Raw genomic sequence first — 57,671 nt, forward strand, 5'->3', positions numbered from 1 at the left:
AGAGCAGCTTAGAATTCAACTGATTACTCTTCTAGAGAATTTTGAATCAGAGCTGAAAAATGAAGATCTTCGGTCCCAAGTGATTGAGTTGGTGCCAGCCTATCGTCTTTTATATGATCTAGGAAGTTCACTTGTAACTGAAAATATACCTGCTGCTAGGGATAGAATAATCTACTATTTAAAAAAGTATCCGCTCACTATTATCAATGGTGAAGAAATAATGGTTGTCGCTGGTATAAGCGAGTGGGCACGACGCGTTCGAGAACTTCGTGTTCAACTTGGCTGGAGTATTATCACAGGTGTGAGTGCACTGGAAATGGCGAATGAGGGTGATTTAGAGATTGAAGGGCTGGATGTTTCAACTATGAAGCCTGATCAATATATGCTGATTAATACTGAGCAAGACAGGGAAGCCGCTCATAGATGGAATGTTGCCAATGGCATTAGAAAAGAAAAAAATATTTCTGTGCAAGAAAAACTTTTAAAGTTTTTACGTGAGAATGTAGGGAGGCCTGTAACAGGAGAAGAATTACGTTATGTTGCAGGTGATAAGTCAGAGTGGGCTAGAAGGGTCAGGGAGCTACGAACTGAACAAGGATGGCCAATAATAACAAAACAAACTGGAATGCCTGAATTGCCTGTTGGGACATACTTTCTGGAACTTGATAGGCAAGCACCTGTTCATGATCGGAAAATACCGGATTCAGTAAGAGGGAAAGTTTTACGTAGAGATGAGTTTACGTGCAAAAGCTGCGGCTGGAAGATTGATGATTACAATCGGGCAGACCCAAGAATTTTAGAGCTTCATCATAAAGTGCATCATGCAGCTGGAGGGGAAAATACAGAGGAAAACCTTATAACTTTGTGCAATATCTGTCATGACAAGCTGCATGCCGAAGAAAATCGTAAGAAAAATGGCCGATAACCTTACCCTGGAACAACGAAAGTTATGTATGTTTCGTGTTAAAAGCAAGGATACAAAGCCTGAGTTGAAGTTAAGAAAAGCTCTTTGGAGAAAGGGGTTTAGATATAGGTTGAATTACAACCTTCCAGGAAAGCCAGACTTGGTATTTGTCAAAGCTAAATAGCTATTTTTGTAGACGGATGCTTTTGGCATGGGTGCCCTATTCATGGTTTCATTCCAAAGAGTAATCGTGAGTTTTGGAATAAAAAAATCAAGAAGAATATTGAAAGAGATGCCGATGTTACCAATAAGTTGCAAAAGTCAGGTTGGGTAGTGCTGCGTTTTTGGACTCATGAGTTAAAGGGAAGCTTTGATTCTGTCCTCCTAAGAATTGAGAATGCAATGCAGTATTCTATTCAAAGTCGCAGTTAGATATGATTTATAAAAATCATATCTAAGTAAAAAAATCCCTTCGTCTGGTAAGGCCTGAATTTACTAGCCACTTTTTTGATTCTCAAAATACTGCTTTTCAAACTGCACCGGTGAGATACGGTCATGATAAGTGTGTCGCCGTTTAGGATTGTAAAACATCTCAATGTAATGAAACACTTCTTGTTTCGCTTCGGCTAAAGATTTGAACACTCTCCGTTGTATTTTTTCTTTCTTCAAATTACTGAAAAAGCTTTCAGCCACAGCATTGTCCCAACAATTCCCTCGACGACTCATACTCGCTTCGATATTAAGTGTTTCGAGTAGTTTTTGGCTATTACGAGACGTGTATTGCGATCCCTGATCTGAATGCGGGTTGACGGTCCTTTGCGGTTTTCTGCGAGAATACGCCATCGTGATAGCAGCAAGCGTTAAATCTTCGGTCATAAGATGACTCATTGACCAACCGATGATTTTTGGTGAAAACAAGTCCATTACAACCGCTAAGAATAAGAAGCCTTCTTGAGTTTTGATATAAGTGATATCTCTCACCCACCAATGATTCGGTTGCTGTACTTCAAACTCACGATTTAACCGATTCTCTGCAAGATGATGTACGGTTCCACCGTACATACCTTTTGGCTTGTTATAACCGCGATTAGCCTTAATGCCTGCTGATTGCATTAATCGCAGTACTCGGTCACGACCACAATTATATTTTAGCTTCGACCAGGTCTAAGTGAATGTTACGGTAACCGTAATAACAACCGCTTTCTAGCCAAAATTGCTTGATGGCCGTAAGTAGCCTTTTATCGTCCTTATCACGCTGACTTAACGGCTCTTTGAGCCATTGATAATAGCCGCTTGGGTGTACCGATAAAGCTGAACACAAAATTCGAACAGGGTAGTTCTGCTGACGAGTTTTTATGAAGGCGTATCGTTCTTTGACTCGTTGGCAAAGAACCGCGCGGCCTCCTTTAATATGTCACGCTCCTGTTCTGCACGCTTTAATTGCTTTTTAAGTCGGGCAATCTCAGTTTGCATATCATCTTGTTCTTGGCGTTTTTTAGGTGGCTGAGAAAAAGTTTTTAGCCAGTAATAAAGTGTTTTAGTTGAGATGCCGAGTCGTTCCGCCACTTCGGCAACTGGATAATTATGGTGGGTAACTTGATTAACTGCTTCTTGCTTAAACTCTTCTGAATAACGAATGCCTTTGGCCATGATTTTTCCTTTCTATGATTAACGTAAGTTTTACCATAAAAAGTGTCTAGTGTTTTCAGGCCTTACCAGTCCTTAGATAAAGTTTTAATCGCCATAGTTACTTTTGATAAAGCATTTGAGCTGCAACGCGATATCTACCCAATACTTTGAAAATAAAGGCTCAGGTTTTTCATTACGCGGATGGATGGGGGCAATTCACTGTAAAAAAGTGTATTGACTAAAATGGCTTATGATATGGTTTAAAGCGCTTATGTTATTTTTTTCGCTGCTGAGTGTGAGCGCATGAAGCAAAAGCATTTACCAAAGATTGCAGCCTAGATTAATTATCGCTCAGGTGGTTAAAAAGATCCTTTTTACGCACTGAAATAAGGTATGCTGAAAATGTGTAAATACTGCAAGGAAGCGGTTTGTTATGTTTGATTGGCTTGAGCGTAATAAAAAAAAGCTATGCTTTATAACCTCTGTTTGTTTCTTCATCGCTCCGAGCTTTGTCAAAGCCAATGCGCCCATACTTGTTTTTCACTCCTACCACTCTGAATACCCTTGGACCAAAGAGCAAATGAGGGGCTTTACCGACGAGTTTAACAGTCAAAACGAATTGTTTCCCAAGTATTCCGTTGAGGAGCTGGATTCCAAGCGAGTCGAGTTAAGCGAGTCTTATGAAGCGATTTATCAAGAGTACGTGAAAAAGAAGTACGCCAATTATCAGCCAAAACTGATTTATGCGACCGATGATAATGCCTTGCACTTTGTCATTCACGACGTTCGTCCTCTTTTCCCTGACGTACCGGTTGTTTTTTCTGGTATCAATGACAAAGCGACTGTCAGCCGGTTATCGGATGACTATTTAACAGGGGTGTTTGAGGAGAAAGACATTGTCGCCAACCTGGAACTGATTCAGCAACTCTTTCCAGCAGAAAATCAGGTACTGGTTCTGGGGGATGACAGTAATACGGCGCGCAAAACAATTGAGAGTCTGCAAGCACAGGTGGCCGAAAACGACAAGTTGCCAAAGCTTAAAATTCAGCTAAACCATTATTTTGACGATGCTTTAGCTGGAGTGGATGCTTTTTCCGGAAAGGTCATCGTCTTAACCAGTATCGGCGCATATAAATCCTCGGATGGAAGTCTGGTTCCGATTAAAGAAGTCATTGATCAACTTCAGGCGAATAAAGCGTTATTCATCTTTAGTCTGGAAGACAGCTATATTCACGGTGGTGTTCTGGGCGGCTATGTCAATCGAGGGTATTTGCAGGGGCGTTTTGCCGCCAAGACGGCTTTGCAGATGACGTCCTTAGTCAAGCCCGAGCATACCGAAGCTCAGGTAACCAATCAGTGGGTTTTCGATAGCCAAGCTTTGCGAGACCGTCAGATATTGTTGCCGGAAAGGATCTCGCAAAACGCGGTTTACTTAAATGTTGAGCCAAGTTTTTTCCAGCGTAATGAAGCGCTGGCCAAGGTGTTTTTGACCGTTTTATCACTCTTGATTTTATTCGTCAGTATCGTGTTTATCTTCTATTTGGTGAAAAGCAAAAAAACGATGCTTGCCAACCAAAATTTATTAACCCAAATTTCGAAAAGACTGAATCTTGCCCAACGTATTACCGCTACAGGTAATTGGGAGTGGGATATCAGTGAAAATAAACTTTGGTGGTCCGACCAGACCTACCGCTTATTTGGTTTGCAGGTCGGTGAGATGGAACCGACACCTGAGCGTTTTCTCTCCTATGTGTTTAGTGACGATGTTGAAAAACTTGAAAAAGCCATTGAAGAATCCTTAAACAGCAAATCGGACTACAAAGTCGTTCACCGCATCGTCAGGAAAGATGGTCAAATCCGTGTTGTTGAAGAGTCTGGCTGGCTTGAATTCGATGAAAACAGAATGCCGATAAAGATGAATGGCGCCGTTCGGGATATCACCGAGCAGCATGAAGCGGAGTTAAAGCTGCAAATGCAGGCTAATATCATCGATGCAGTTCAGGATTCTGTCATGGTACATGACTTTGCCGGACATTTTATTTATCTGAACAAAGCGGCATGGCAAACCAGAGGTTATAGTCAAAAAGAGATGATGGCATTGAGTGTTGCGGACATCGATGCGCCGATGGAAGGCTACGATTTTGCCGAAAATGCCAGAAAGGCCATTGATAGCATCAGATCGCAAGGGGCGGTGCGTTTTCAAGTGGAACATTTGCGAAAAGACGGCAGCCATTTTCCAGTGGAGGTATTCGCCACCTTGTTGAAGGTGGACGAACAGGAATATGTGTTGAGTTCAGTTAGGGATGTGACAGAACGCGTTAAGACCCAGCAAGCCCTTGAGGCATCCGAGAAAAAGTATATAAACCTGATTGAAAACGCCATGGTCGGTGTTTATGAAGCAAGCCTTTCCGGTGCCGTGCTTTATGTCAATTCGGAATTGGCCAAGATGCTTGGCTATGAGTCTGCAGATGCATTGATTGGTTCTTCTGCCTTGTCACGTTATGAAGATGTCTCACAAAGAACGTTTGTGGTCGACAGTATCAAGAAAAACGGCTCCATCAGCAATTTCCAGGTAAATCTTCTCGATAAAAACGGCAAGGTGTTGCCTGTGTTGTTAAGTGCCTCGCTTGAGGGCGAAGTGATGTCGGGTACCATTATTAATTTATGTGAAATTTTAGAGTCTCGTAAAAAACTTGAAATGTTCCTGCAAATTATGGAGCAAGTAGACGATTCCGTTATTGTGACCGACAAGGACGGAATCATTAACTATGTCAATCCCGCGTTTACTCGACATACCGGATATACTTCTAAAGAAGTTTTGGGTAAGCGCCCTGGAGCCGTTAAATCAGGCGTTCATGACCATGAATTTTATAGCGATCTATGGGAGTGTATTTCTTCTGGTGAGGTGTTTAATGCCGTGTTCACCAATAAACACAAGGATGGACACATTTTCTACGAAAAGAAAACCATAACGCCTTTGATGGATGAATCAGAAGAGATTGTCGGTTATGTCTCCACTGGTAAAGATGTGACACAAGAAACCTTGTTCAATAAAGAGTTACAAGACTTGGCTTCTTTGGACAAGTTGACCGGGCTTTTCAACCGCCATAAGTTCGAAGAGTTGTATCTACTCGAAGAAGCACGCGCCAAAAGAGATTATCAGGCGTTGTCGTTAATTATTGTCGATATTGATTTCTTTAAGCGCATCAATGATGAATTTGGCCATAATGCCGGCGATACAGTGCTGGTTGAAGTGGCTCAATTACTAAAAAACAATACTCGAAGTATGGATATATTGGCGCGATGGGGTGGAGAAGAGTTTCTTATCTTGTGTCCAGGAACCGACTTAAAGAACGCTTGCAGTTTGGCTGAAAAACTTAGAAAAGAAGTCGAGCAGCACGTTTTTGCTGAAGTAAACCATATCACTGTGAGTCTCGGTGTGAGCGATTATGAAGCCAACGCGTCGTTTAGCGCCTTTTTTAAGAAAGCGGATGACAGACTTTATTTGGCAAAACATCATGGCAGAAATCAAATTTGCTTTAAGGATGTTTAGTTTAATGAGATGATTTCTGCATCTCTCAGATAGGGTTTTCTGAAAATATTTGATACTTGATCGAGGCTAATAATGAAGCTCTGCTCATCAAGTTTTCGTCCAGCTTTAATGAAATTGCCAGGCGCTGTGCTATATTGTTTGGTGTTCAGTATTTAATTGAAGTAATCGCTCATATGTTCAGATTCATCTATATCCTATCTCTTGTCGTGACCATGCTGTCATGCAATATCGCGTTAGCGCAATCGCCAACGCCCGTCAAAGTGCAAATAAACTGGAACCACCAGTTCCAATTTGCTGGATTTTATGCCGCTATTCAGCAGGGGTACTACCGTGAAGCGGGTCTTGATGTTGAAGTCGTTAAATGGCGTGGAGGAATGAATGTTGTCGAGGAGGTGCTGAGTGGGCGAGCGCAATTTGGCGTAGGTTATAGCACGCTGCTTGCCGACTATGTTCGTGGGCAGCCTATAAAGCTGGTGATGTCTGGTTTTCAGTATTCACCAATGGTGTTATTAAGTCATGAGCCGATTGATTCTTTAGAGCAACTTTCCGGCAAGCGAATCATGCATGACTATAACCTGCAGATTGCCAGTGTACTGGAAAGAGCCAGTACTCTGGTCAATGAGCCGGTCGTTACGATTCCGTCGTCGGGAAACTTGGAAGACTTTATCAAGCATAGGGTAGATCTTTATAGTGCTTATACGACAAATGAGCCATACCGATTAAACAAGCTCGGGGTTCCTTTTTATGTTCTGGATCCGAAAAGCTTTGGTATTCAGAGTTATGGAGATTTTGTATTCACTTCAGCAAAATTGGCGAAAAACGAACCTGCGATGGTTGAGAAGTTCAAACAGGCAACTATCCAAGGGTGGCAATATGCCATTAACCACCAAGCGGAAGTGGTCGATTATATTTTGCATCATTATCCCGTGGTCAAAGATAGAGAGTCTCTTTTGGCTGAGGCGAAAAGTACTGCCGCCTATATTAAAAGTGGTAATCTGCCAATCGGCAGTTTATATAAGGAAAAATTGCTCAGTACCGCCTTAGAAGCCAAAAATGCCGGCTTGATTTCAGAGCAGGAGCTGGCCGAATTTGATACAGAGCACTTTCTTTTGAGTAAAAACAGCCTGTTGTTTACTAAGCAAGAGTTGGAGTATATCGCCAATAATCCTGTTATTAAAATCGCCAACGATATTGAATGGGAACCTTTTGAGTATGTTGATGAGCATGGCGATTATAAAGGAATTGCGGCAGATTTCTTAGATGTGATCGCCCAGCGATCAGGCCTGCAGGTTGAATATGTTAAAGATAAAACCTGGGCTCAGGTTGTCGATATGGCCAAGCAGGGAGATTTGGACGTTTATTCATGCGCGGTAAGTACACCTGAACGGCAAAAATATATGGAGTTCACCGAGCCTTATTTACAGTTTCCAATGGTCATCGCTTCGAATGACGAGGTCGGTTTTGTCAATAACTACAATATGTTGTCAGGGCATAAAGTCGCGGTGGTAAAAGGCTACTGGTCTGATGAATATTTGAGCATTCGTTACCCGGAAGTGGAACTGGTTCGATTCGATACCATCAGGCAGGCCTTGAATGCTTTGAATAATGGCGAGGTCAATTTCTACTCCGGTAATTTGGCGAGTATTATTTTTGCGGTAAGGAAGTACGGCTTGGCAAATATCAGAATTGCCGGGCAGCCGGGAGAAACATTCAACTTATCCATAGGTGTGAATAAATCTAAACTGGTTTTATTGGGCATTATGGAGAAAGCTTTGGCCTCGATTTCCGAGTCGGAACGTCAAGCAATCTATAACCGCTGGTTAGGACTTAAAGTCATCAATCAAGTCGATTACAGTAATTTAATGACCATTGTCGTTCCTTTGTTGTTATTGATTCTCCTGCTTGTAGGTGTTGTGGTTTTATTAGGGTATTTGCGTAATAAAAAGCAAGAGTATTTGATGAAGGTGTATGAGTTGTCCTATGCAACGCTTATCAGCCCGGATGACTTTCAAATAAAATGGTTAAGCCAGAGTTTTAGAGAGTTGTCTGGTTTTAACAAAAATATCAAAGATGACACTTACTATCTGTATGACTTAGAACGAATCGATTTGGATGACTTGGCCGATATTCGTAAGCAACTTATGGACGGGAACACGGTAACCCGAGAGCTGGTTGCCCGTGACTTGAGCGGCAAATCCTATACGGCTTTGGCAAATTTCTCAGCGGAAACCAATTTTCGCAACCATATCACGGCCATTTTGGTCACCCGTCAGGATATTACCGATAAAAAGAAAATTCATGCCTTGGCTATTACCGATGAATTGACAGGTTTATTTAACCGACGACATTTCAACGAGGTGCTTGAGCAAGAGGTTAAACGGAGCCAGCAAGAGAACCTGAATCTATGTGTAGCCATGGTGGATGTCGATTATTTCAAACAAGTAAATGATACCTACGGTCACCTTAAAGGCGATGAGGTCTTGGCCAAAATCGCCAAGTTACTGAGCCTGAATTTCAGTAGGAGCAATGACTATGTGTTCCGTATCGGTGGTGAAGAGTTCTTTATTTTGTCGCTGGATTGTAATACCAAACGATTCAAAGAATATGCCGGACATATGGTCAGTGCGGTTGAAGTGCTAGGAATCCCTAATTGCAATAGTGAGCATAGAGTGGTGACAATCTCGATGGGCATTAAATGCTATGCAGAAGGTGAGATACCAAGCGCGAGCGAGATTTATTCGAGTGCCGATAAACTGCTCTATGAGGCTAAGGTAAAGGGGCGTAACCAAGCCTGTATTACTGATTAGGGCTTTTTTCGTTCATTGATCGACTATTAAATCTCTAAAGCCAAAAAAACTTTTAAAACAATCGGTTTTTTTATGCTATCCATAAATTAAGGTAAAAAAAGGTATAAAGCCGGTGTATGCTGATTTGACCGAGCTACAAAACAAAAAGGGTGTGCTATATTGCAGGAGTTGTATTTTTAGTTTGAAGTCCTTTTTTATGCGCAAATCCATTTATGTCCTGTTAGTTGCTGTCACACTGGTGTGCAGTAATCTGGCTTTGGCTCAAACCTTAACACCAATTAAAGTACAGATTAATTGGCACCATCAATTCCAATTTGCGGGCTTTTATGCGGCTATCCAACAAGGTTATTACCGCGATGTGGGACTGGATGTCGAAATCTCCAAATGGCAACCAGGTATCAAAGTCATAGATGAAGTGGTAAGCCAGCGCGCTCAGTTTGGCGTGGGCTACAGTTCGGTAATCGCCAATTACGCCAAAGGCATGCCGATTAAGTTGGTGATGACGGCTTTTCAGTATTCGCCAATGGTGTTATTGAGCCATTCACCTATTGGGTCTTTAAAAGAGTTTTCTGGTAAAAGCGTGATGCATGATGAGAATCTGCAAATCATGAGTTTATTGGATAAAGCGCGTAATCAAACCACAGAACCTTTCATTCAAGTGCCGCCAACAGGGAATCTGCAGGATTTTATCGATAACAAAGTCGATTTATACGGTGCCTATTTGACCAATGAACCCCCGCGTTTGGATCGTATGGGAGTTGATTACCATATCGTAGACCCTAAAGCATTCGGTATTCAAAGCTATGGTGATTTTATTTTCACTTCGGAGCAGGTCGCGCAATCTAAACCGGAAATGGTTGAAGACTTTAAAGACGCAACTATTAAAGGTTGGCATTATGCATTAGAGCATCAGGCCGAAGTGGTGGATTACATTGTGCAGCATTACCCGGTAAGCAAAGATCGTCAGGCGTTACTTGATGAAGCTCTGCGTACTAAAGATGTGGTGAAGTACGGCGATTTACCGGTTGGTTCTTTCTATAAAGAAAAGTTAATCAATACCGCTTTAGAGGCGAAACTAGCCGGATTGATGACAGACTATGAATTTCAGAATCTGAACATAGACAATTTTATTTATAAGCGTGATGCCGTTTTATTTACAAAAGATGAGCTTGAATTCATTGCCAAAAACCCGGTAATCAAACTGGCTAATGATATTGATTGGGAACCGTTTGAGTATATCGATGAACAGGGAGCCTACAAAGGGATTGCTGCAGACTTTTTTGCCTTGATTTCCCAGCGCACGGGTTTACAGATCGAGTATGTTACCGATAAGACTTGGGCGCAGGTGGTTAATATGGCGAAACAAGGAGAGTTGGATGCTTATTCTTGTGCGGTCAGTACCCCGGGGCGCCGTGAGTACATGGCGTTTACCGAAGCGTATCTGAAGTTTCCGATGGTGATTGCCTCAACTATGCAATTAGGCTTTGTTAACGATTATAAGGTGCTAATGGATCGCAAGGTGGCGGTGGTCAAAGGATATTGGTCGGATGAATATTTGAGTATCCGTTACCCGGGCATGGAACTTGTCCGTTTTGATAGCCTTAAAGATGCCTTGATCGCCTTGAGCAATGGTGAGGTGGATGTCTATTCTGGTAATTTGGCCAGTATTGTCTATGCTGTGAAAAAGTACGGTCTCACCAATATCCATGTAGTTGGTCAGCTCGAGGAAACTTTTGATTTGGCTATTGGCGTCAACCACTCGAAGCCTGAGTTGTTTTCAATTATGCAAAAGGCACTGGCTTCGATTTCGAACGAACAACGTCAAGCCATTTATAACCACTGGCTTGGGCTTAGAGTGGTTAAGGAAGTCGATTATAGTGAAATGTTTAAATTAGTCGCACCGCTGGTGTTGATTATCGTTTTATTAATGGCATTTTTGGCTTTACTGATTTATCACCGAGGCAAAAAGCACGAATATCTGCAAACGGTTTATGAGTTGTCGCTTGCAAGCATTATCAGTCCGAAAGATTTCCGTATCAAATGGTTAAGCCAAAGCTATAGGGAGTTGGCCGGAATTACAGACAAAACGGATAAAGTCGAATGTTTTTTATATGATTTTGAGCGTATCGAATTAAACGATTTGATGCAGATCCGGCAGCAATTATTAAAAGGTGAAACCGTTTGCCGGGAATTAACGGCCCGCAGTTTGAGCGGTAACTCCTATACGGTAGAAGCGCGCTTTTCAGCATTGAAAGACTGGCGTAACCGCCTTCAAGCGATTTTGGTGACACGTCACGATATTACCGACAAAAAGAAAATTCAGTCATTGGCGATTACTGATGAATTAACCGGTTTATTTAATCGCCGTCATTTCAATGAAATGCTTCAACAACAGGTGGAACACTGCCGAGCTCAAGGCTGTAACTTGTGTGCGGCCATGCTCGATATCGATTATTTCAAGCAGGTCAATGATAACTACGGTCACCTGACAGGTGATGAGGTGTTGGCAAAAATCGCCAAAGTGATTGATGTGAATTTCAGCCGCGCCAATGATATGGTTTTTCGTGTCGGCGGCGAAGAGTTCTTTATTCTTTCGACAGATTGCAATATTGCCCATTTTGAAAAATACGCGGCACAATTGGTCAACGGTATTGAAGCGCTGTCGATTAAAAATCACACTGCGCCGAATAAGGCGGTGACCGTTTCAATGGGTATCAAGTGCTATCATGCCGATGACCTGGCGAATGCCGAAGAAATCTACACCAGTACCGATAAGTTGCTTTATCAAGCCAAGCAGCAAGGCCGGAATCAAGCCGTTATCTTCTCTAGAAAATAGTTCGGTTTGCCGACTGGACGGGTTTAGCGATTATCTGTTAAACCGCAGTCAGGATGACCGGCAAGGTGTTTATTCTTTGGGTCAATCAGATAACCGGACATGGCCGAGCGGCCAATTAATGCCGGGTATTTGAAATGTCCACGGTCGACCAGGTTGAGGCGAATCTCATTAAGTCTGTTGCCAATACAGAGGTTGGCAACAATCACAGGGCGTTGTTGGCGGTTGCCGTCTTTCATTTTAATGCTGGTTTTTTTCAGTAGCGGTGTTTCATAGCTAATGCCTTGGATGGTTTTGAAGCGTACCCAGGTTTGCTGATCTTTTTCTATGTATTCAATCTCGGTGGCATGTAAAGAGGAGTTGTCGGCACCGCTGTCTATTTTTGCTTGAACAACCTGCTCTCCTGTGGGTGAAATTTTTATCGCTTCAATCCAGCCAATAACGGTATGATGTTGTTCGGTGCTAGAAGCACTTGCAGGGGCTAATGGAAGAGCCAATAGAAGGGTCAATAGCAGTGCAGAAAATCTCATGGCGACAACCTCGTTTACAATTGGAAACACGACAATATCAATATGTTATCGGCTTGGTGCTATTATCAATTGTTCTGGTTCTGTTACGCAATCAATTTTTACCGGCTAATTCGCACGCGGCATTAGGTTTGAGTCAACTTCAGCTCAGCTTCGAACTTTCCGGTGGACAGAAAGGTGTGACCGATGTGCGCTTGTCGGTACCGATTTCCAGTAGCAACCACCGTGTGGTTTCACAGACTATGAATTATGCCGGTTGGCGCATCAAACATCGCAATTATAAAGAGATTGCTGAGCGCGGTATCCGTCTGCAGCTTAATAGCGATGCTGCGAAAGCCTTGATCAGTTTTGAGTATGTGATTGATTCCACTGAGGCAAAAAATGTTATTGCCAGACCGCTTACCCTTGAACAGCGTCAGCGTTATTTGCATATCTCTGCGGCACAGAAGCGTAGCCTGAATATTGTGCAAGAGCCTTCACAAAGCATTCAAACTCAGCAACAGTTAAACGACTTTTTAGAGCAACACAGCGGTTTATGGCGTAGTGCCGCCTATGATACCGATTTAGGGCTTTACGGCTGTGAGCAGGATTATCGCATTCAGCAACGTTTATTGCTGCAATTAAGGGCACGAAACTTACCCAGTCGTTTTGTTTGCGGTTTGGCGATTGAAGAGGGGCATGCGCAGCGTAGGGGAGTGATTGAAAGCTATATTGATGAGCATTGGGCAGTCGTTCAGGTGATTAATATCAACCCACAGAATTTTATCCCGTTTTATCGTGGCGAAGGCGGTTTCTTTAAAGTAGAGGGGCCAGGCAAGATTACCTTTAAGTCGAGTGTTAAGATGCTGAATAAGACTTCTGCTGAATACGATTGGCAGCGATTGCTGGATTTAAAACAGCTGCCGGTGTCGACCCAACAGCTGCTAGAGGTCATTTTGATTCTGCCTTTAGCGGTCTTGATCATCGCCTATTTAAGATTGGTCTGGCAGGTACCCATGCTGGGCAGTTTGACTCCGGCGTTACTGGGAATGGCATTGGCATTCAATGAAATCTGGTTGTCATTGATACTGTTGGTGGCCGTTCTCGGACCATTATTTTGGATTAGGCATCTGAGTCATTCGAGCAATAAAATCGTGACCCACGGCATGACCTTAACCTTTATCACTCTGTTGCTTATCGTGATGTTGGTCTTATTGGATTTCTACGCCGTGCTCGATTCGCCCAGCGATATTATCCTGCCAACGGTTTTGCTGGTGCTGTTTATTGATAAATACTATCAAAGTTATAATAAACAGGGGGCTAAACAGGCGAATTGGCAGATGTTCTATACCTTGGGCTTTGCATTTAGTATAGTGCCCATTGTGCAATACACCAGCTTGGGGTTTTGGCTTTTGAGTTATCCTGAGCTTCACCTGATCACCTTGGCTTTGTTGATAATGCTTTGGCAGCAGCCTGTGACTCCAACCCTAAACGATAATAAAATCGCAGATAAAGCGGACAGCTAACATATATGAATCTATTTTCCCACAAACATCTGAAAACAACCCTGGCGCTGTGCGTTCTGAGTTATCTACCGAACCTTGCTCAGGCTTTTAGCGAGCCTTGCCAATTGGTGGCGCAGATGGTGGGCAGCAAAACCTATCAGGTTATGCCGTTACGTCTGGCATCTATGGCCTCACCAGCACAAATCAACCGTGATTGGCAATTACAACCGGTGGAAAACCATGGCGCTTGGTATATTTACCAAACGCCGACTCCATGGATGACTAAGGAACAGTGTGCACCTTTAACTAAAAATGTGGGTGCCAATGTCATTGAGTTTGTGCCGGTGCTGATGAACAAGACGAGTGGGCATCATGCGGTAATCAGCGGTAATTTCATTATTAAGGTCTATCAATACAGAGATCTGGCGAAGGTGATTAAACAGTATAATTTTTTGCAGTTAAGCCCGTTGCCTAATCCACAGTCGGTGATTGTCGATGTTAAGCCGCAAAGCTCTTATGATCGTTTGATTGAAACCCTGGATAAGGATCGAGATGTCGATTTGGCTTTACCGATTCTGATCGAGCCGTAACAAGACTGGCAAATAAAGCCTGATTGGAGCCTTGAAATAGTTCGAGGGGGGGCTCCAAAAGACTTAAAACTCTAGAGCACTGAATAGGTTTTAACGCTGACGGTATTCAACGTCGCTTTGTTCGACCATCTTATAGATATCGATCTGTTTCGGGTTGCCGAGCGCTTTTAAGCCACTATTGATTGCTTTTTCCAAGTTGCCCGGATAGAACTCTTCCAATGTCAGGCCGATAATCGGCTCGGCGATCTGCTCGCCTTTTGAGTTATAAACCATGGTAGTCGGCGCAACTTTAACTCCTTGGGACGGTGCAAGCGTTTTCATTTCAATATTATTTCCGTGAAAGTCTTTCATCATCCAGTGAGGGCGATCCATAATCACCTGCATAAACTCGGCATATTCTTCGATATTGGTGGTTTGCAATAGCGGATGGAGAATGTTTTCTTCGAGTTTTTTGCAATAATTACACCAAGTGGCGGTATAAAAAATCACAACCGGTACATTGTGCTTTTTGGCTGTTGCCGCGGTTTTTTGCAAATCAACGGCTAAGGGCAAAATCTCCCCGGCTTTGGCGCCATGAATACTGACCATAGCGAGAACACTTGCCATCACGGCCTGTAAGAAAAATTTTTGCATAGAATAAGCCCTCTTATCGGCATCGTTGCCTAGCTGTTAATAGTATCGCTTTTGGTGTGTGTTAGGTAAACATCGGCTACCGGATTCCTTGATAAAGAATTTCACCTTGTGTAGTTTCTTATAGGAGGTATCTAATGATGTTTTATAACGGCTGCCGCACTGCCAATTGCCATCGCGTAACAGTGCAATGCGTTGACTGCCATAGCTTTCTGGATGATCCAGATATAAATACACGGCATTACCGTTTAGGTTGTATTGCAAATAAAAGGTTTCGGTCTGTGAATAACGGTTCTTGGCATCTTGTAACGGCAGTTCAATCGGTTTAATTTCGCCTAGGGCGATATCGTAGGTTTCCGGCATGATCTGCTTTAAAGTCTTGCCACGCACATAGTCGCCACCGAGAATATTGACCATCAGTACATTGCCGTTTACCGGGTTGTCATAAAGTTTTTGTAAACGTTGCTTTTCGGCAATCTCTTTTTGCAGTTGCAGTTCGCGCTCACGGGCATTGGCCTTGATACGCGCCAGACGCTGTTCTTCATCATACTGCTGTTGTTTGAGCAGCAAAGCTTTACGCTCATCCGGTGTTAGAGATTTCCACTGTTCTTCACTCATATTAAGTGGATAGCCACTGGCACAGGCCGACAGCAGCGCGATCAGAACAGCGGTAAGAGAAAATTTAAGCAATCGATTCATGCGACAACCTCACGATTATTTTTTGATTAAGAACAGCCCGCCAGCGATAAATAATCCCATTTGTATCCATTCCTGATATTGACTCTGTATCGGTAGCAACAAACCGAATAAAATCAAGACAAACCCCCACGCCCTTTGGCGTTGTTGGCGGTTTTGTTGAGCTATCTGCCGCTCCAGCTTGGCAACCTGTTCCGATTGCACATTAAGTCCCTGATGCGCCAGTTTGTCCAGGCTATTGAACAATAGTCCGGGAATTTCCGGAGCTTGTTCCATCCAGAAAGGCAGGTTGGCTTTCACTTTTTTGACCAAGCCTTTTGGCCCGACACGTTCTTGCATCCAGTCTTCAAGGAATGGTTTTGCAGTATCCCATAGATCCAGTTCGTCATCTAGCTGGCGGCCTAAACCTTCAATATTTAGCAAGGTTTTCTGCAGTAATACCAGTTGCGGCTGCACTTCCATGCCGAAGCGGCGTGCGGTCTGAAACAGGCGCATTAGCACCAAGCCAAACGAGATTTCCTTAAGCGGGCGATCCCAGATGGGTTCACAGACCGATCGGATAGCCGATTCCAATTCATTGACTCGGGTATCTTTAGGCACCCATTCGGATTCGATATGCAGCTCGGAAACGCGCAGGTAATCGCGATTAAAGAATGCCAGAAAGTTTTCCGCCAGATAACGTTGATCCTGCGGTGTCAGGGTTCCCATAATACCGAAGTCAATCGCGGCATAGCGGCCATCCGGCAAGACAAAGATGTTGCCCGGGTGCATATCGGCATGGAAGAAGTTATGTTTGAATACCTGAGTAAAGAAGATAATCACGCCTTTCGCACTCAGGTCGGTCAAATCAATCCCGGCTTCAATCAGCTTTTCGGTTTCGCTAATGCGAATACCGTGAATGCGCTCCATGGTCATCACGCTTTCCGAAGTGTGGCTCCAATAAATATCCGGTACATAGAGCAGGTCGGAATTCTCGAAGTTACGCTTCAATTGAGCGGCATTGGCCGCTTCACGAATCATGTCGAGTTCATCAAGTATGGTTTTTTCGAATTCGGCAACGACTTCGACCGGGTGCAGACGTTTGGCAATTTTCACCGCCGCTTCCAGCAGTTTGGCAAGGCTAAACAGAATCGCGACATCCTGTTCGATAACCGGTTTGATGTCAGGACGAACCACCTTGACCACCACTTCGGTGCCATTATGTAAGGTGGCTTCATGGACCTGGGCAATCGACGCGGAAGCGATCGGCACCGGATTCAAGGTTGCAAAAGCCTGGTCAACAGACTGTTTCAGGCCTTGTTCGATAATTTGGATAGAGTGTTTTTCATCAAACGGCGGGCAGTCGTCCTGAAGTTTTGCCAGCTCCAAGGAGATGTCGTGCGGCAATAGGTCTTTACGGGTCGATAAAGCTTGACCGAATTTGATAAAGATTGGCCCGAGTTCTTCCAAGGCGAGACGAATACGAACACCGCGTTCCTGTTGTGAACAGCTACGCCAGTTCCACGGCAACAGCAGGTTGAACCAGAGTAACCATGCATATTTGCTATCGGCTAACACCAGTTTATCGAGCTGATAGAAGTGTAATACACGATTGATTTTAACTAGGCGTAAAAGTTGGCGAATGGATTTCATAGTCAGTTATCTTAATTACCCTTCTGAGCGGGTTGATGGTGAATGGTTAGTCTGGGTATGCAGATGCTGTTGCAGCTTTAAAATGCGTTGTTCTATGCCATTAACGGCGTCTTCGGTCTGTTTGATTTGCTGAAAAAAATCACCGACTTGGTGCTTTGCAGGCAGCGCATTGATTTCAAAGAGGAGATACTCTTTGATGGTATCTTTGATTTGCGTGCGGCTGTTTTGAGCGATTTCTTTAGCCGATTGAAAACCACTGCGCAAAAAGTTGCCCACCTTAAAAGCGACCAAGTCACCGCTGTATTGCGATAGCCACTCTTCCAGATCAATCTCGACATTGTTCATGGCTTGATTGAACTGCGTCAGTAAGGCAAGGTGTTCTGCATTGTCAACCATGTCGTGATGTAATTTGCCGTCAAATCCTTGGGTTTCGCCGCTCAAGCTGCTTAGCGCCAGGTTTAGCCACTGATGCAACGGAGCAAAAACAATCAGATCCGCATTGCCGTTCAAGGTTTGCTGAAACGCCAATTGGCAGTTAGCGTCATTTGCACCCTTGCAGTTTACCAGCATGAAAAACGCTTGTTTGAAAGGTGGGATATGCAACTCAATGGCTTTGCCGTTTAGTTTGGCAAACCCGCAGGCATTATCGCCATCAACCGCGAAAGCTTGCGCAAAAGCCAGTTCTAAAGCCTGACAAAAGCTGGTTTCGATCAAACCAAGATCATCTTTGTTTGTGGTTTGCTGTGAATCGGCTTGCATAAGTCTGAGGTTATCCTTCAAGTATTAAGCGCTTAGTATTTCCAACCACGATGTAAAGCGACAATGCCTTCATTCATATTCAGATAGTCGGCCTTGTCGAACCCGGCATCAAGCATCATCTGTTTTAGGGTTTCCTGATCAGGATGCATGCGAATCGATTCGGCCAGATACTGATAGCTGGCCTCATCATCCGCAATGAATTTGCCCATTTTCGGCAGGATATTAAAAGAATAGAAGTCATAGAGTTTCGCCAGTGCAGGCTGAGTGACTTTGGAAAACTCCAGCACCAATAGTTGTCCACCCGGTTTCAATACGCGATAAAGTTCTTGCAGAGCCTTGTCTTTATTGGTGACATTACGCAAACCGAAGGCGATGGTGGCGATATCAAAGCTGTTATCCGGAAACGCCAGAGCTTCGGCATTGGTGATGGTGTAATCGACATTGCCAGCAATACCGGCGTCAATCAAGCGTTCACGCCCGACACGTACCATGCTTTCATTAATATCGGCCAACACCACCTGACCGCTTTGCCCGACACGCTTGGCAAAGGCTTTAGTCAGATCACCGGTGCCGCCGGCGAGATCGAGCACTTTCTGGCCGCTACGAGCACCACTTAATTCAATGGTTTTGCGTTTCCAAAGACGGTGAATGCCCATCGACATCACATCATTCATAATGTCGTAGTTGCCGGCTACCGAATCAAAAACGCCTTTGACTTTTTTGACCTTCTCTTCTAGGGGGACTTCACTGAAACCAAAGTCGATGGTTTTTTTCTGTTCACTCATAAGTCTGTCCACTTCATTCAACGTTTTTCGGGCGCTGTTGTTGTTTGAGTTTTTCCAGTTCTGGATGGCTATGTCCGGCGCGCATAACCCGGCGCAGATAGTCCATCCAATAAGACTGTTTATTTTTGCCTAAATCATAGAGTCTTTGCCAGGTATAAATACCTGTGTCATGACCGTCATCAAAATGCAGTTTAATGGCATAGTTGCCAACAGGGCTAATATTGTCGATATTGACGTCCTGTTTATCCAATTGCAGGGTTTCCTGACCGGGGCCGTGTCCGGTCACCTCGGCCGACTGCGAATAGACGCGCAAGAACTCGCAGCTATACTGGAAAGTTTCACCGCTGTCAAAGCTGACTTCCAGTAGTCTGGATTTCTGCAATAGTTTGATGTCGGTCGGTTTGGCGCTCATTGTTCTTCCTTTGCCTTTCTAACGGAAGGATTATCGATCACAAAATATATTGTGACAGATCCTGATCTTTCGAGAGTTCACCAAGACGCTCGTCCACCATAGCCGCATTGACAACTACTTGCGCTCCCGGCATGGCCGGCGCTTCAAAAGAGACATCTTCCAGCAGGCGTTCCAAGACCGTGTGCAGACGGCGTGCGCCGATATTTTCAGTGGTCTCGTTGACATGGAAAGCGATTTCGGCCAGTCGTTGAATACCGTCTTCGGTAAAGCTTAACTGTACACCTTCGGTTTTCATTAAGGCGATTGCCTGAGTGGTCAACGCCGCTTTCGGTTCGGTGAGAATGCGGACAAAGTCTTCAACCTTAAGCGATTGCAGTTCGACTCGGATCGGCAGACGTCCTTGCAGTTCTGGAATCAGGTCCGAAGGCTTGGTCAAATGGAAGGCACCCGATGCAATAAACAAGATATGGTCGGTTTTGATCATGCCGTATTTGGTGGAAACGGTACAGCCTTCAATCAGGGGTAACAGGTCACGCTGAACGCCTTCACGGGAAACTTCACCGCCGCTGGATTCCTGGCGTTTTGCCACCTTGTCGATTTCATCGATAAAGACAATACCGTTTTGCTCAACGCTTTCGATGGCTTGAGCCTTAATATCGTCTTCATTGACCAGTAAAGCGGCCTCTTCATCGATAAGCGCTTTGATCGCCTTTTTAATGGGCAGTTTGCGTTTTTCTTTTTTGGAGCGGCCGAGCCCTTCGAACATGCCTTGCAGTTGTTGGGTCATCTCTTCCATTCCCGGTGCACCTAATATTTCTACATGAGCCGGGGCAGGGCTTAAATCAAGTTCGATCTCTTTATTGTCGAGGTCGCCTTCGCGTAATTTTTTGCGGAATTTCTGACGGGTTTCCGCCATATTGTCATAGCTGTCTTCCTCACGGCCGCGAGCCGGTGGTAATAGTATGTCAAGAATGCGCTCTTCGGCTTTGTCTTCGGCTTGACGTTGGACTTTTACCATCGCCATTTCACGTGTCATTTTGACCGCGCTTTCGGCAAGGTCTCGAATAATCGAGTCGACATCACGGCCGACATAACCCACCTCGGTGAATTTGGTCGCTTCGATTTTTAAAAACGGCGCATTCGCCAGTTTGGCGAGACGGCGGGCGATTTCTGTTTTACCGACACCGGTCGGGCCAATCATCAGAATGTTTTTCGGAGTGACTTCAGCGCGTAAATCATCTTCCAATTGGCTGCGACGCCAACGGTTACGCAGCGCAATGGCTACGGCGCGTTTGGCTTCGGCTTGACCAACGATATGGGAGTCTAGGCTGTGAACAATCTCTTTCGGTGTCATCATTTGAAAAACGTGTCCTTAATTTTTGTCTATCTGTCTTAAAATAGGTTTAATTCTCATGTCGCCATTATAAATGAAAAGCGCCGGCTTTGTGGTCTGTTGGATTGCGTCCTCGAGGTTTGCGTGATAAATTCAGCGACAGATAAATAAAACGTTGCCGTCAAATGTCGTGAAACGGCATTTTCAAGGCCATAGATCAGGTTATACAAGCATTTTTATGAGTTCTCAAAATACAACAGTCGCGCAAGGTCGATGTTTGCCATTTACCAAAATGCAGGGGTTGGGTAATGACTTTATGGTGGTCAACGCCATCGAGCAGCCATTTGATTACCCTTCAGCGACGATTCAGCGCTGGGCAGATCGCCATTTCGGGATCGGTTTTGATCAACTGCTGGTGGTTGAGCCGGCACAGCAGGACAGTGTCGATTTTCGTTATCGTATTTTCAATGCCGATGGCTCAGAGGTGCAACAATGTGGCAATGGTGCGCGTTGTTTTGCCCGCTTTGTTGTTGATAAAGGCCTGACCGAGAAAAAAGAGATCACTGTGGAAACCGCATCGGGCATCATTGTCTTGTATGTTGAAGATTCAGGTTGGGTGCGTGTCAATATGGGAACACCTAATTTTGCGCCTCAGAGCTTGCCGTTTGTGGCTGGAACTCAGGCCGAGCGCTATCTGCTTGATGTGGATGCAGAATCGGTTGAAATCGGTGCCGTGTCGATGGGTAATCCGCACGCCGTGTTATTGGTGGAGGATATTGCTAAGGCGCCTGTGGATAACTTGGGGAAAACTCTGGAAAGTCACAACGCTTTCCCGGAAAGAGTGAATGTCGGTTTTGCCGAGAAAATCGATAATAGCCATATACGTTTGCGAGTGTATGAGCGCGGTGCGGCCGAAACCCTTGCCTGCGGAACTGGAGCCTGTGCGGCGATGGTCGTGTTGCGTCTATGGCAATTGGTCGATGACCGGGTGACGGTAACTTTACCCGGCGGTGATCTGACCATTGAATGGAATGGCGATGTGGACTCCCCTGTGTGGATGACCGGGCCGGCAATTACCGTATTTGAAGGAGAGATAGAAGTATGAGCAATAGTGCGGTAACCGGGCCTTTAAGCAAAAGTTCCTTGTCAGCAGAGGAAGTGGCAAACTATCTGGCGAAGAATCCGACGTTTTTTCATGTTTTTCCGAGCCTGTTGGACAGTTTAAGTATTCCGCACCCTAAAAGTGGTCAGGCGGTTTCTTTATTGGAGCGTCAAGTATTTCAATTGCGTGAGCAGCGCGATACCTTAAAGGTCGAAGTGGATACCTTGATGGATATTGCCGGAGAAAACGGTCAGCTGTTTTTAAAGGTACAACGTTTTACCAAGGCATTGATGGCTGCGCAAACCGAGCAGGAAACGGTCGATGCGATCTATGACCAGATGTTGAATCTTTTTGCCGTTGATGCGGTGTCGATGGTGTCTTGGGATGTGCCGCAGAAAAGCTTACGTGGTTTGAGCCAGCTGGGGATTAGCCAGACCTGGACGGGAGCGATGAAATCCTCGCTTAAATTGCATGACCCGGTCTGCGGTCTATTGGAAAACGAATGGCAAAAGGGGCTGTTTCACAATGCCGAACCGATGCACTCCGTTTGCTTGTTACCGCTAGGCGATGAAGGCAGCAAGGATCTGCGTGTCTGGGGAGTCTTGGCTCTGGGCAGTAAAACCGATCGTTTCCACCCGGATTTGGGGACATATTTTTTAAAGATGATGTCAGAAATGATTAGCGCCCGGCTGAATCACCTGTTTATTCGGGCTGAACAATAGGTTGAATTAAAAAGCTGAGATATGTGGTGTAATGAGATCGAACAATTCGTTAAGCACTTGCAGGCCCAAGGCAAGTCGCCGCATACCTTGAAAAACTATCAGCGTGATTTACATGACTTTCTCGCTTTTTATCTGGCGGATGATTTGGATGCTACCGATGCCGACGAACAGCAACGTTTGGCCGAACAAATCAGCCAGTTTTCCGATTGGCGTTTGATCGATTCACAGGCCATTCAGGGCTTTCTCGCTTTTCGTATGCAGAATTCGATTGGCGCACGAACCTTGGCGCGTCAATTGTCGGCAATCCGAGCTTTCTATGATTATTTGGTGACAATCGGGCGTTTGCAGGTCAATCCGGCCAAAGCGGTGAAAACCCCAAAACAACCGCAACCTTTGCCAAAAAGTGTCGATATCGATTGGATGCAGCGACTTTTGGATCAACCTTTGGAAAGCTGGCAGGATGTGCGTGATCAAGCGATATTTGAATTGCTTTATTCCGCTGGCTTACGTGTTTCCGAGTGCGCTGATCTGGATGTTTCACCGGGCTTGGATGAAGTCTCCTCCGGTTGGGTGCGAGTATTGGGAAAAGGTAAGAAGGAACGTTTAGCTCCGGTTGGCTCCAAGGCGTTAGCGGCGATTCAAAACTGGTTGCAGATCCGTCATGACTATGCCGAGGAAGGTGAACAGGCGGTTTTTATCAATCAACGTGGTCATCGTATGCAGGTGCGTTCTATTCAAAGTCAGTTGGATAAACGAACCTTGAAAGCCGGTTTGCCAACCAAAATGTCACCTCACCGTTTGCGTCACGCCTGTGCCACTCACGTATTGGAATCAAGCGGTGACTTGCGGGCGGTACAAGAGATTCTCGGTCACGCCAATCTTTCCACCACCCAAATCTACACCAAGCTGGACTTGCAGCATTTGGCGCAGGTCTACGACAAGGCGCATCCGCGCGCTAAAAAGCATTAATTGCTTTCTTAATTAAATGCTGTTTTTTTGTAACCCAATGATTTAATTAAGATAAATTTAGTTTATATCTATCTATATAAGTGTTTTAACTTACTTGAATTAAGTGCCTGGTATAATTTACCCAGCCATAAGTAAATAGCGGTATTTTTTATGCGGGAACTTTATCAAACAAAAACGATTGGCGTTAATCGATGTCTGACAAAGCAGTGCGGGTTTACACTGTTGGAGCTGGCGATTGTCCTGTTTATTGTTGGCCTGCTTTATACCGGCATTATCAAAGCCGCCGCGATTTATGATAATGCTAAGGTGCACAGTGATTTACGCAAGCTTGAATCCATGCAAAGCGCATTTATGCTGTATAAGGATAAATATCATCAACTGCCTGGCGAGGACAGCAGTCACCCCGGTAGATTAAAGACGGTTTTATCAAGTGAAGCAGCTAATGAGGGTCTGTTTTACGAGCTCAAAGAAAGCAACTTTATTACTCAATCCGAATTGGAAGCCTCAATTGGTGATGATTTTAAAGCTACCTGGGGTGGCTCTAGCGGTGCCAATTATGGTTTGATTGCCGGCATGAATCAAATTTGTATCATTCAAATTGACACAGGCTTGGCATCAGTCATTGAAACAAAGTTGGATAACGGGGATCAATATAGTGGTGATTTTCGTTATACCGCCAATGGCTCTCAGCTTTGCATGCTGTTACGGTAAATAAATAAGTGACTCTGCTTTATCTCCCTACAGGCCTTTTCTGAACTCCTGCTTTCGCCATCAAAGCAAATACTAAAAGCTTTACTATCCAGCGCTAAATTGCTTTAGAATAGCCAATAATTGAAGATTGATAGATAAGGTTTAGTTTGTCTTTAAGCAAGTTAAGCCGGACGAAAAAGAAGGGAGTCTAATGTCTTTTCAGGGAACTACCATTTTATGTGCACGTCGCAACGGTCAGATGGTGATTGGCGGTGATGGTCAAGTCACTTTGGGTCATGTGGTCATGAAGGGCAATGCCCGCAAGGTACGTCAACTATACAGTGGTAAAGTGATTGCCGGTTTTGCCGGTGCGACGGCCGATGCTTTTACTTTGTTTGAGCGTTTTGAAGGGCGTTTGCAAACCCATAATGGTCAGCTGATGCGTGCTGCGGTGGAAATGGCGAAAGACTGGCGTACCGATCGTGCTTTACGTAAGCTGGAAGCGATGATGTTGGTAGCCGATAGCGAGAATATGCTGTTGATTTCCGGTACCGGTGATGTCATCGAACCGCAGGAAGATTTTATCGCGATCGGTTCAGGCGGTAACTATGCGCATGCAGCGGCACAGGCTTTAATGCAGAATACCGAACTATCGGCGCGTGAAGTCGTCGAGCGTGCTTTGAATATCGCCGCAGATCTTTGTATCTACACCAATCATAATTTAACCATTGAAGAGTTAACTAAGGAATAAGTATGGCGCAATCTGATAATAATGCTGTGCAAAAACCAGCGTGCAAACCTATTGAAGAGCAAGGGCTGATGGAAAGAACCTTTGAAGGGGTCTTGTGGAATAGCCGTTTTATTGTTTTGTTGGCGGTAGTAGCCAGCTTGATTATGGCGGTGGGGATCTTTTATGTCACAGCCGTTGAAGTCTATTTCACCATTTCTCATCTGGCTCATTATCATGAGCTGGCCGATGCAGAACGTGCCGAATTGAAGGCGTTGACAGTGGCTCACGTGGTTGGTGCGGTTGACGGCTTCCTATTGGGTACCGTGATGCTGATTTTCTCGCTGGGGCTGTATGAGCTGTTTATTTCGCGTATAGATGCTGCAGAAGGCAATAGCTCTTCAAGCCAGATTTTGATGATCAACTCTTTGGATGATTTGAAAGACAAATTGGCCAAGGTGATTTTAATGATTCTGATTGTTATGTTTTTTGAACAGGCGATCTTCTTAAAGCCTACCGGGCCGCTGGAGTTGCTCTATTACTCTTTGGCAATCATGTTGGTTGCCGGCGCTTTGTATTTGTCGCATAAGGCATACCATAAGTAATTCTGAGTTTTTTGGCTTAGTGTAGAACCTCGGATTGACTTGGTTGATCCGGGGTTTTTTATTGCCCGAAATAAAGTTCTAATTGACTCAAACCATATTAATCAAGATAAGGCTTTAAGGCATCTAAGGTGCGTTCTAAGGCTCCAGTTTGCTCAATAAAACATTGGTGCCCTTTGCTGGCAAGAGCTTGGGCTTCAGATTGATCGTTAAGTAACTCGTTAAGCTTTTCTGCAAGCCGTGTCGAGTTTTCCACGATTTGGATAGCGTCAGCGTCAATAAACGGGCTAAACATCGCTTTGAGATTCTGGTAGTGAGAACCCGATAGCACCGGTTTGTGTAAAGCCGCGGGTTCAAGAATATTGTGACCGCCAAACGGTACCATGCTACCGCCTATAAAAGCGATATTGGCAACACTGTACCACAGCATCATTTCGCCGACACTGTCAGCTAGATAAACTTGTGTTGCAGGCTTTAAGTGTTCATTGCGGCTTCGTTTTTGCCAGCTTAGACCGCTGTCGCTGATAATTTTGCCTACCTCGTCAAAACGGTCAGCATGGCGCGGTACCAATATTAATAAAGCATCCGGTTGTTGTTTCAGCAGTTGTTTGTGTGCCTCAAGCATTAACTGTTCTTCACTGGCTTTGGCATCGTTGCTTTCAGGCGAGGCATGAGTGCTTGCTGCAACCCAGATAGGGCGAGATACTGCTTGATTTTGTTGACGCCAAATTTGCGCTTTTGTATCAAGATCTGCATCTATGTTGAGGTCGAATTTCAGGTTGCCCAGAGTGCGAATTTTATGGCTATCAGCACCGAGTGCCATTAGATTTTCGGCATCGGTTTGTGTCTGTGCGGCAATAAACTCGGTTTGATTAAGGGCGTTTTCAATTAGTTTGCCCCCCCACTTCTGATAAGCTTTAAAAGATTTTTGTTTAAGGCGTGCGTTAATCAGTACCACCGGTATATGCAATTCATGACAGGCTTGATAAAGGTTTGGCCAGATTTCGGTCTCGACCATAATGACCAGTTTGGGTTTGAGCTGTTTTAAAAAACGTTTTACCGCAAATGGGTAATCGTAAGGCAGCATTTGATGCTGAACAGGCACTGGAGAAAAATTCAATGCCTGCAGTGCTCCTTGGGTGGAACCACTGGTTAGCGTCAAAGGTAAATGAGGATAATTGTGATGCAATTTTTCCAGTAGCGGGAAGATTGAGCGTGTTTCACCAACGGATACGGCATGAATCCAAATACCGTTTTGTTGGAAGTTACTCGGGTTGAACCCAAAGCGGCTTTTAAAGCAGTGTTCGATGGCTTGCCATTGTGGCTGATGTTGTTGTGCCTGATGTTTGCGGCAACGTTTCCATCCAGAGTAGGCTACCAGTGGCAGAGCCAGGTTCAATAGCAAGCGATAACTGAATAGGTTCATAATCGAGGGTGAGGATACTATTTATTCAAGTCGTAAATCTGAATTACGCCGACTACCTGAGAGTTGTCTTCAACCAGCAAAGAGGTGATTTTGAAGTCATTCATCAGTTCTTCGGCTTCGGTCAGCTTGGCTTCACTGTTAATCATTTTCGGTGATGCTTTCATCAGATCCTTGGCGGTTAATTGCATGAAGTTGGCCGCATCGGTTTCCATGTGACGGCGTAAATCCCCATCGGTGATAATGCCGGCACCATTGTCGACAATGCAAAGGCCTAAACGCCCCTCGGTCATTGAATGAATAACTTCTTTAATCGATGCGGTTGTCGAGATAAACGGTAGGTTATCTTTTTTCATTTCATGCTTGACGCGCGTCAATAACTTGCGACCTAAGCTACCGCCCGGGTGGAAGCGGGCAAACTGATGAGGTTGAAAATCGCGTGCCTGCATTAATGCAACCGCCAGTGCATCCCCCATGACCAAGGTTGCCGTAGTTGAAGAGGTTGGGGCTAACTGGTGCGGGCAAGCCTCTTGTGGAACGGCAATATTGAGGTGGTAGTGTGAGTTCATCGCCAGGGTCGATTCCGGGCGGCCAGTCATGGAAATGACAATATTGCCGTTGTCTTTTAAGAAAGGTAGCAGGCGAATCACTTCTTCGGTCTCACCCGAGTTGGAGAGTGCTAAAAATACATCTTTTGGTGAAACCATTCCCAAATCGCCATGAAAAGCTTCACCCGGGTGCATAAAGAAACATGGCGTGCCTGTACTGGCTAAGGTGGCCATAATCTTTTTACCGATTAGCCCCGATTTCCCCATGCCGCAAATGACCAGGCGGCCATCCGTGTTTAAAATCGACTCAACACTGCCGCTGAAATTGTCATCGAGCAGGTTTTTCAGATGCAAAATCGCATCCGCTTCAATATCAAATACCTGTTTGGCAATCGTTTGGTAATCTTGAGACATGTTTGTGTTTCCGTATACGCTTAAAATGTTTTCTCGGTTTGTTTAGAATTTATAACCAATGTGTAAATTATGAAAGTCCGCACCTGGGTTGGGTTGAGCAATACCGGCATTTGAGATATGCAGGTAACGGTAACCGACTTCGATACCGTTAAAATCCATGCCCAAACCTAAAATATTGCCGAATTGGAATTGGGTTGCCTTATCTTCACTGGCAACCGTCGTTTGGCTCATTAAGTGAGGACCGGTGCCCATTTCAATAAATGGGGTGTATTTCCAGTTTTTCAGTTCATAGTGAAACACTGGGGTAATGCCGATAATATAACCCGAATCTCCTTGATACGTGGCGCTGGCTTTTTCATCCCAGCTATGTAGGCTGGCTTCCAAGCGTCCCGCCAAACGCCAGTTCTCACCTTCATAAAGCGACTTGTTCCAATCGGCGCCAATGCCCAAACGCCAATGAGTGGCCGCTCCATCGACACCATTGTCGACACTGAATGTCAGTTTATCCGTATTCAAGTCCGGATCAGCTGAACAAGGCGCTTGGCCAATATAACAGGAATAAGCCAAGGTGCCGACCGCACCGAGAATGGTAATGGTCATTAGATCGTCACCGGCAATTGATGTTTGCTGAGCTTGGACGTTGGGTGTAGCGATACTCAAAACCGCAGCAAAAGCTAGCGCCGAAGTTTTGATTAAGGGGGTAAAAAAAGCTTTAAAACGCGGTTTCAAGTTATTCATAAAATTAAATCCTGTTAAACTGTACGCACATTCTATTCTATAAGTCCCTTGAGTACGAGTTGAGGCGGTTAATTTCTGGAAATTAATCATCGTTTTTGGCTCTGTTCGGATAAATGAGTAATTAAGGACAGTTATGCAAGATTTTGCTCAGGCAAAGATTTTGGTGGTCGGGGATGTGATGCTCGATCAATATTGGCAAGGAAAAGCGGGGAGAATCTCCCCTGAAGCACCGGTACCGGTCGTGAAAGTCGGCCATGAGGAGATGCGTGCCGGTGGCGCGGCCAATGTGGCGTTAAATGTCGCTGCTTTGGGCGCTCAGACCGGTTTATTGGGTGTGCTTGGTAAAAATTCCGATAATCAGCTCGATACTCACGGGTTGCAACTTGAACAATTGATGCATGAGGCTAATGTTAATACCGACTGGGCTCTGTCTGAAAGCGGCACTATTTGTAAATTGCGCGTATTAAGTCATCATCAGCAATTGATTCGTATGGATTTTGAAAATGAGGTGCCGAAAACGGCTGCGCAGCAATTGGTCGAATTGGTGGATAAACATCTGGAAAATTACGATGTATTGGTCATTTCGGACTATGCTAAAGGTGCTTTGCAGTTTGTCGAGCAGATCATCGCTTTAGCGGTTAAAGCCAATAAACCGGTATTGATTGATCCAAAAGGTAATGATTTTAAGCGCTATCGTAATGCGACTCTGATTAAACCGAATCAGTCTGAATTTGAGGCGATTGTCGGAGCCGCGCCTGATACGCAAACGGTTCTGGAAAAAGCCGAACAACTGGTTGCAGAACTCAACCTCAAGGCTTTATTGGTGACCAGAAGTGAACACGGTATGGCATTGGCAAACGCCGATGGCGAGCAATTTACCGTTCAGTCCAAAGCGCAGGAAGTATTTGATGTCACCGGTGCAGGTGATACCGTTATGGCCGCCTTGGCGACCGCTTTTGCCAGCGGCATGTCTTTGCAAGAATCGATGGCTATCGCCAATCATGCGGCAAGCATAGTGGTACGAAAAGTGGGCACTTCAACCGTTTCCAAAGCGGAGCTTGATGAAGCCTTAAAGGCCGATTCCCGTCATGAAGGTTATCAACCTTTAACCGAAGACGAACTTTTGCAGCTGGTGCAGTTGGCCCAAAAAAATGGCGAAAAGGTCGTCTTTACCAACGGTTGCTTTGATTTGTTGCATAGTGGTCATGTGCGTTACCTGAATGAAGCGGCACGTCAGGGTGATCGTTTAATTATTGGTGTTAACAGCGATGAATCGGTAAAAATCCTTAAGGGTGAAACCCGTCCTGTGGTGCCGTTAGAAAGCCGAATGGAGCTGCTTTCGGCGCTAAGTTGCGTCGACTGGGTAGTGGCTTTTAATGAAGAGACGCCGGAGCGCTTGATCTGTAAGTTGCAGCCAGATGTTCTCGTTAAAGGCGGAGACTATGAGCCGGAACAGATTGCCGGTGCGCAATGTGTTTGGGATAAAGGTGGCGAGGTTAAGGTGTTATCTTTTTGGAACGGTTATTCAACGACAAAACTGGTCGAGAAAATTCAGGCATAGATTCAGCTATAGACAATACCTGTCCAGCAGGTTTGTTATTCGGTAATAAAGATTATGAAAATCAACTTTTCGCACGCTCTAGAAGAGCATCAAAAAGCCATTCAATCTGTGTTGGCACAGCAATCCATTGTTGAGCAAACGGTGGCAGAGATTATTCAAGCGGTTGCAACTGGGAATAAGGTAATTTGGTTGGGCAATGGCGGCAGTGCCGCCGATGCACAGCATATGGCTGCCGAATTAATGGTGCGTTATGTCAAGGATCGTCAACCGATTGCATCGCTTGCCTTGACCACCGACAGCTCGATTTTAACCGCGCACAGTAATGATTATGAATTCGATACGGTATTTTCGCGTCAAATCGAGGGCATCGCAAAAGCTGGTGATGTCGTGATCGCCATGTCGACATCGGGTAATAGTGTGAATGTCGTCAAAGCCGTTGAAGCCGCCAAACAGTTGGGTTGTATTACGGTGGCTTTAACTGGCGCAAAAACCAGTGCGCTTTCGGCAATGGCGGATTACTGTTTGCAGATAAACTCTGTCGAAACGGCGCGTATTCAAGAGGCCCATAGCTTTTTCAGCCACCTGCTTTGTGAAGGCCTCGATTCAGTCTACTGATTTTGATTAGTAATAGCTTTTACTAGTCGATTGCTTCTGGTCAATCGATATTCGCTGCTGTTATAGTGTATTCAGTTGTTCGTAAAGTTGGCTGAACTCATTATCAATCAGAGGATGGTATGTATATACTTGCAGGAGACATTGGCGGAACCAAGGCATTTTTGCAATTGGTTTATCTCGATCACAGTGAAATAGACGAGTTCGAACAACCCAGTGCCCAGCAGCTTTATTTTCATTGTAAAACCCTTTGCCAACAACGTCTGCTTTGTGCAAATTTCCATTCGCTTGAAGCCTTGATCTTGCATTTTCTTAAATCCATCCAGGAATTTCCACAGGACCAGTCAGTTGATTTTGCTTGTTTGGCTCTGCCGGGGCCGGTAGACTCGGATAAGGTTGATTTGACTAACCTGCCTTGGCAAGTGGACAAATATAAGATGATGCACACCTGTCAGATTGAACATCTGAATTTTATTAATGACTTCTATGCCGCCGCTTTAGGTGTTCCTTTGGTGCACAGCGATGAAATTATTGAGCTGTATCACGGCAAAAGATTTGAAGATCTGGCCGATATCACTAACCCCGCATCCTATGGTAATCGTTTGGTAGTGGGAGCCGGAACCGGTTTGGGGGTGGCACCGATCGTTGTGGTGCGTAATCAGTTTATTCCGCAAGCCTCTGAGGGTGGTCATTTTGACTTTGCACCAATATCGCCCGTTCAACAGTTGATCTTGGACTGGTTATGGACGAAGTGGCCGCATGTCTCTTATGAGCGTCTGCTATCAGGTTCGGGGTTGCAGTGGCTATATCATTTTTTTAAAAATCATTCAGTATCAAATAGTTACTTGTTTTTTGATGAGTTGGAGAAATACGATTCTGATATTGAGAGTATTGAAAAACATCTAATGGGCGCGGCTTTTGCTAATCATCAAGTGAAAGCGCAACATATAGATATTGATGGCGGACCGAGCGCCGCGGAAATCAGTTTATTGGCTGAGCAGAATGACGAGGCGGCGCAGCAGGCCTTAATTGAGTTTGTCACCATTTATGCCGCTTTTATTGGCGCTTCGGCTCTGCTTTGGCGGGCTCCAGGTGGTGTTTTTATTGCCGGAGGTATTGCCGAGAAAATCCAATACTGGTTAAAGCAGCCTTATTTTCAGCAGGCGTTTTTACACAAAGGTCGGATGACGGAACTGTTGGAAAATACGCCGGTTTATCTGGTGGCCGATGAAGAGCTCGGATTAAAAGGGGCTTTACTCCACAATTTTTTATAACTAAACTTAACTGGCGTTTAAAAGATTTATCACACAGCTTATTCAAGTTTATCTTTTAGTTAGCGTCATAATCGATTCACATAATTATCACAATAACGACATTTTTATACGACCATAATAGCAGCATGACCCTGGAATATATCAGGGCTAATAGATATTTCGGGCTCTCCAAGGCAGAGTTTATCGCAACACACAAGCTGAAATAATCAACGTCGATTATCACTGTCCACTTCAACGAACATCGGTTCTCTCAATCTATAGGAAGGCTGAATGAAGTATTATTGTGAAACCAAAACTGCAAATGATCTGACACGAAAAACCTTGGCACTTGTGCTTGCCGGTGGTGAAGGCAGTCGTCTTAAAGATTTAACCAAATGGCGTGCCAAGCCGGCAGTGCCGTTTGGCGGTAAATATCGCATTATTGATTTTGTACTCTCTAATTGTGTCAATTCAGGTATCCGTAAAATCGGTGTTTTGACCCAATATAAAGCGCACTCATTGATTCGTCATATCCAACGTGCATGGAGTTTTATGCGTTATGAAGTCGGCGAGTTTGTTGAATTGCTCCCGGCACAACAGCGTATTGATAAACAGTGGTACAAAGGCACAGCCGATGCGCTCTATCAAAATCTGGATATCCTGCGCCGGCACACTCCCGAATATGTCATGGTGTTGGGCGGCGACCATATCTATTCGATGGATTACAGTAAAATGCTGTTACAGCACGCCAATTCCGGTGCCGATGTCACCATTGGCTGTATCGAGGTCTCTCTTAAGGAGGCGCGTGGTTTTGGTGTCATGTCGGTTGATGAGACCTTTAAAATCACCAAGTTCACCGAAAAGCCAGCCAATCCGGATTCGATTCCGAATAAGCCCGATAAGGCGATGGCCTCAATGGGAATCTATATTTTTTCCACCGAGTTTCTGTTTCAAAAACTGATTGAGGATAGTGATAACCCGGAGTCTTCACGTGATTTTGGCAAGGATATTATTCCATCGATTATCAAAGAGTGGAATGTGCAGGCGTTTCCATTTGTCGATCAAAACGGTAAGCCTGAATATTGGCGAGATGTGGGAACGATCGAATCTTATTGGCGCGCCAGTTTGGATCTTTGCAGTATTAAACCCGATCTCAATCTTTATAACCAGGATTGGCCGATCTGGACCTACCAGGCACAAATGCCGCCAGCCAAGTTCACTTTCGACGATGAAGGTCGTCGTGGTCAGGCGATTGACTCCTTAATTGCCGGTGGATGTATTATTTCCGGGGCGAAAATCAAACGCTCCATTGTCGGCAGCGGCTCGCGTATTCACAGTTATAGTCATATCAAAGACTCGGTCTTGCTGTCGCGAGTGGTAATTGGGCGTTCCTGTCGCATTCAAAATGCGGTGATTGATAAGGGGACAGAAATTCCTGCCGGAACGATTATCGGCGAAAATCGCGAAGACGATGAAAAACGGTTTTATGTCGAACCGGAATCCGGCATAGTTTTGGTGACGCCTGATATGTTTGGTCAATGGCTGCATCGTTTGCGTTAAGGGTTAAGGTTGCTTATGGATAATGCTCATCATACTCAAGCCGGCAAATTAAAAGTGGTGCTCTGTTGGCATATGCATCAGCCGCACTATCGTGATGGCTTGGACGGTATTTATCGTCTGCCTTGGGTGTATTTGCATGCCATTAAAGATTATGCCGATATGGCCTGGCACTTGGAAGCCTGTCCTGATGCTAAGGTGGTGGTGAACTTTGCTCCGGTGTTGTTAGAGCAAATCGATGATTATGCTCAGCAGATGCGGGCCTGGTTGGCAGATGGTTCGCCGATGAATGATCCGATGCTTAATTTATTGGTCGGCGTTACGCCAATCCCTAAAAACATGGCTAAGCGGATTGAAGTGATTCAAAATTGTCTAAAAGCCCACGCACCGACCATGATTGATGTGTTTCCCGCTTACAAACGCTTGGTGGATTTGGTCAGGCCTGAATTGGAAAGCGAGTTTGTTAAACAAGCAGTCGCCAAGGTCGATGGCGCCAATAAAACTCAGCAAGAATCAAATCCACCAAAAGATGTTGCCGATAAGCTTCATAGCAAAGGCAAAGCGGTCAACCCATTATGTCTGAATTACCTTAATGACCAGTTCTTTACCGACTTATTAGTGTGGTATCACTTGGCTTGGCTGGGCATAAGTTTGCGTGAGCTTGATCCGCGAGTGAAACCCTTGATGGATAAGCGCAGCCATTTTACCGATGAAGACAAGCGCCTGTTGATGGAAGTTATGCAAGAATCGATGGCTTCCATTATCCCGCGCTATAAAGCCTTGTTGGATAAAGGCCAGATTGAGATATCGATGACGCCATACGGTCACCCGATAGTACCTTTGTTGCTGGATTTTCAGTCTATGCATGACGCTTTACCTGACGCGCCGGCGCCAATGTCGCCATTCTACCCTGGAGGTAAAGAGCGAGCCGATTGGCATATGCAGCATGGATTGCAGATATTTAATCAGTTTTTCCATGCCAAACCGCAAGGTGTTTGGTTATCGGAAGGGGCTCTGAGTGAAGAGGCGGTGGCCTTATTGGATGATTTTAATATCAAATGGACGGCCTCTGGTGAGGGCGTTTGGCGTCACTCTTGCGAAAGTTCGCAGATTGATCAGCATGATATGAATAGTAAGCGCGCTCTTTATCAGCCATTGCGCTTAGCCACGCAAAATTGTTCGATGTTTTTCCGTGATGACGGTCTGTCCGATTTAATCGGTTTTCAATATAAGGACTGGCATGCCGATGACGCGGCTGCCGACTTCGCCAGCCACTTGAGCAATATTGCCGCATTTCTCGGAGAGCAGGCGGGTGAGCATGTGGTATCGGTGATTTTGGATGGCGAGAATGCCTGGGAGTATTATCCGGTCAATGCCAGTCATTTTATTAGCGCCCTCTACAAGGTTTTAAGTGAGCATCCGTCATTATCGATGACAACGTTTAGTGAGGTGTTGGATGACGGGGTCAATATTCGAACTTTACCGACTCTTAAAGCAGGTAGTTGGGTTTATGGTTCTTTTTCGACCTGGATTGGGGAAAAAGATAAAAACCTCGCTTGGGATTTGTTGGTGGATGCCAAGGCTTGTTTTGATGAGGTTATTGCCAGTGGTACTTTAACGCTCAAGCAGCAAGAAGAAGCGCGGTTGCAGCTTGGTGTCTGTGAAGGGTCGGATTGGTTTTGGTGGTTTGGTGATTACAATGCTTCGGGCAGTGTGAAGGATTTTGATTGTCTATATCGTCGCCATTTAAAACGACTTTATGAGTTATTGGGTAAACCTGCACCAAATCGCTTGGATTTCCCGATCTCTTTGGGTGGCGGTCATATGGAAAACGCCGGAACCATGCGTCGAAATTGATGGGATAAATCGATAGTACAAACCAATGACCATCTAAGCAAAAAGTAAACACTTTGAGGTGAGCTGTGGAAACAAGACAAGCGGGTGTGTTGCTACATATTACATCTTTACCGAGTTCCGTTAAGGAGCAAGCTCGGGCAGAAAAATCTCGTCTTGGCCAAATTGATCAGCAAGCCTGGCATTTTGTCGATTGGATGCATGGCGCAGATTTAGCCATTTGGCAGTTGCTTCCTTTGACGCATACTCACAGTGATGGGTCGCCCTATCATGCCTTGTCGGCATTTGCTTTAGACCCCAAGTTTTTGCCTGAGACTATATCGAATGATGCGATTGATGCCGACGCATTTGCAGTCTTTCAACAAACTCACCAAGCATGGCTTGATGATTATGCGTTGTTTATGGTGTTGCGAGATGAGTTTGCGCAACAGGCTTGGTATGACTGGCCGGAGTCGTTAAAAAAACGTGATGTACAAAGTTTGGCGGCATTTGCCAAAAGCCATGCCGAGCAGTTGCTCAGAGTGAAACAACAACAGTTTTTATTGTTTACGCAGTGGTTGAAGCTGAAAACTTATGCCAATCAGAAAAAAGTACGACTGTTTGGCGATATGCCTTTGTTTGTCGCTTTGGACAGTGCCGATGTTTGGGCTAACCAAGACCTGTTTAAACTGGATGAGCAGGCAAACCCGGAAGTGGTTGCCGGCGTGCCACCGGATTATTTTTCCGAGACGGGGCAGCGTTGGGGTAATCCCCATTATGACTGGCAGAGAATGGAACAAGACGGATTTGCCTGGTGGCATTTGAGGGTTAGGCACAGTTTGTCACTGTTTGATTGGCTGCGTATAGATCATTTTCGCGGTTTGGAGTCTTGCTGGGAAATCGATGCAGATGAACCCACGGCGATTAACGGTCGCTGGGTGCCGACACCTGGCAATGAGCTGCTGCAAAGCCTGTTGCGGGACTTCGACGAGCTACCGTTGATCGCCGAGGATTTGGGCGTTATCACCGATGAAGTTTTGGCGTTAAAAGATAAGTTTGGTCTACCGGGTATGGCGGTGATGCAGTTTGGTTTTGATGGGTTGCCTGATAACCCTCATGCATTGCATGCGCAAACAGCCAATACCGTAGTTTATAGCGGCACCCATGATAACGATACGACACTAGGATGGTGGCAGGGTCTGGATGACAATACGCAAACATGGATAGCCTCACAGCTTAAGCCGTTGGTCGGGCCGGTTATCGAGCAAACCGATTTGGACAATTCTATGCCGTGGTGGCTTGTGGTCGCGGTTATGTTGTCTAAAGCGAATAAAGCGATTATTCCGATGCAGGATTTTCTTATGTTGGACAGTACTCATCGTATGAATACGCCCGGCACGGTAGATCATAATTGGCAGTGGCAATTTGATTGGTCTCAAGTGCCTGAAAGTTTAGCCGAAAACATCGCTATTTTAGTTGAGGCTTGTCAGCGCAGTGGCTTTGAATATAAGGAGAATCAAGATGGCTGAAAAATTGGGTAAGTCGCTTGATAAAACTAAAAAGGCCGTAAGCAAACCGCGTCAACCGTCTGCGGACAGAGCCCAGAAAGCACTTAAGTCAAGTGAGAAAAATTTACAGAAATGGACGCAGATGGCGACCAGTGATGAGGTGCCGTTTAGTGCTTTGGGGTCGGTTCTGCAAGGTAATATCCATGTTTTGGCTGAAGGACGACATCATGATCCGTTTAGTTTCTTGGGGTGCCATCCGATTGATGAGTGTGAGCATGATAAGCATAAAAAATGCGGTTGGCGGCTGACGGCATGGTTGCCTACAGCGCAAAAAGCGGCAGTGCATGGTATTGGTTTAAAACGAGTCAGTGGCACCGATCTGTTTATCTGCTGTATTACCGATAAGCAGAAATTGGCGTTACCGGAACATTTTTCGGTGAGTTGGACGGAGGCGGATGGTTCGCAGCATGAGATGGTTTCGCCTTATAGTTTCGCCCATCATCTAGGCGAATTGGATTTGCATCTGTTTTCCGAGGGGCGTCACTGGGAACTTTATAAAGTGCTCGGCGCTCACGTGAAAACCATTGACGGCATTAAGGGGGTGCAGTTTGCCGTTTGGGCTCCTGCGGCGGAAAGGGTTTCGGTTGTTGGCGATTTTAATGGCTGGAACGGGTTGCGCCATCCTATGCGGGTCAATGGTTGTTCAGGTGTATGGGAGTTGTTTATTCCCGGATTGCATGCCAATGATCTCTATAAATTTGAAATAAGAAATCGGCTAAGCGGGCATGTATTCACCAAAACCGATCCCTATGCGCAGGCGATGGAAATGCGTCCTGCGACAGGCTGTAAGGTGTATGAGTCAAGCTACCAATGGCAGGATAAATTCTGGCAACAGCAGTTAGCGGATTTTGATTGGCAGCATAAACCGATCAGTATTTATGAGGTGCATTTAGGCTCATGGCAAAGAGGTGATAACGGTGAGTTCCTTAACTATAAAGAGCTAGCACACCGTCTGGTTGAGTATGTGAAATGGATGGGGTTCACTCATATTGAGTTGTTGCCGGTTTCAGAGCATCCGTTAGATGCTTCGTGGGGGTATCAAACTACCGGATATTTTGCGCCAACCAGCCGTTTCGGTACGCCGGATGAGTTCCGTTATTTTGTCGATTATTGTCATCAAAACCATATCGGCGTGTTTTTGGATTGGGTGCCGGCGCATTTTCCCAAGGATGAGTTCGCATTAGGGCGGTTTGACGGCAGCGCGCTATATGAACATGAAGACCATCGTCGCGGCGAGCACCAGGATTGGGGAACCTATATCTTTAATTATGGCCGCAATGAAGTCAGCAATTTTCTGATTAGCAATGCGCTGTTCTGGCTTAAAGAGATGCATATCGATGGCCTAAGGGTGGATGCGGTCGCCTCGATGCTTTATTTGGATTATTCTCGTAATGAAGGCGAATGGTTACCGAATGAGCATGGCGGACGGGAAAATCTTGAAGCGATTGATTTTTTACGTTTATTGAATGAAGAGGTGCATGCGCAATGTCCCGGAACGGTGGTCATGGCGGAGGAATCGACCTCATGGCCGATGGTCTCGCGTCCGACCTGGATGGGCGGTTTAGGGTTTTCCATGAAATGGAATATGGGCTGGATGAACGATACCCTGGATTATTTTGCCAAGGATTCGATCTATCGCCCTTATCATCATAATCAACTGACATTTAGCCAAATGTATGCCTACAGCGAAAATTTTGTTTTGCCGTTATCACATGATGAAGTCGTGCATTTAAAAGGCTCGTTAATCAATAAGATGCCGGGAGATCATTGGCAAAAAGCAGCTAATGTTCGTTTGTTATTGGCTTACCAGGCTTTGAACCCCGGGAAAAAACTGCTCTTTATGGGCAGTGAATTCGCTCAATGGGAAGAATGGAACGAGGCGCAATCGTTGAATTGGGCGGTCAGCGAACACCCTCTGCATAGAGGCATTCAGTTGTCTTTAAAGGCATTGAATGAGCTTTATGTGAATCATTCTGCCTTACACCAGCGTGATTTTGACCATGAAGGTTTTAATTGGATTGATTGTCACGACTTTCAGCAATCGATTTTGAGTTTTGCTCGTTTCAGTGATAACCAGATTATGGTTTGCGTGTTCAATTTTACCCCGGTGCCGCGAGAAAATTACCGTATTGGCTTACCAAGCTCGGGTAGTTATCAAGAAGTTTTTAATTCCGATTCCGAATGGTTCGGCGGCAGTAATATCGGTAATGGCGGGGGGCTGGTCAGTGAGGATAAGCCGTGGATGAACCAGCCTTGTTCGGTGGAGTTGAAATTGCCGCCTTTGGCTGCGATAGCACTTCTGTTTCAAGGGTAGCCATCAATAATGAGATATTGCCAAAAGAGAATGACTCAATGCACAACAAAAACGAACTGTTAATGATAAACAAACTGACCAATCGATTCGATCACAAAGAGGTGATGGCAAAGCTATGAAAGTGTTATTTGCAACGTCTGAAGCGCATCCGCTTATCAAAACCGGTGGTCTGGCGGATGTTTCCGGTAGCTTGCCCAATGCACTGGCGGAGCTGGGACATCAAGTGCGTCTAGTTTTACCGGCTTATCGTGATGTGATGCAAAAATTGCAACGCAGTGATTATCGCCAGGTGGCAAAAGGGTCGATTGATGGTTGCGGCAAGACATTTGAGTTTCGTGTTTTGCAAATCAAAGCCGGTGCGGTCAAGGATATAGATATCCCGGTTTGGCTGGTGGATATCGAAGAATTGTTTGATCGGCCGGGTAATCCATATTTGGCACATGATGGTAAAGATTGGTGGGATAACGGTGAACGTTTTGCTCTGTTTTCTATGGTCGTCAGTCAACTCGCCATGGATGAACTGGGGTTGAAATGGCGAGCCGATATTGTCCATCTTAATGACTGGCAGACCGGGTTGACTGCCGCGCTGTTGAGTTTATACGAGCAGCGCCCGAAAACGATTTTTACGGTACACAATATGGCTTACCCGGGCAATTATCCGAAATCGTTATTTGCCCAGTTGCAGCTGCCTTGGGAGTTGTGGAATATAGAAGGGGTTGAGTTTTATGGTCATTTTTCCATGCTTAAGGCCGGTCTGGTCTATGCCGATATTGTCACCACCGTGAGCCCTACCTATGCCAGAGAAATATGCTATCCACAGTTTGCCTATGGCATGGAAGGGATTTTGCAAAAACGCTCATTTGAAGGGGCTTTGTTTGGGGTTTTAAATGGTATAGACGATGATGTCTGGCACCCGAAAAACGATGAGTTCATTGCCAAGAACTATTCGGTGGAGCGTGGTCGAATCAAGGCCAAGCAGATTAATAAAGAGGCTTTAATCCATGATTTGTGTGAACTGCGTGGCGATTCGCAAGCTAAGGTTGATTCACACCTGAATAAGTGGCTGGAGAAGCCATTAGTAGGTTTTGTCGGTCGTTTGGTTGAGCAAAAGGGAATCGATCTGGTGATGCAGACCGTGCCGGAGATTTTACAGCAGAGTGATGCCAATTTTGTCTTTGTCGGCACCGGGGAGAAATGGTTTGAAGACCAGGTGCGCTTTTTATCGGAACAGTACCCTAGCCGGGTGTGGGCGCATATCGGTTATTCGGAAGCACTGGCGCATAAGGTGGAAGCCGGTGCGGATATGTTTTTAATGCCATCTCGGTTTGAGCCTTGCGGTTTGAATCAGATGTATAGTCTGGCGTATGGAACGCCTCCGATTGTCCATCATACCGGTGGGCTTGCGGACACTGTCGTCAATGCAACGGATGAAAACCTGAAAAACAAAGTGGCTAACGGGTTTGTATTTTACGACCTGTCGCGCCATTCGTTGCAATCCATCATGCTCCATGCATTACATCTTTTTACTAAAAAGCGGACTTGGCAGGCGATTCAAAAGGCCGGCATGTCACCACCGCGTAATTGGCGCATCAGTGCAAAGGCTTATGAACAGCTATACCTTAAAAAGTGATAAGGAGCGAGAAGATGTCGGTGTCAGAACAGCTTGAAAATATCAGAGGTGTGCAGGACGAGGAGAGACTTCAGATCATCCGTGATGCATTGCAGCAATTAGGTATGGATAAGGTTGATATCGAAACCGATTTTTTGCGCTATCTGTACCACACTATGGGGCGTGGGCTGGAATCGGAAAGTTATTATCTCTTTAAAGCGCTTTCCTATTCGGTTCGAGACCGTTTGATGACGCGATGGAAAAAGACTTGGGAGGCCTATAATGCCGAGCAATCGAAAAAGGCCTATTATTTGTCGATGGAATTTCTTATCGGTCGATCGTTGAGCAATAACCTTTTGAACCTCGGCATTGAAAGCGAAACCGAGCAAGCTTTATATGATTTGGGGCTGAAGTTCGAAGATGTCGAATCAGCCGAGCGCGATGCCGGTTTGGGCAATGGTGGCTTGGGACGATTGGCCGCTTGTTTTATGGATAGCTGTGCGACCTTGCAGTTGCCGGTGATGGGCTATGGATTGCGTTATGAATACGGTATGTTCAAACAGCTGATCCAAAACGGTTATCAGCTCGAGGAGCCGGACCACTGGTTGGGGCTTGGGCCTTATCCGTGGGAGGTCATGCGCGATGAATATACACAGACCATCAAGTTTGGCGGTGTCACCAAGCAATATACCGATCCGCATACCGGGCAGTTAATTGTGCACTGGGATCATGGCGAAGAGGTTCAAGCCGTGCCGTTTGATGTGCCCATTCCGGGCTTTAAAAATGAAACGGTGAACACCTTGCGTTTATGGTCGGCGACCGCTCAGGAAGGGTTCGATTTGCATGAGTTCAATGCCGGTTCTTATCATGAGGCGGTGTCAAAAAAAGCGGCGGCAGAAAATATCACTATGGTGCTCTACCCGAATGACAGCAGTGAAAACGGTAAGGCATTGCGTTTAAAACAGCAGTATTTTCTGGTTTCGGCAAGTTTGCAGGATGTCGTTTGTCAGTGGAAAGCTAAATATGGCAATTTTGATGGGTTTGCCGCCAATAATGCTTTTCAGTTGAACGATACCCATCCCAGTTTGGCGGTTGCAGAGTTGATGCGATTGTTGATTGATGAAGAGCATATGCAGTGGGATCAAGCTTGGCAAATTACCACGCAAACCATGGCATACACCAATCATACGCTATTGCCTGAAGCGCTGGAGCGCTGGTCGGTAGAGTTGTTTAAAAGTTTATTGCCGAGATTGCTGGATATTATCTATGAGATCAATCATCGTTTTTTGCAGCAGGTGTCGATGAAATGGCCTGCCGATAACGAGCGCTTGAGCCGTATGTCGATTATTGATGAAGGTAACAATGTTTGCATGGCCTATTTGGCCATAGTCGGCAGTCATTCGATTAACGGGGTGGCAGCATTGCACTCTGAGCTGTTAAAAGAAGGCCTGTTTAACGATTTTTATCAGCTCTGGCCGGAAAAATTCAATAATAAAACCAATGGTGTCACGCAAAGACGTTGGCTGGCAGGCTGTAATCCAAAACTTCGAGCTTTGCTAAAAGATAAGATTGGCGAGGATTGGGTTACCGATTTATCTCAGCTTGAACAGATCGAAGCCTTTATCAAGGATGAATCCTTTAAGCAGGCATGGTATGAGGTTAAACAGCACAATAAACAACGTTTAGCCTATATGGTCGAGAAAGAGACCGGTGTAGTGTTCGATACCGCCTCATTATTTGATGTGCAGGTCAAACGTATTCATGAATATAAACGCCAGCTGTTGAATGCCTTGCATATTATCCATCTTTACGCTCGAATCAAGCGCGGCGATATTGAAAACTGGACTAATCGTTGTGTGCTGATTGGTGGTAAGGCGGCACCGGGTTATGCGATGGCGAAACAGATTATTAAGCTTATCGGTAATATCTCTCAGGTGGTCAATAATGACCCGGACATCGGCGATAAGCTTAAGGTGGTATTTTTCCCTAATTACCGTGTGTCAGCAATGGAGGTTATCTGCCCGGGAACCGACTTGTCGGAACAGATTTCCACTGCCGGTAAGGAAGCATCCGGTACCGGAAACATGAAATTCATGATGAACGGCGCTCTGACTATCGGTACCTTGGATGGAGCCAATGTCGAGATTCGTGAAGCGGTTACCGACGAAAACTTCTTTTTATTCGGACTGGCTACGTCGGAAGTCGAAGAATTGAAAAAGCATTATCAACCGCAAGAGTGTATTAATCGAAGTGAGAGCTTGCAAGCGGTAATGAATCTATTGGAATCAGGTCATTTCAATCAATTCGAATGCGGTATTTTCGATGAGATTATCGCCAGTATCAAAAGTCCTAATGATCCTTGGATGACTCTGGCCGATTTTGACAGTTATATCGCGGTGCAACAACAGGCCGCCGATTTATATCGACATCAATCTCAATGGATTGAAAAAAGTATTATCAATTCGGCAAGAAGCGGTATTTTTTCAACAGATAGAACTATGGCAGAGTATAACGACGAAATTTGGAATCTTGTCCCCATTGAATTAGAATGATTTAGTAAAAATACTAGTGAAAAATCGGGTAAAATCTTACGAATTGTTGAGGTATTTCGGTTAGTATAGATAAATTGAATTTTAGTAAGTGTCAGGCTGTTAGTAGTCTGTAACAAGTTTCACTGGTTTTAAGAAAATATGTGCGGAATTGTTGGCGGAGTTGCCGAAAGAAATATAGTCCCAATTTTATTGGAAGGTTTAAAACGTCTAGAGTACCGAGGTTATGATTCCTCTGGAATTGCTCTTCTAAATGCAAATCAAGAAATTGAACGTGTGCGTTCGCTGGGTAAAATAAGCGCCTTAGAAACCAGTATTGAAGCTTATAAAAGATCTGAAAGCGCATTGTTCAATGGTTTTATAGGTATTGCGCATACCCGATGGGCAACCCATGGCGTGCCGGCGGAAAACAATGCTCATCCTCATATCTGTAATAATCAGGTTGCCGTAGTTCATAACGGTATTATCGAAAATTATCAATCGCTTAAAGCCGAACAAATCGTCGAAGGTTATCGATTCACTTCAGAAACGGATACCGAAGTAGTCGCTCATGCGGTGCATAAGTTTTTGCAATCATCGAAAACATTGTTGGAAGCTGTTCAAAAAGCCGTAAAAACCTTTGATGGCGCCTATGCTTTAGGTGTAGTTTCTCCGCAAGATAATCATCATCTCATTGCTGCCAGAAAAGGCAGTCCTCTAGTGATAGGTATCGGTATCGGTGAGCATTTTATTGCCTCTGATGTTTCCGCATTATTGCCGGTGACGCAAAATTTTATCTTTTTGGAAGAGGGTGATATCGCAGAGATTACCCGTGAATCAGTGGTGATTTACGATATTGCTGGCAATAAAGTTGAACGCCCGGTTAAACAATCGCAATTATCGGCTAATTCGGTAGAGTTGGGCGAGCATCGCCATTATATGCACAAAGAAATCTTTGAGCAGCCGCAAGCTGTCATTGATACTTTAGAAGGTCGTATTTCTCAAGATCATGTTTTAGTATCCAGTTTTGGTCACCAAGCAGAAGAAATCTTTAAGCAAGTTAATCAAATTCAAATTATCGCCTGTGGTACTTCTTATCATTCCGGTTTGGTAGCTAAGTATTGGTTTGAAGATATTATTGGCTTACCGTGTTTTGTAGAAGTCGCCAGTGAATATCGCTACCGCAACCCGGTGGTTTTGAATAACACTTTGTTTGTAACTATCAGTCAGTCTGGGGAAACGGCAGATACTCTAGCTGCTCTGCAGCAGGTTAAAAAAATCAAACAAGAAAAAAATATTGCCACTTTGTGTATCTGTAATGTCCCTGAATCAAGCTTAACTCGTGAATCAGATTTAATATTTTTAACTCATGCAGGTCCTGAAATTGGTGTGGCGTCTACTAAAGCTTTCACCACTCAACTCGTTGCTTTAGCGTTGTTGCTGACAGCAGTTGGTAGAAGCAAAGGCTTAATGACCGAAAAGCGCGAAAATATTATTGTCAAAGGCTTGCAAAAACTTCCCGGATTAATTCAGAAAGCACTAGAGCACGAAGATGTGATCAAAGAAATGGCGAAATGTTTTGCAGATCGAGACAGTGCTTTGTTCTTAGGGCGCGGCACCATGTATCCGATAGCGATGGAAGGGGCTTTGAAGCTTAAGGAAATCAGCTATATTCATGCTGAAGCTTACCCTGCGGGGGAATTGAAGCACGGGCCGTTGGCTTTGATAGATGAAGCCATTCCAGTCGTAACGATTGCGCCTAATGATGACTTGCTTGAAAAGCTTAAATCTAATCTTCAGGAAGTAAAAGCTCGCGGTGGGCAGATGATTGTTTTTGAAGATGAGAAATCTAATGTTGATTCAGAAGGCAATATGAGGGTGGTAAAGGCAACTTCAAATGTTGGACGTATTACTGCCCCTATTACTTTTAATATACCACTACAACTTTTGAGTTATCACGTTGCTTTAATTAAAGGTACGGACGTTGACCAGCCGAGAAACTTAGCAAAATCAGTGACAGTAGAATGAACAAAGATAAATGTAGGGTTACAACTAAAGTATTAATTGTTTTTGGTACAAGGCCGGAGGCTATAAAGATGGCGCCTCTAGTTAAAGCATTTCAAGAAGAAAAATATTTTGACTTAAGAGTTTGCGTAACTGCGCAGCATCGAGAAATGTTGGATCAGGTTCTATCATTATTTGATATTCAGCCAGATTATGACTTGAATGTAATGAAGTCAAATCAAGGGTTGTATGAAGTTACTTCAGAAATTTTGTTAGGAATGAAAACCGTACTCGAGGATTTTTCTCCCGATTTAGTTTTTGTGCATGGCGATACTACTACTGCGTTTTCGGTGGCATTAGCCGCATTTTATAAAAAAATAAAAATTGCTCATGTCGAAGCGGGTTTAAGGACTTATAAATTAGATTCACCATGGCCCGAAGAGGCAAATCGCCAATTGACAGGTGTTCTAGCTAATTATCATTTTGCACCTACAGTTATATCAAAAGATAACTTGATTAATGAAGGCAAAGATAGAGATAAGATTATTGTTACTGGGAATACAGTTATTGATGCTCTGTATTTAGCTTTGGACGAAATAAATTCAAACAAATGTTTAAAAAGTAGAATTATTTCGTCTTTAAAAAGACAAATGTCTGAACAATATTTTGATTTTGATAATAAAAAATTTATTTTAGTTACTGGACACAGAAGAGAAAATCATGGGCAGGGGGTTGTAAATATCTGTAGTGCTTTGAGGTTAATAGCTAAGAAGAATCCAGATGTATCTATTGTATATCCAGTCCATATGAACCCTAATGTTTTAGGCCCTGTAAGAAAGTTATTATCAAATGTTAGCAATATTGTTTTAATTGAGCCTTTACAGTATGAAGAGTTCATTTACTTAATGGACAAGTCGTTATTTATAATAACCGATAGTGGAGGTGTTCAAGAAGAAGCCCCTTCACTTGGAAAGCCGGTGCTGGTTATGAGAGAAGATACCGAAAGACCTGAAGCTGTAAGTGCAGGAACTGTGAAGTTAGTTGGTACAAATGTTGTTCATATCGTAGAAGAAGCTGAAAAGCTAATCAATGACTCTTCAGTTTATCAAAAAATGAGTAGAGCACACAATCCTTACGGTGATGGGAACTCATGCAAGAAAATTTTAGAGTTTTTAAAAAAAGAAAAGTTTTAATTTGATCTTGTTTAAATAGGGTGAATCCTCTCCAAATGATTAAAAACCATAAAGGCTATTTGTTATTGCAAGTAGCTAATAAACTAATTTTTGGAGTTTCATTTTTTGCTTTAGCTTCTTTTGTGACGTTAAAAGAACTAGGTGAGTGGGAAATATTTATAACCACTGTTTATGTTTTGATACCTTTAATTTCACTTCAATTGCATACTGCTGTATTTAGGTTTATTGGAGAGTCTTTGTATGTTCAAACGATTCATGCGATAGTGAATCGTAGTGTTTATTTTTTGCTCTTTTCTGTGGTTTTATTTCTTTTGGCGCAACATTCAAACTCAATTCTTTTTTTTATTCCTTCCTACGTTGCTGCGATTTTGTATGGGCTTTTTATAATTGAATTTCTTAAAGGTCGTGGTGAATTGTTTAAAAGTTCTGTTGTGGAATTTTTTATCATTTCGCTTTCATATATAGCTGGTATTTTTTCATTGTATGTTGATTCTGGACTTCCATATTATGAAGTAATAACTCTGACCGCAATTCTAGCCTCCATAATTTTTCACTTGTATTTCAAGAGAACTTTAAGTGCAGGTGCAAAAATAAACATCGTGCTTCTAAAAAAAATGTCTATATATAGTGTAGCTTTAATACCAAATGCTCTTTTATGGTTGCTTTTGAATTCAGGTTTTAAATACATTATTCTCTTGAAAACAAACTTAGTTCATTTAGCAATTTTTTCAATAAACTTTAGGTTATCTTGGGCTTTACCTATTTTATTTTCTGTAATTATTGTTGTTATCCAAAATCAAGCACTAGCCGTTTACAGAAAGAATAAAAATGTAGAAGTATTTTTACTAAATAAATCAGTAGAAATTGGAGTTATATTTTTATTGATAGGAATAGTTGTGTGGGGAGGGGTTCTTTATGCCAAGGATTATTATAATGTGGATAATTCAATCCTAATTAATGTCGACAGTGAGTTGTTGTTTGTTTTGTTGGTATCTTCGATTTTGTTTATATTAAGCTCAGTACTAGGGCTTGTTTATATTGTTTATAAAAAAACTAGCTTAGCGTTGTCCTCAATATTGGTTTCATCATTGATATCAATCTTAGGTTCCTATCTCTTTATTGATAGTTTTGGCCTTTATGCTGTTGCTTATGCATTGCTTTTGGGAAGTTTTGTCAATGTTATGATGCGTTATTACGATTTAAGAAGGCTAAGTGTTCAATGATTAAATATATGAAAAAAAGTGTATATAAGTTTTTATGTAAACACTCTAAAAAATCAAAAATAGCAACTTTTCTGTTACTTAGGCCTAAATTAATGTTTGTTGATAAAGAAACGAGTTCAGAAATAAAATGGCTGTGGAAGTGTGCATTTCAAGGAGTTTATTACAGAGGGGGTAATGAAAATTGTCTATTTTTGAAAAATGCTCATATTGCCGAAAAGGGATTGCAGAGTTTTGAAAGAGAGGCTGGACGCTCTAAGGCAATCATTAGCTATTTGTCTAAGATTGGCGGGGCGAGCATAAGCAGGGAACAGTTGGTATATAGAGATAAAATAGTTAGAAGCTATAATTTACTTCAAAAAAAGGAAGGTGGGGGGCTGCAGGATTATAGTTTTAATAAGGCTGTCCCAGTGTTTGCGAATAATGAGATTGAGACAATTGATAAGCTGATTTATACAAGAAGAAGTATTCGTTGGTTTAGTCAAAATGTACCAAGTGCTACAGTGTTAAACAAAATCTTTCAAACAGCTGTTTGGGCGCCAAATAGTTGTAATCGACAAACGGTCAGAATTTTTTACACAATGAATCCTGAGAAAGTTCAGGCGTGTATGAGTTTGAACTCTGGTGCTACTGCAATGAACCGTGCCCCAGTTTTTATAAGTTTTGTAGCTGATATGGATAGCTATATTTTGCCTACTGAAAGGCATGTGCCATATATTGATGTTTCATTGGCTGCTCAAAATGTTGTTTTAAGATCTCATGCGGAGGGCTTTTCAACTTGTGTGTTGAATTGGTCACATGCTTCAGAAGAAGCTAATAGTAAGCTAAAAAAAATATTAGGTATTCGTTCCGATAATATCATTTGTTTTAATATGGTATTGGGAGCTGCAATGTATGATGTTGAGCCGCCATATAAGTTAGGTGTAAATGAGTTTGTTAAGAAGGTGGACTGAGTGAAAATTACAGTGATTAACCATTGCAGTCATAATAAAGGGGATAATTCGGTTTTATTCTTTTTATTGAAGTTGATAGAAAAAAAGTTTAATTGCGAGGTGGTTGTTTCAATAAGTGGTGAAAGACCTTTTTGGCTAGATAATAATGTTGAAACTGTGCCTTGGGGGCGTAGAGGGCTTTTTTCTAATGCTAAGATTTTCAATTTAATTTCAAAATTTGTTATTAAATTTCAAAATGTTGTTTTGCTTCCTCTAATTTTAAAAGCTTTAAGTAATCAGTTATTTACCAAGGCGGCTAAGAATTTATTTACTTACATCTTTAATGATGACTTTAAAAAAGCTATTGAAACAAGTGATTTAATTATTAGTACAGGTGGCCATCATATTAGTACAGTGCTAGATTCTGGTGGGATGAATCAACAATTTTTGGATATGATGTACGTGAATTTACGTGGCAAATCTATGGTTTTGTGGTCACAATCAGTAGGCCCTTTGTCAGACGTTAATAAAGATTTTAAAGTTTTGTTTGGAAGAATGATACGAGACTGTAAATATGTATTTGCTAGAGGGGAATCCTCTATAGAGTGGGTGAAGCAATATTCTAGTTTTGTGGGGAAAAGTGTATTTTTAGTTAATGATACAGTTTTTTCTGCTAATCATTTTATAAATGCAAAAACAGATTTTTCGGAAGAAAAATATGTAGTTCTTTGTGTATATACTGCAGATAATAAAAGTTTAGATAGAAATTGTGAAATATATAAAAGTATTATTCGAAAAGTCATTCAGAAGTATGGGTGTAGGGTAAAAATTATACCAATGCAGTATAAAGGAATGTCTGGAGATGAAAGAGCTTTTATCATGAATATGTTAAAAGCATTACCAGGTGCAATAGTTAACCAAGTTGATGTTTTAGTCGAGGATAAAAATCCTGTTGAGACATTACGAATCTTTTCTAAAAGTTTTTGTGTTGTAACGCATAAGACTCATCCAATGATTTATGGTCTAACGATGAAGGTGCCGGTAATATCTATTTCGTATCATGAAAAATTTTTTGAGGTGATGAATGATTACGGCCTGCAAGACTATATTATAGAGCCAGATAAGTATACTGAGACAGATTTTGATAGGTTATTCTCTGATATAGAAAAAAACAGGATTTTATTAGTGGATAAAATCACAAATAAAACTGATGAAATTGCACAAGGTGTAGTTGATTCATTTATGGGTATTGAGAATAGCTTGTTATGAAAAAAGTACTTTATTTGATGCATATACCTTGGGATTGGGCAAAACAGAGGCCGCATTTTATTGCTGAAAATTTAAATAAATATTGTTCTGTTGATGTTTATAGTTTGAAGGGTTTTAATTCAAAACTTTTAAGTAAAGAGAAAAAGCCTAATTTTGTAAAAACACTTTATAGGTTGCCATTTATTAAGAGTTCTATTAGCCAAAAGTTCAATCCTTATGTTGTTGGTTTTCAATTGAGGAAGGTGTTAAAGAATTATCAATATGTATGGATAACAGATCCTTTGCTCTATAGTTATATTGAACAGATTTTGCCTGAAACCTCTTTTCTGATATATGATTGCATGGATGATCATTTGAGTTTTCCTGATTGCTTAAGCAATGTGAGAAAAAAAGAGTTTACTTACCTTTATGAGCAAAAGGTTGTTGATAGAGCCAATAAAATATTTGTAAGCTCAGGTTATTTAAAGAATGTTTTAATAGAGCGTTATGGGCATCATGATTATCATGTGTTGAATAATGGTGTTAAATCTGGTTTTAATAATGAAGTTGAAATAGATATCTATGATAAATATTCTATAAATAGGAATGCTAAAGTTGTTACTTATGTGGGCACAATTTCTGAGTGGTTTGATTTTGATTTAATATTGAATTCACTAAAATGTGATTCGACTATCTGCTATTTACTCGTCGGGCCATCTGATGTGGATATTCCATCTCACCCAAATATTCTTCATGTTGGGCCAGTAAGTCATAATAAAGTTTTTCCAATAATGTCTGCTTCAGACGCTCTTATAATGCCATTTAAGCTTAATCAATTAATTAGGTCTGTTGATCCGGTTAAGGTTTATGAATATATCAAAGTTAATAAACCAACTGTGGTCATAGATTATGATGAAGTAAAAAAATTTGATAAATTTATATATCTATATTCTTGCAAAGAAAAATTTTTTGATTATATGTCAAGCTTGGTTAATGGCGGTTTAGGGCCTAAAGCATCTCAAGAAGAGTCGGTTGAATATATTTCAAATAGTACCTGGGAAGTTAGAGCAAAAGAGATAAATTTAGTTTTAGATAATAAAATATGAAAAACTATGATGTAGATGTTGTTGTATTAAATTATAGAAATTATGAGGATACGATTGACTGTATTTCTTCGTTACTTAAGAGTAGTTGTTTAAGATTTAGGGTAATCGTTATTGATAATAATTCGGGCAATGAGTCAATCGAAAAGATTAATAGTTTCTTGTTGGATTTTGGTGAGTATGCAGGAGTAGCTTCTTTAAAAGAATTTAAACGGGATTCTGGGCTTGAAGCTAGGTTTTTTTTAGTTAAATCTGATGAAAATTTAGGCTATGGTGGTGGTAATAACTTGGGTATTGAGTTGTCGCTCCATTTGAATTCTAGTCGTTATATATGGGTTTTGAATAATGATACTGTTGTAGATTATTTGGCAATGGAGTCGTTGATAAAAAAAATGGACAAAGTTAATTCCTTGATATGTGGGTCGACAATTTATTATCAACATAGTAAAAGTATCCAATGCTACTCTGGGGCTATATTTAACGATTATTTAATGACTTCGAAATATATTAATTTGGCTGGTCTGTCTGAAGGTGAAGTTGAAAAAAAACAAAGTTATATTTGTGGTGCATCAATGTTCTTCAGGAAAGAGTATTTTTTAAGATATGGAATGTTTGATACAAGATATTTTTTATATTTTGAAGAAATGGATTTAGCTAAAAGGCTACCCAAATACTCTTATTTACTCGCATACTCAGAAGATAGTATTGTCTATCATAAGGAAGGGGCTGTTGCGGGATCATCAAATAATACTTGTTATAAAACTGAGTTGTCAGAGTACCATAGTTTTAGAAGTAGGATAAAGTTTACCAAAAAACATTTTCCTTTACGTTTGCCAATAATTTATTGTTTAAGTTCAGTCTATATTTTGCATAGGTTAGTTATTGGAAAATTTTCGAATGCAAAAGTCATATTCAAGGCAACGCTTTTTTCATGATTGCTTTGTCGTTTTTTTTGTTTCTATTTGCTGTCTTTTATTTGTTGAGTAAGCTCGGATTTAAGTTTTCATTATTGCACTTCTTGTTGCTTGGATTTACTTTTAAGTTGACTGGGCTGTTTTTAATGGGAGTTGATGACGGAGAATACACTTCATTTGAATATTTTTTATATTTTTTAGTTTCGTTTTTATTAGGTATTGCTGTAGCTTCAGCATTAAATCAGAGGTCCATAAAAAAAATTGAGAGAAAAAAGGTAATTAGGATTGAAGGGTTTTCTTCTTTTAGGATTGACTTTTTTTTTCTTTCCATTGTGCTTATAGGTTTTTGCGTGTATCACTACTTCATTGTTGGTATCCCGCTTTTTAGTGAAGAGGTGGAAACTCTTCGGTTTCAGGCCTCTCATTCGGGTTTTTTTGGATTGCCTAGCAGGATTGTAAATTTTTCTATTTTGTTTTATCTAGTGCTCTTGCTAGTTTTGTATTATTTCAAATTCATTAATATTAAGGTATTGTTAGTATTTATAATTTTTCCGATATTAGTAATACTTTTTGCTGGTTTTAAGTCGTCAATTGTCGTAATTATACATTTACTAATATTAACGTACAGGTTAACTGATAACCGGATTAAATTTTTTTATATGGTTGTCGCGCTAGTGCCAGTTGTTATATACGTATTCTTTACTTTTTCTCAATATAAAACACTTCAAGACCAAGATTTATTTGTTTATATTCTTAACCGGTTAACTGTTATTAATGCTAATACTTTTGACTATATTATTGATGTTTTTCATTCAGATTATTCTTTTGGATATGGTTATGGAGTATTGAATGATCTTGTCTATCCGTTTATGAGGTTGATTGGTAATAGTGATGTTTACACTGTTAATACTGCGCTCTCAGCAAGTTTCTATGGAGTGGAACTTGGTGATTTTACTGTTCCGGTTACTCCAAGTATTTTTGGGTATTTCTATCTAGAGTTTGGTTTTATTGGTGCGGTTATTTTATCTTTTTTGTCCGGTTGGCTTTATGTCTACACATATGTCTGCGCAAACAAAAGTAGAACAATGCTTAAAGCATCTCTATTCCTTTTTTCTGAGTATATGTTGTTTATTGCATATGGATCAGGTAATCCGGTTTATGTGTTGGTTAATTATTCTATTGGTATTGGAATCATTGTTCTAATTTATTTGATGATCAAATTTTTACGACAACTGTTATTTAGTTCACACAAAGCAAAAGTTGTATATAGTCGCGATATATAGAAAGGAATTTATGAAAATAGTTTTCTTAAGTGTTTTTAATTATGGTAGTAACATAGGTGGTATTGAAAACCACATTTATTTTATTTCGCAAGAGCTGCAAAAGCTTGGAAATGACATTACTATTGTTCAGCCTATCGATGATGATTTTATGCAAAAGGAATCGATTGTCGTTGATGGAGTAAGCGTTCAGTACGTACCTGTTAAGTCTCCGCGGATTTTCAAATGGACAAATAAATTTAATGGTGCCAAGTTCGGTGGCTTCTTGTCAGCTTTTTTAAATAAAGCAAAATTTGTTATAGGGCGAAAAAAAATTGCAAAAGAGATTGCTTTATTGAAGCCTGACTTGGTGCATCAGCATGATTTTATAAGCAATATGTTTACTACAAAATATTTGAATAATGAAGGTGTGAAATGCATATTAACTAACCATACCGGTGAGTACTTGTTTTTTAGAAAGTATTTTATTGGGCGGTGGTTGTTAAAATATTTGCTTTCCCATTTTAGGTTTATTATTGGGCCGAGTAAGGAGCTTACTCCAAATTTTCTTGTACCGTCAAAAACAATTCATAATGGAGCTGATTTAAATTTCTTTAAAAGTTTATCTTTAGAGGACAAAAATAAAATCAAAATCGCTATGGGGATTTCCGTTGATGATGTAGTTATTTCTTGTCCAAGGCGTTGGGCTCCTACTAAGGGGGTTGTCTATCTTGTTAAGTCAATAATTGATAATGAGTTAGAGTTTAAAAAGAGAAAGGCCGTTTTTTTATTTGCCGGTAGTGATTATGAAGGATATCCCAAATATCTTGAGGAGATTAAGTCGCATTTATCTAAGTTAAATGATGGTAGTCTTGTTAGGTTACTCGGGAATTTAAATATTGATGAAATGAAATGCTTGTATCAAGTTAGTGACATCGTTGTTATTCCCTCTTTAATGGAGGCAGTTTCTCTTGCTGCAGTCGAAGCAATGTCAACAGGAGTTCCCGTTGTGGCTACTGACGTAGGAGGAATGCCAGAGCTGATAAAAGATAGGGAGAACGGCCTGTTAGTAAAGCCCGAAAATAGCAATGAGTTGTACTTGGCGGTTGAAGAGTTATTAGATAATCGTAAATTATACGAGGCTATAAAAAAGAAGAGCTTAGCAACATCTAAAAAATATGATTGGGCTTATATAGCAAAAGAGACTGATAAAATTTATAAGATGATTTCTGAGCTGAATTAATTCAGACCAAATCTGACATATCTTATTGAAAAAGATAGTGTAAAATCAAAGCGCCCCATTTAATGCGTTTTGATTAGTAAGCGTTTTTGTTTATGAATCCCTTGAAAATAGTGAGTACTATAATCTTAATGTCTAGCCATAGAGACCAGTTATTGATGTAATGAAGGTCGTATTCGATTCTTTTTTCAAGGGAAGTGTCTCCTCTCCATCCATGAATCTGTGCCCATCCAGTAATCCCAGCCTTGACCATGTGCTTTTGCATGTAACGAGGAATTTCTTTTCTGAATTGTTCTACAAAAACATCTCTTTCTGGTCTTGGGCCAACAATCGACATATCACCATTAAGCACATTCAAAAATTGGGGTAATTCATCTAAACTGGTAGATCTAATAAAGCGTCCAAATTTTGTGTTTGTTTTGTCTTTTGCACAGCCCCAGTGCACATTATTTTTTTCTACGTCAACAGGCATGGAACGAAATTTAAGCATATTAAAATTTTCACCATTCCAGCCAATGCGGCTTTGACGGTAAAGTATGGGGCCGGGCGAAGAGAGTTTAACTCCTATGGCCAAGGTAAGCATGACTGGGCTTATTAGAAGTAAAATAATGCTTGATAGTGCAATATCTTCAATTCGTTTAATAAGGAGTGCTGTGGTACTGTTTAAAGGAGAGTCAAATACACTAATTACAGGTATGCCTTTTAAATTTATCCATTGGGCATGCATTAGGTCGAAGCTAAATAGATTAGGAATATATTTTACTACAACCGTGCTATTAGTAAGTTGATTGAGTAATGATTTTATTTTTAGCTCAGTTCTTAAGGGTAAGCATATGTATAGTTCGTTGAATTGGTGGTTTTGGGCATCCTTGATTGCTTGATCGATCGTGCCTAATACTGGAATTTCATTAATATTGGTGTTTAGTATTTTAGGGTTGTCGTCATAAAAGCCAATGACACGATAGCCTAACCATGGTGTTTCTTTAATTGTTTGAGCAAGGTGTTGGCCTATTTTCCCTGCTCCTACAATAGCTATTGTTCTACAGTTTCTTCCTTGTAATCGGTAATAACCAAGGAGAATGCGAATCGCAAGTCTATAGCTGATAAGTATCGCAGGTGTTACCAATGCCCAGATTATAACAGTTAGACGAGAAAGGTTAGCCGTGTCTTTATATAAAAAGGAGATTAGAATCAAAATAAGCCATGTTAACGTCCAGGCTTTTAGTATGAGAATGACGCTATTAAAAAAAGGTCGTCCACGCCAGTTTCGGTACGTCCCCACCATCTGAGCCGCTGTGACGAAAATAAAGCCGCCTAAAGTTCCCATGATTGTATAGCGATCATGCCAGTCTATATTTGCTATAGAGACTACCGTGAGATAGAGTAAAACAGGTGGCAGTATAATATCTATTATTCTATGTAGCCATACAAAGCCAGAGTTGTCAGGTTTGATATTGAATTGCATAAACTCTCTTCATAAATTTTATTGCTGGTCTTTGGTTTTCAAGATTATACGTATAATTAAGCGCTTCGGGTTAAGTATGTTGCCATTAAATTGTAGCAATTTAAGTTAGGGTGTTTATAATCGGTTTATCATTAAAATCTAAGTGGAAGTTAAGGGTGTGAGAATTTTACTGGTTGGTTTCTTAATTTTGGTTTCATCATGGCAGGTACAAGCTTTTACGCCGACGGAAGAACAAATTCAAATGTTTCAAAGTCTGTCAGATAAAGAAAAGCAGGTGTTAATTGAAAAATACCAGTCGGGTTCTGCAATTAGCACTAAACAAAAAGTAGAAAGACCAGTAGATACTGTCATTCCGTTAAGTTTTGAGAGGGCGGGCGGGGATCATGTAAATGATGGCGCTCAATTGCAGATTAATTCTAAAGCTGATAAAGAAATTCTAAAATCAGTTCTGAAAGATGAGCATCTTTCGGAATCTTTGTTTTCTGATTTTAATAACTTTGCGCAAACTAAGTTGCCTCCAAAAGAGAAGTTGCATCCTTTTGGTTATAAATTATTTGCGGGTATGCCAACTACTTTTGCTCCTGTCAGCAGTATTCCTGTGCCAACTGACTACATTCTCGGTGTTGGCGATCAAATTAAAATCAATCTTTTTGGTACTAAAAACGAGTCTTATGATTTGGTTGTTGATCGTAATGGTCAATTAAATATTCCTAGTTTGGGTCCTGTTTCTGTTGCGGGTCTATCTTTTAACGAAGCCAAAGTTTTTTTAACTGATAAGTTGCGCACATTAGGTGTCGGGGTGGAAACCTCTATAGCGATGGGTGAGTTGCGTTCATTTAGGGTTTTTGTTTTAGGTGAATCGCGTACACCGGGATCTTATTTGGTGAGCGGTATGGCGACGATGACTCACGCGCTCTATGTCAGTGGTGGTCTAAGCGATATTGCTTCTTATCGAAATATTCAATTGAAGCGTCGTGGTAAATTGATTAAAACTTTAGATCTCTATGATTTGATGTTGCGAGGCGATACATCTGATGATACGCGCTTACAGCCAGGCGATACGGTTTTTATTCCACGAGTGCAAAAACAAGTTTCAATTCAGGGCGAGGTGCTAAAGCCTGCGCTGTATGAGTTAAAGAATGAAAACTCACTGAGTTCCGTAATAGGTTTAGCGGGCGGATTGTCTAAAAACGGTTATTCAAAGTCTGTGACTGTTTCACGCATTACAGCACCGGAAGTCCGTCAAAGTTTTAGTCTTGATTTAAATGCTGATAAAGGTAAAAAGTTCCACGTGGAGAATGGTGACAGTATTACTGTAGCTAAAGTAGAAGGTGAGACGGATGATTTGGTTAAGCTTTCGGGTGAGGTCTCGCTTGAAGGTGTTTTTGCCGTAAATTCAGATACTAAGCTTTTAGACGTTTTGTCATCGCGCAAACAATTTACCAATGATGCGGATTTAGAGGCGATTTTAATCAAGCGACAAACGGATATTGCGGGAAAATATTCTGTTCAAAGCGCTAGCTGGTTAAAAGCGGTGGCTAATCCCGATGCTAAAGATAATATTGGTTTAGCGCCTCGGGATGAGCTGATTGTTCTATCTAAAAAAGATGCAGAGCTGCGCAAAACACAAGTGCAAGTGGTTATCGATGCGCTTGATAAACAAGAGGTGTTGAAAGCACCAAATACTAAAGTACTCGTTAACGGTCCGGTAAAGTTTCCAGGTAGCTATCCTTTAACTGAAGGAATGCA

Annotated in this window: 45 protein-coding genes and 1 pseudogene (2 of these 46 only partly in view); 33 read left to right on the forward strand and 13 right to left on the reverse strand. The window is 42.6% G+C overall.

The window, feature by feature from the left end:
- The 3 genes from FE785_RS02090 to FE785_RS11010 form a co-directional block, all read left to right on the forward strand.
- Nucleotides 1-925: the 3' portion of an HNH endonuclease gene (locus FE785_RS02090; protein WP_138563938.1), read on the forward strand. 29 nt of this gene lie to the left of the window's left edge; the window shows 925 of its 954 coding nt (coding positions 30-954); its start codon lies beyond the left edge, outside the window; the stop codon is at nt 923-925.
- A gap of 28 nt (nt 926-953) precedes the next feature.
- The gene (locus FE785_RS11005; RefSeq protein WP_202978313.1) at nt 954-1,088 is read left to right on the forward strand and encodes a hypothetical protein; all 135 of its coding nucleotides are present in this window, start codon (nt 954-956) and stop codon (nt 1,086-1,088) included.
- A gap of 98 nt (nt 1,089-1,186) precedes the next feature.
- Nucleotides 1,187-1,336: a DUF559 domain-containing protein gene (locus FE785_RS11010; RefSeq protein WP_476756198.1), complete on the forward strand. Its 150-nt coding sequence runs from the start codon at nt 1,187-1,189 to the stop codon at nt 1,334-1,336.
- Nucleotides 1,337-1,399: 63 nt separating this feature from the next.
- On the opposite strand, the pseudogene FE785_RS02100 reads toward FE785_RS11010, so the two are convergent.
- Nucleotides 1,400-2,554, reverse strand: a pseudogene (locus FE785_RS02100) (IS3 family transposase).
- Nucleotides 2,555-2,966: 412 nt separating this feature from the next.
- Here FE785_RS02100 and FE785_RS02105 point away from each other — a divergent pair.
- From FE785_RS02105 to FE785_RS02115, 3 genes are all read left to right on the forward strand, one after another.
- Entirely contained in the window at nt 2,967-6,086 is a 3,120-nt protein-coding gene (locus FE785_RS02105) for a PAS domain S-box protein (protein WP_138563940.1), read from the forward strand.
- A 173-nt stretch (nt 6,087-6,259) separates the two neighbouring features.
- Nucleotides 6,260-8,893: a diguanylate cyclase gene (locus FE785_RS02110; protein WP_138563942.1), complete on the forward strand. Its 2,634-nt coding sequence runs from the start codon at nt 6,260-6,262 to the stop codon at nt 8,891-8,893.
- 196 nt (nt 8,894-9,089) lie between these two features.
- Nucleotides 9,090-11,729 (forward strand): diguanylate cyclase, encoded by a 2,640-nt coding sequence (locus FE785_RS02115; protein WP_138563944.1) that lies wholly within the window; start codon nt 9,090-9,092, stop codon nt 11,727-11,729.
- A gap of 23 nt (nt 11,730-11,752) precedes the next feature.
- Here FE785_RS02115 and FE785_RS02120 read toward each other — a convergent pair whose 3' ends face one another.
- Entirely contained in the window at nt 11,753-12,256 is a 504-nt protein-coding gene (locus FE785_RS02120) for an ATP-dependent zinc protease family protein (protein WP_138563946.1), read from the reverse strand.
- On the opposite strand from FE785_RS02120, the gene FE785_RS02125 reads away from it, so the two are divergent.
- Together FE785_RS02125 and FE785_RS02130 are read left to right on the forward strand one after the other, a co-directional pair.
- Nucleotides 12,241-13,758 (forward strand): 7TM domain-containing protein, encoded by a 1,518-nt coding sequence (locus FE785_RS02125; protein WP_168188891.1) that lies wholly within the window; start codon nt 12,241-12,243, stop codon nt 13,756-13,758. The two genes, FE785_RS02120 and FE785_RS02125, sit on opposite strands and share 16 nt — an antisense overlap.
- A 5-nt stretch (nt 13,759-13,763) precedes the next feature.
- Nucleotides 13,764-14,327, forward strand: coding sequence for a hypothetical protein (locus FE785_RS02130; RefSeq protein ID WP_138563950.1), 564 nt, complete (start codon nt 13,764-13,766; stop codon nt 14,325-14,327).
- A gap of 90 nt (nt 14,328-14,417) precedes the next feature.
- Here the strand turns inward: FE785_RS02130 and FE785_RS02135 are convergent, their stop codons facing one another.
- From FE785_RS02135 to hslU, 7 genes are read right to left on the reverse strand one after another with little or no spacing between them, the layout of a single operon-like run.
- A complete protein-coding gene (locus tag FE785_RS02135) occupies nt 14,418-14,960 on the reverse strand; it encodes a thioredoxin fold domain-containing protein (RefSeq protein ID WP_138563952.1) in 543 nt (180 codons plus the stop codon).
- Nucleotides 14,961-14,996: 36 nt separating this feature from the next.
- A complete protein-coding gene (locus FE785_RS02140) occupies nt 14,997-15,656 on the reverse strand; it encodes a hypothetical protein (protein WP_138563954.1) in 660 nt (219 codons plus the stop codon).
- A gap of 15 nt (nt 15,657-15,671) precedes the next feature.
- The gene (ubiB, locus tag FE785_RS02145; protein WP_138563956.1) at nt 15,672-17,285 is read right to left on the reverse strand and encodes a ubiquinone biosynthesis regulatory protein kinase UbiB; all 1,614 of its coding nucleotides are present in this window, start codon (nt 17,283-17,285) and stop codon (nt 15,672-15,674) included.
- A 15-nt stretch (nt 17,286-17,300) separates the two neighbouring features.
- Entirely contained in the window at nt 17,301-18,044 is a 744-nt protein-coding gene (locus FE785_RS02150; protein ID WP_138563958.1) for a ubiquinone biosynthesis accessory factor UbiJ, read from the reverse strand.
- A 32-nt stretch (nt 18,045-18,076) separates the two neighbouring features.
- Complete coding sequence (gene ubiE, locus FE785_RS02155; RefSeq protein WP_138563960.1) at nt 18,077-18,829, reverse strand: bifunctional demethylmenaquinone methyltransferase/2-methoxy-6-polyprenyl-1,4-benzoquinol methylase UbiE; 753 nt, start codon at nt 18,827-18,829, stop codon at nt 18,077-18,079.
- A 13-nt stretch (nt 18,830-18,842) separates the two neighbouring features.
- The gene (locus tag FE785_RS02160) at nt 18,843-19,241 is read right to left on the reverse strand and encodes a gamma-butyrobetaine hydroxylase family protein (RefSeq protein WP_138563962.1); all 399 of its coding nucleotides are present in this window, start codon (nt 19,239-19,241) and stop codon (nt 18,843-18,845) included.
- A gap of 37 nt (nt 19,242-19,278) precedes the next feature.
- The gene (gene hslU / locus FE785_RS02165; protein ID WP_138563964.1) at nt 19,279-20,598 is read right to left on the reverse strand and encodes an ATP-dependent protease ATPase subunit HslU; all 1,320 of its coding nucleotides are present in this window, start codon (nt 20,596-20,598) and stop codon (nt 19,279-19,281) included.
- Between the two features lie 214 nt (nt 20,599-20,812).
- Here hslU and dapF point away from each other — a divergent pair, with 214 nt between their 5' ends.
- The 6 genes from dapF (at nt 20,813) to FE785_RS02195 (ending at nt 25,389) form a co-directional block, all read left to right on the forward strand.
- Nucleotides 20,813-21,679: a diaminopimelate epimerase gene (gene dapF / locus FE785_RS02170; RefSeq protein ID WP_138563966.1), complete on the forward strand. Its 867-nt coding sequence runs from the start codon at nt 20,813-20,815 to the stop codon at nt 21,677-21,679.
- On the forward strand, nt 21,676-22,398 hold the full coding sequence (locus FE785_RS02175) for a DUF484 family protein (RefSeq protein ID WP_138563968.1): 723 nt from the start codon (nt 21,676-21,678) through the stop codon (nt 22,396-22,398). Before dapF ends, FE785_RS02175 begins: the two co-directional genes overlap by 4 nt.
- Nucleotides 22,399-22,419: 21 nt before the next feature.
- Nucleotides 22,420-23,367, forward strand: a complete 948-nt coding sequence (locus tag FE785_RS02180) for a tyrosine recombinase XerC (protein ID WP_138563970.1) — start codon at nt 22,420-22,422, stop codon at nt 23,365-23,367.
- 150 nt (nt 23,368-23,517) lie between these two features.
- On the forward strand, nt 23,518-24,078 hold the full coding sequence (locus FE785_RS02185) for a type II secretion system protein (protein WP_138563972.1): 561 nt from the start codon (nt 23,518-23,520) through the stop codon (nt 24,076-24,078).
- 190 nt (nt 24,079-24,268) lie between these two features.
- Entirely contained in the window at nt 24,269-24,808 is a 540-nt protein-coding gene (hslV, locus tag FE785_RS02190; RefSeq protein ID WP_138563974.1) for an ATP-dependent protease subunit HslV, read from the forward strand.
- A gap of 2 nt (nt 24,809-24,810) precedes the next feature.
- The gene (locus FE785_RS02195; protein ID WP_238696312.1) at nt 24,811-25,389 is read left to right on the forward strand and encodes a YqhA family protein; all 579 of its coding nucleotides are present in this window, start codon (nt 24,811-24,813) and stop codon (nt 25,387-25,389) included.
- A 97-nt stretch (nt 25,390-25,486) separates the two neighbouring features.
- Here the strand turns inward: FE785_RS02195 and waaA are convergent, their stop codons facing one another.
- The 3 genes from waaA to FE785_RS02210 are packed head-to-tail and all read right to left on the reverse strand — an operon-like array spanning nt 25,487 to nt 28,509.
- A complete protein-coding gene (gene waaA / locus FE785_RS02200) occupies nt 25,487-26,812 on the reverse strand; it encodes a lipid IV(A) 3-deoxy-D-manno-octulosonic acid transferase (RefSeq protein ID WP_138563976.1) in 1,326 nt (441 codons plus the stop codon).
- 17 nt (nt 26,813-26,829) lie between these two features.
- Complete coding sequence (locus FE785_RS02205; protein ID WP_138563978.1) at nt 26,830-27,771, reverse strand: KpsF/GutQ family sugar-phosphate isomerase; 942 nt, start codon at nt 27,769-27,771, stop codon at nt 26,830-26,832.
- 42 nt (nt 27,772-27,813) lie between these two features.
- Nucleotides 27,814-28,509: an acyloxyacyl hydrolase gene (locus FE785_RS02210; protein ID WP_138563980.1), complete on the reverse strand. Its 696-nt coding sequence runs from the start codon at nt 28,507-28,509 to the stop codon at nt 27,814-27,816.
- A 133-nt stretch (nt 28,510-28,642) separates the two neighbouring features.
- On the opposite strand from FE785_RS02210, the gene hldE reads away from it, so the two are divergent.
- From hldE to FE785_RS02300, 18 genes are all read left to right on the forward strand, one after another.
- Nucleotides 28,643-30,070: a bifunctional D-glycero-beta-D-manno-heptose-7-phosphate kinase/D-glycero-beta-D-manno-heptose 1-phosphate adenylyltransferase HldE gene (hldE, locus tag FE785_RS02215; protein ID WP_138563982.1), complete on the forward strand. Its 1,428-nt coding sequence runs from the start codon at nt 28,643-28,645 to the stop codon at nt 30,068-30,070.
- A 54-nt stretch (nt 30,071-30,124) separates the two neighbouring features.
- On the forward strand, nt 30,125-30,685 hold the full coding sequence (locus FE785_RS02220; RefSeq protein ID WP_138563984.1) for a D-sedoheptulose-7-phosphate isomerase: 561 nt from the start codon (nt 30,125-30,127) through the stop codon (nt 30,683-30,685).
- 119 nt (nt 30,686-30,804) lie between these two features.
- Nucleotides 30,805-31,956, forward strand: a complete 1,152-nt coding sequence (locus tag FE785_RS02225) for a glucokinase (RefSeq protein ID WP_138563986.1) — start codon at nt 30,805-30,807, stop codon at nt 31,954-31,956.
- A 270-nt stretch (nt 31,957-32,226) separates the two neighbouring features.
- Nucleotides 32,227-33,495: a glucose-1-phosphate adenylyltransferase gene (glgC, locus tag FE785_RS02230; RefSeq protein ID WP_138563988.1), complete on the forward strand. Its 1,269-nt coding sequence runs from the start codon at nt 32,227-32,229 to the stop codon at nt 33,493-33,495.
- A gap of 15 nt (nt 33,496-33,510) precedes the next feature.
- Nucleotides 33,511-35,349 (forward strand): glycoside hydrolase family 57 protein, encoded by a 1,839-nt coding sequence (locus tag FE785_RS02235; RefSeq protein ID WP_138563990.1) that lies wholly within the window; start codon nt 33,511-33,513, stop codon nt 35,347-35,349.
- 65 nt (nt 35,350-35,414) lie between these two features.
- Nucleotides 35,415-36,854 carry a 4-alpha-glucanotransferase gene (gene malQ / locus FE785_RS02240; RefSeq protein ID WP_138563992.1) on the forward strand — a complete coding sequence of 480 codons (1,440 nt, stop codon included), beginning with the start codon at nt 35,415-35,417 and terminating at the stop codon, nt 36,852-36,854.
- A 121-nt stretch (nt 36,855-36,975) separates the two neighbouring features.
- Nucleotides 36,976-39,207, forward strand: coding sequence for a 1,4-alpha-glucan branching protein GlgB (gene glgB, locus FE785_RS02245; protein ID WP_138565758.1), 2,232 nt, complete (start codon nt 36,976-36,978; stop codon nt 39,205-39,207).
- 115 nt (nt 39,208-39,322) lie between these two features.
- Nucleotides 39,323-40,837, forward strand: coding sequence for a glycogen synthase GlgA (gene glgA, locus FE785_RS02250; protein WP_138563994.1), 1,515 nt, complete (start codon nt 39,323-39,325; stop codon nt 40,835-40,837).
- Nucleotides 40,838-40,851: 14 nt separating this feature from the next.
- Nucleotides 40,852-43,368 (forward strand): glycogen/starch/alpha-glucan phosphorylase, encoded by a 2,517-nt coding sequence (locus FE785_RS02255; RefSeq protein WP_138563996.1) that lies wholly within the window; start codon nt 40,852-40,854, stop codon nt 43,366-43,368.
- A gap of 138 nt (nt 43,369-43,506) precedes the next feature.
- Complete coding sequence (glmS, locus tag FE785_RS02260; protein WP_138563998.1) at nt 43,507-45,372, forward strand: glutamine--fructose-6-phosphate transaminase (isomerizing); 1,866 nt, start codon at nt 43,507-43,509, stop codon at nt 45,370-45,372.
- Nucleotides 45,369-46,541, forward strand: coding sequence for a non-hydrolyzing UDP-N-acetylglucosamine 2-epimerase (gene wecB, locus FE785_RS02265; RefSeq protein WP_138564000.1), 1,173 nt, complete (start codon nt 45,369-45,371; stop codon nt 46,539-46,541). The genes glmS and wecB overlap by 4 nt, the downstream gene beginning before the upstream one ends.
- 35 nt (nt 46,542-46,576) lie before the next feature.
- The gene (locus FE785_RS02270; protein WP_138564002.1) at nt 46,577-47,764 is read left to right on the forward strand and encodes a polysaccharide biosynthesis protein; all 1,188 of its coding nucleotides are present in this window, start codon (nt 46,577-46,579) and stop codon (nt 47,762-47,764) included.
- Entirely contained in the window at nt 47,761-48,714 is a 954-nt protein-coding gene (locus tag FE785_RS02275; protein WP_138564004.1) for a nitroreductase family protein, read from the forward strand. The genes FE785_RS02270 and FE785_RS02275 overlap by 4 nt, the downstream gene beginning before the upstream one ends.
- Nucleotides 48,715-49,962, forward strand: a complete 1,248-nt coding sequence (locus FE785_RS02280; RefSeq protein ID WP_138564006.1) for a polysaccharide pyruvyl transferase family protein — start codon at nt 48,715-48,717, stop codon at nt 49,960-49,962.
- Nucleotides 49,959-51,047 carry a glycosyltransferase family protein gene (locus FE785_RS02285; protein ID WP_138564008.1) on the forward strand — a complete coding sequence of 363 codons (1,089 nt, stop codon included), beginning with the start codon at nt 49,959-49,961 and terminating at the stop codon, nt 51,045-51,047. The genes FE785_RS02280 and FE785_RS02285 overlap by 4 nt, the downstream gene beginning before the upstream one ends.
- Nucleotides 51,044-51,979, forward strand: a complete 936-nt coding sequence (locus tag FE785_RS02290; protein WP_138564010.1) for a glycosyltransferase family 2 protein — start codon at nt 51,044-51,046, stop codon at nt 51,977-51,979. Before FE785_RS02285 ends, FE785_RS02290 begins: the two co-directional genes overlap by 4 nt.
- Nucleotides 51,976-53,241, forward strand: coding sequence for an O-antigen polymerase (locus FE785_RS02295; RefSeq protein ID WP_138564012.1), 1,266 nt, complete (start codon nt 51,976-51,978; stop codon nt 53,239-53,241). The genes FE785_RS02290 and FE785_RS02295 overlap by 4 nt, the downstream gene beginning before the upstream one ends.
- 10 nt (nt 53,242-53,251) lie before the next feature.
- Nucleotides 53,252-54,460: a glycosyltransferase family 4 protein gene (locus tag FE785_RS02300; protein ID WP_138564014.1), complete on the forward strand. Its 1,209-nt coding sequence runs from the start codon at nt 53,252-53,254 to the stop codon at nt 54,458-54,460.
- Nucleotides 54,461-54,533: 73 nt separating this feature from the next.
- Here FE785_RS02300 and FE785_RS02305 read toward each other — a convergent pair whose 3' ends face one another.
- Nucleotides 54,534-55,922, reverse strand: coding sequence for an undecaprenyl-phosphate glucose phosphotransferase (locus tag FE785_RS02305; protein WP_138564016.1), 1,389 nt, complete (start codon nt 55,920-55,922; stop codon nt 54,534-54,536).
- A gap of 157 nt (nt 55,923-56,079) precedes the next feature.
- On the opposite strand from FE785_RS02305, the gene FE785_RS02310 reads away from it, so the two are divergent.
- On the forward strand, nt 56,080-57,671 hold the 5' portion of the coding sequence (locus tag FE785_RS02310; RefSeq protein WP_138564018.1) for an SLBB domain-containing protein. It continues 988 nt past the right edge of the window; the window shows 1,592 of its 2,580 coding nt (coding positions 1-1,592); it begins with the start codon at nt 56,080-56,082; its stop codon lies off the right edge, out of view.

It is taken from the genome of Thiomicrorhabdus sediminis (assembly GCF_005885815.1).
GTDB lineage: Bacteria > Pseudomonadota > Gammaproteobacteria > Thiomicrospirales > Thiomicrospiraceae > Thiomicrorhabdus > Thiomicrorhabdus sediminis.

Bases quoted from the DNA above. Each gene is read 5' to 3' on its own strand.
- FE785_RS02115 (WP_138563944.1), top strand. From the start codon at position 9,090: ATGCGCAAATCCATTTATGTCCTGTTAGTTGCTGTCACACTGGTGTGC.
- FE785_RS02285 (WP_138564008.1), top strand. From the start codon at position 49,959: ATGAAAAAAGTACTTTATTTGATGCATATACCTTGGGATTGGGCAAAA.
- hslV (WP_138563974.1), top strand. From the start codon at position 24,269: ATGTCTTTTCAGGGAACTACCATTTTATGTGCACGTCGCAACGGTCAG.
- FE785_RS02150 (WP_138563958.1), bottom strand. From the start codon at position 18,044: ATGCAAGCCGATTCACAGCAAACCACAAACAAAGATGATCTTGGTTTG.
- FE785_RS11005 (WP_202978313.1), top strand. From the start codon at position 954: ATGTTTCGTGTTAAAAGCAAGGATACAAAGCCTGAGTTGAAGTTAAGA.
- FE785_RS02255 (WP_138563996.1), top strand. From the start codon at position 40,852: ATGTCGGTGTCAGAACAGCTTGAAAATATCAGAGGTGTGCAGGACGAG.
- FE785_RS02300 (WP_138564014.1), top strand. From the start codon at position 53,252: ATGAAAATAGTTTTCTTAAGTGTTTTTAATTATGGTAGTAACATAGGT.
- wecB (WP_138564000.1), top strand. From the start codon at position 45,369: ATGAACAAAGATAAATGTAGGGTTACAACTAAAGTATTAATTGTTTTT.
- dapF (WP_138563966.1), top strand. From the start codon at position 20,813: ATGAGTTCTCAAAATACAACAGTCGCGCAAGGTCGATGTTTGCCATTT.
- FE785_RS02135 (WP_138563952.1), bottom strand. From the start codon at position 14,960: ATGCAAAAATTTTTCTTACAGGCCGTGATGGCAAGTGTTCTCGCTATG.
- FE785_RS02295 (WP_138564012.1), top strand. From the start codon at position 51,976: ATGATTGCTTTGTCGTTTTTTTTGTTTCTATTTGCTGTCTTTTATTTG.
- FE785_RS02205 (WP_138563978.1), bottom strand. From the start codon at position 27,771: ATGTCTCAAGATTACCAAACGATTGCCAAACAGGTATTTGATATTGAA.
- FE785_RS02110 (WP_138563942.1), top strand. From the start codon at position 6,260: ATGTTCAGATTCATCTATATCCTATCTCTTGTCGTGACCATGCTGTCA.
- glgA (WP_138563994.1), top strand. From the start codon at position 39,323: ATGAAAGTGTTATTTGCAACGTCTGAAGCGCATCCGCTTATCAAAACC.
- FE785_RS02180 (WP_138563970.1), top strand. From the start codon at position 22,420: ATGTGGTGTAATGAGATCGAACAATTCGTTAAGCACTTGCAGGCCCAA.
- glgC (WP_138563988.1), top strand. From the start codon at position 32,227: ATGAAGTATTATTGTGAAACCAAAACTGCAAATGATCTGACACGAAAA.
- FE785_RS02130 (WP_138563950.1), top strand. From the start codon at position 13,764: ATGAATCTATTTTCCCACAAACATCTGAAAACAACCCTGGCGCTGTGC.
- FE785_RS02305 (WP_138564016.1), bottom strand. From the start codon at position 55,922: ATGCAATTCAATATCAAACCTGACAACTCTGGCTTTGTATGGCTACAT.
- FE785_RS02140 (WP_138563954.1), bottom strand. From the start codon at position 15,656: ATGAATCGATTGCTTAAATTTTCTCTTACCGCTGTTCTGATCGCGCTG.
- FE785_RS02220 (WP_138563984.1), top strand. From the start codon at position 30,125: ATGAAAATCAACTTTTCGCACGCTCTAGAAGAGCATCAAAAAGCCATT.
- FE785_RS02195 (WP_238696312.1), top strand. From the start codon at position 24,811: ATGGCGCAATCTGATAATAATGCTGTGCAAAAACCAGCGTGCAAACCT.
- ubiE (WP_138563960.1), bottom strand. From the start codon at position 18,829: ATGAGTGAACAGAAAAAAACCATCGACTTTGGTTTCAGTGAAGTCCCC.
- FE785_RS02105 (WP_138563940.1), top strand. From the start codon at position 2,967: ATGTTTGATTGGCTTGAGCGTAATAAAAAAAAGCTATGCTTTATAACC.
- waaA (WP_138563976.1), bottom strand. From the start codon at position 26,812: ATGAACCTATTCAGTTATCGCTTGCTATTGAACCTGGCTCTGCCACTG.
- glgB (WP_138565758.1), top strand. From the start codon at position 36,976: ATGGCGACCAGTGATGAGGTGCCGTTTAGTGCTTTGGGGTCGGTTCTG.
- FE785_RS02185 (WP_138563972.1), top strand. From the start codon at position 23,518: ATGCGGGAACTTTATCAAACAAAAACGATTGGCGTTAATCGATGTCTG.
- glmS (WP_138563998.1), top strand. From the start codon at position 43,507: ATGTGCGGAATTGTTGGCGGAGTTGCCGAAAGAAATATAGTCCCAATT.
- FE785_RS02275 (WP_138564004.1), top strand. From the start codon at position 47,761: ATGATTAAATATATGAAAAAAAGTGTATATAAGTTTTTATGTAAACAC.
- FE785_RS02210 (WP_138563980.1), bottom strand. From the start codon at position 28,509: ATGAATAACTTGAAACCGCGTTTTAAAGCTTTTTTTACCCCCTTAATC.
- FE785_RS02235 (WP_138563990.1), top strand. From the start codon at position 33,511: ATGGATAATGCTCATCATACTCAAGCCGGCAAATTAAAAGTGGTGCTC.
- hldE (WP_138563982.1), top strand. From the start codon at position 28,643: ATGCAAGATTTTGCTCAGGCAAAGATTTTGGTGGTCGGGGATGTGATG.
- FE785_RS02160 (WP_138563962.1), bottom strand. From the start codon at position 19,241: ATGAGCGCCAAACCGACCGACATCAAACTATTGCAGAAATCCAGACTA.
- FE785_RS02225 (WP_138563986.1), top strand. From the start codon at position 30,805: ATGTATATACTTGCAGGAGACATTGGCGGAACCAAGGCATTTTTGCAA.
- ubiB (WP_138563956.1), bottom strand. From the start codon at position 17,285: ATGAAATCCATTCGCCAACTTTTACGCCTAGTTAAAATCAATCGTGTA.
- hslU (WP_138563964.1), bottom strand. From the start codon at position 20,598: ATGATGACACCGAAAGAGATTGTTCACAGCCTAGACTCCCATATCGTT.
- FE785_RS02290 (WP_138564010.1), top strand. From the start codon at position 51,044: ATGAAAAACTATGATGTAGATGTTGTTGTATTAAATTATAGAAATTAT.
- FE785_RS02175 (WP_138563968.1), top strand. From the start codon at position 21,676: ATGAGCAATAGTGCGGTAACCGGGCCTTTAAGCAAAAGTTCCTTGTCA.
- FE785_RS02270 (WP_138564002.1), top strand. From the start codon at position 46,577: ATGATTAAAAACCATAAAGGCTATTTGTTATTGCAAGTAGCTAATAAA.
- FE785_RS02120 (WP_138563946.1), bottom strand. From the start codon at position 12,256: ATGAGATTTTCTGCACTGCTATTGACCCTTCTATTGGCTCTTCCATTA.